This is a genomic window from Lentilactobacillus rapi DSM 19907 = JCM 15042 (assembly GCF_001436255.1).
Classification (GTDB): domain Bacteria; phylum Bacillota; class Bacilli; order Lactobacillales; family Lactobacillaceae; genus Lentilactobacillus; species Lentilactobacillus rapi.
On record NZ_AZEI01000016.1, the window covers coordinates 1 to 55,931 of the forward strand.

General features: G+C 43.7%; 32 protein-coding genes and 1 other annotated feature. Of the genes, 23 read left to right on the forward strand and 9 right to left on the reverse strand.

The genetic code is table 11. From position 1 onward, the window contains the following. Window positions 1-124 precede the first annotated feature (124 nt). The 7 genes from FD12_RS02395 to FD12_RS14135 all read left to right on the forward strand — a co-directional run bounded on the left by FD12_RS02395 (window position 125) and on the right by FD12_RS14135 (window position 16,613). Window positions 125-766 carry a helix-turn-helix domain-containing protein gene (locus FD12_RS02395; protein ID WP_056981483.1) on the forward strand — a complete coding sequence of 214 codons (642 nt, stop codon included), beginning with the start codon at window positions 125-127 and terminating at the stop codon, window positions 764-766. Between the two features lie 272 nt (window positions 767-1,038). Further along, window positions 1,039-2,805, forward strand: a complete 1,767-nt coding sequence (locus FD12_RS02400) for a phosphatase PAP2 family protein (protein WP_056981485.1) — start codon at window positions 1,039-1,041, stop codon at window positions 2,803-2,805. Window positions 2,806-2,899: 94 nt separating this feature from the next. Next, window positions 2,900-3,151, forward strand: a binding site (T-box leader). Between the two features lie 214 nt (window positions 3,152-3,365). Further along, the gene (brnQ, locus tag FD12_RS02405; RefSeq protein ID WP_056981487.1) at window positions 3,366-4,748 is read left to right on the forward strand and encodes a branched-chain amino acid transport system II carrier protein; all 1,383 of its coding nucleotides are present in this window, start codon (window positions 3,366-3,368) and stop codon (window positions 4,746-4,748) included. Window positions 4,749-4,817: 69 nt separating this feature from the next. Then, entirely contained in the window at window positions 4,818-6,038 is a 1,221-nt protein-coding gene (locus tag FD12_RS02410; RefSeq protein WP_054747651.1) for a cation:proton antiporter, read from the forward strand. Window positions 6,039-6,248: 210 nt separating this feature from the next. Beyond that, window positions 6,249-8,876: a DUF5776 domain-containing protein gene (locus tag FD12_RS14075; protein WP_186825953.1), complete on the forward strand. Its 2,628-nt coding sequence runs from the start codon at window positions 6,249-6,251 to the stop codon at window positions 8,874-8,876. Between the two features lie 221 nt (window positions 8,877-9,097). Beyond that, complete coding sequence (locus tag FD12_RS14335; protein WP_307725450.1) at window positions 9,098-13,231, forward strand: DUF5776 domain-containing protein; 4,134 nt, start codon at window positions 9,098-9,100, stop codon at window positions 13,229-13,231. A 364-nt stretch (window positions 13,232-13,595) separates the two neighbouring features. Then, window positions 13,596-16,613, forward strand: a complete 3,018-nt coding sequence (locus FD12_RS14135) for a DUF5776 domain-containing protein (protein ID WP_056981489.1) — start codon at window positions 13,596-13,598, stop codon at window positions 16,611-16,613. A 67-nt stretch (window positions 16,614-16,680) separates the two neighbouring features. Here FD12_RS14135 and FD12_RS02430 read toward each other — a convergent pair whose 3' ends face one another. Then, window positions 16,681-17,163 carry a nucleoside 2-deoxyribosyltransferase gene (locus FD12_RS02430; protein WP_056981491.1) on the reverse strand — a complete coding sequence of 161 codons (483 nt, stop codon included), beginning with the start codon at window positions 17,161-17,163 and terminating at the stop codon, window positions 16,681-16,683. Window positions 17,164-17,363: 200 nt separating this feature from the next. On the opposite strand from FD12_RS02430, the gene FD12_RS02435 reads away from it, so the two are divergent. The 3 genes from FD12_RS02435 to FD12_RS02445 are packed head-to-tail and all read left to right on the forward strand — an operon-like array spanning window position 17,364 to window position 20,107. Then, window positions 17,364-17,819 (forward strand): GNAT family N-acetyltransferase, encoded by a 456-nt coding sequence (locus FD12_RS02435; RefSeq protein ID WP_056981493.1) that lies wholly within the window; start codon window positions 17,364-17,366, stop codon window positions 17,817-17,819. Further along, window positions 17,820-19,022 (forward strand): multidrug effflux MFS transporter, encoded by a 1,203-nt coding sequence (locus tag FD12_RS02440; protein WP_056981495.1) that lies wholly within the window; start codon window positions 17,820-17,822, stop codon window positions 19,020-19,022. A 17-nt stretch (window positions 19,023-19,039) separates the two neighbouring features. Continuing rightward, window positions 19,040-20,107, forward strand: coding sequence for an endonuclease/exonuclease/phosphatase family protein (locus FD12_RS02445; RefSeq protein WP_056981497.1), 1,068 nt, complete (start codon window positions 19,040-19,042; stop codon window positions 20,105-20,107). 126 nt (window positions 20,108-20,233) lie between these two features. Here FD12_RS02445 and FD12_RS02450 read toward each other — a convergent pair whose 3' ends face one another. Next, window positions 20,234-21,688, reverse strand: a complete 1,455-nt coding sequence (locus FD12_RS02450) for an APC family permease (protein ID WP_056981499.1) — start codon at window positions 21,686-21,688, stop codon at window positions 20,234-20,236. Window positions 21,689-22,077: 389 nt separating this feature from the next. On the opposite strand from FD12_RS02450, the gene FD12_RS02455 reads away from it, so the two are divergent. Both FD12_RS02455 and FD12_RS02460 read left to right on the forward strand, forming a co-directional pair. Continuing rightward, window positions 22,078-22,620, forward strand: coding sequence for an HTH domain-containing protein (locus tag FD12_RS02455; protein WP_054747657.1), 543 nt, complete (start codon window positions 22,078-22,080; stop codon window positions 22,618-22,620). 286 nt (window positions 22,621-22,906) lie between these two features. Next, window positions 22,907-23,818: an NADP-dependent oxidoreductase gene (locus FD12_RS02460; RefSeq protein ID WP_054747635.1), complete on the forward strand. Its 912-nt coding sequence runs from the start codon at window positions 22,907-22,909 to the stop codon at window positions 23,816-23,818. 348 nt (window positions 23,819-24,166) lie between these two features. On the opposite strand, the gene FD12_RS02465 is transcribed toward FD12_RS02460, so the two are convergent. Next, entirely contained in the window at window positions 24,167-25,519 is a 1,353-nt protein-coding gene (locus FD12_RS02465; protein WP_056981501.1) for a threonine/serine exporter family protein, read from the reverse strand. Window positions 25,520-26,371: 852 nt separating this feature from the next. Between FD12_RS02465 and FD12_RS02475 the strand changes: the two genes are divergently transcribed. The 4 genes from FD12_RS02475 to FD12_RS02490 all read left to right on the forward strand — a co-directional run bounded on the left by FD12_RS02475 (window position 26,372) and on the right by FD12_RS02490 (window position 30,121). Continuing rightward, entirely contained in the window at window positions 26,372-27,517 is a 1,146-nt protein-coding gene (locus FD12_RS02475) for a CPBP family intramembrane glutamic endopeptidase (protein WP_162258718.1), read from the forward strand. Window positions 27,518-27,565: 48 nt separating this feature from the next. Further along, window positions 27,566-28,051: a hypothetical protein gene (locus tag FD12_RS02480; protein WP_056981502.1), complete on the forward strand. Its 486-nt coding sequence runs from the start codon at window positions 27,566-27,568 to the stop codon at window positions 28,049-28,051. 144 nt (window positions 28,052-28,195) lie between these two features. Then, entirely contained in the window at window positions 28,196-28,966 is a 771-nt protein-coding gene (locus FD12_RS02485; protein ID WP_056981504.1) for a CPBP family intramembrane glutamic endopeptidase, read from the forward strand. A 384-nt stretch (window positions 28,967-29,350) separates the two neighbouring features. Beyond that, window positions 29,351-30,121, forward strand: a complete 771-nt coding sequence (locus FD12_RS02490) for a CPBP family intramembrane glutamic endopeptidase (protein ID WP_054747623.1) — start codon at window positions 29,351-29,353, stop codon at window positions 30,119-30,121. 517 nt (window positions 30,122-30,638) lie between these two features. Here the strand turns inward: FD12_RS02490 and FD12_RS02495 are convergent. The 3 genes from FD12_RS02495 to thrC are packed head-to-tail and all read right to left on the reverse strand — an operon-like array spanning window position 30,639 to window position 33,433. Continuing rightward, window positions 30,639-31,073 (reverse strand): ACT domain-containing protein, encoded by a 435-nt coding sequence (locus FD12_RS02495; RefSeq protein WP_008856488.1) that lies wholly within the window; start codon window positions 31,071-31,073, stop codon window positions 30,639-30,641. Continuing rightward, window positions 31,051-31,956 (reverse strand): homoserine kinase, encoded by a 906-nt coding sequence (gene thrB, locus FD12_RS02500; RefSeq protein WP_054747621.1) that lies wholly within the window; start codon window positions 31,954-31,956, stop codon window positions 31,051-31,053. The genes FD12_RS02495 and thrB overlap by 23 nt, the downstream gene beginning before the upstream one ends. Continuing rightward, window positions 31,928-33,433 carry a threonine synthase gene (gene thrC, locus FD12_RS02505; protein ID WP_054747619.1) on the reverse strand — a complete coding sequence of 502 codons (1,506 nt, stop codon included), beginning with the start codon at window positions 33,431-33,433 and terminating at the stop codon, window positions 31,928-31,930. The genes thrB and thrC overlap by 29 nt, the downstream gene beginning before the upstream one ends. A gap of 107 nt (window positions 33,434-33,540) precedes the next feature. On the opposite strand from thrC, the gene FD12_RS02510 reads away from it, so the two are divergent. From FD12_RS02510 to FD12_RS13810, 3 genes are all read left to right on the forward strand, one after another. After that, complete coding sequence (locus tag FD12_RS02510) at window positions 33,541-34,722, forward strand: homoserine dehydrogenase (protein WP_056981506.1); 1,182 nt, start codon at window positions 33,541-33,543, stop codon at window positions 34,720-34,722. Then, entirely contained in the window at window positions 34,719-36,044 is a 1,326-nt protein-coding gene (locus FD12_RS02515) for an aspartate kinase (protein WP_056981508.1), read from the forward strand. The genes FD12_RS02510 and FD12_RS02515 overlap by 4 nt, the downstream gene beginning before the upstream one ends. A gap of 334 nt (window positions 36,045-36,378) precedes the next feature. Continuing rightward, window positions 36,379-49,149: a MucBP domain-containing protein gene (locus FD12_RS13810; protein ID WP_056981510.1), complete on the forward strand. Its 12,771-nt coding sequence runs from the start codon at window positions 36,379-36,381 to the stop codon at window positions 49,147-49,149. 111 nt (window positions 49,150-49,260) lie between these two features. Here the strand turns inward: FD12_RS13810 and FD12_RS02525 are convergent, their stop codons facing one another. Continuing rightward, window positions 49,261-50,082: a LysR family transcriptional regulator gene (locus tag FD12_RS02525; RefSeq protein ID WP_056981512.1), complete on the reverse strand. Its 822-nt coding sequence runs from the start codon at window positions 50,080-50,082 to the stop codon at window positions 49,261-49,263. 109 nt (window positions 50,083-50,191) lie between these two features. On the opposite strand from FD12_RS02525, the gene FD12_RS02530 reads away from it, so the two are divergent. Next, window positions 50,192-51,175, forward strand: a complete 984-nt coding sequence (locus tag FD12_RS02530; protein WP_056981513.1) for a TDT family transporter — start codon at window positions 50,192-50,194, stop codon at window positions 51,173-51,175. Window positions 51,176-51,221: 46 nt separating this feature from the next. Here FD12_RS02530 and FD12_RS02535 read toward each other — a convergent pair whose 3' ends face one another. After that, window positions 51,222-51,746, reverse strand: coding sequence for a GNAT family N-acetyltransferase (locus FD12_RS02535; RefSeq protein WP_054747655.1), 525 nt, complete (start codon window positions 51,744-51,746; stop codon window positions 51,222-51,224). 114 nt (window positions 51,747-51,860) lie between these two features. Then, a complete protein-coding gene (locus FD12_RS13815; RefSeq protein ID WP_146985992.1) occupies window positions 51,861-52,034 on the reverse strand; it encodes a DUF2207 domain-containing protein in 174 nt (57 codons plus the stop codon). Between the two features lie 643 nt (window positions 52,035-52,677). Between FD12_RS13815 and FD12_RS02540 the strand changes: the two genes are divergently transcribed. From FD12_RS02540 to FD12_RS02545, 3 genes are all read left to right on the forward strand, one after another. Next, entirely contained in the window at window positions 52,678-53,676 is a 999-nt protein-coding gene (locus FD12_RS02540) for a ketopantoate reductase family protein (RefSeq protein WP_054747598.1), read from the forward strand. Further along, entirely contained in the window at window positions 53,673-53,840 is a 168-nt protein-coding gene (locus FD12_RS13820; RefSeq protein ID WP_156404062.1) for a hypothetical protein, read from the forward strand. The genes FD12_RS02540 and FD12_RS13820 overlap by 4 nt, the downstream gene beginning before the upstream one ends. A gap of 364 nt (window positions 53,841-54,204) precedes the next feature. After that, window positions 54,205-55,524, forward strand: coding sequence for an MFS transporter (locus tag FD12_RS02545; RefSeq protein WP_082622146.1), 1,320 nt, complete (start codon window positions 54,205-54,207; stop codon window positions 55,522-55,524). Window positions 55,525-55,931 lie beyond the last annotated feature (407 nt).

The following is a 55,931-nucleotide window of genomic DNA, read 5'->3' on the forward strand; positions in this document are numbered from 1 at the left end:
GAAAACCTACATTTCTTTCTGCCGAAAACCTACATTTTTAAACTGCCCTTGACACCCAGCATAAGAAGTTGCCAACAACTGATACTTATAACAAGCCATTAATGAAAATAAAGGAGTGAAAGTCGTGGGTATTTCCACTAAATTAAAGCGACTACGAAAAAATAAGCAAATGACTCAGCAAGATGTGGCAGCATATCTCCACGTTTCTCGAAAAACTATCTCTGGTTGGGAGAATGAACGCAGTTATCCTGATGTTAGCATGCTCATCAAACTGAGCGATTTATTTGGAATATCAACAGATGATTTAATTCGGGATCCGAAAATGACTGTCGACGATCGAACCAAGAAACCAAGGTCTAGGAAAAGGCAAACGGTTTTCATCGCCACGTATCGTTTTAACATCGTTCTATTAATTATCAGTTACCTACATATGTATGATTTGCCGGGCTTTCATTCAGCGATCACCACTTTGATTTTATTGATCAATGAACTTGCAGTATTTCTTTCTTACGAGAGTTGGGTAAATCTGAAACGGCGATTAACGTTGCTTGAAATTTTTGGCAGTTTCTTTATGTTGTTGGCTGTCAATATTGTCATTAATTTTTTGAGTTCTTCATGGAATTCTTCTATTGTTCAGTCAGGCACTTATGAAGCGTTAGGCATGATGATTGGCCGAGTTATATTGGATATGCTGCTGTCGATCAGTCTGATCATGGTGATTTTCTTCAGGCCAGCGAAAAAAAAGAAGTGGTGGCCAAGCATCTAGCTGTTTGCAAACTAAAGTTTCCGGTTTCCGTTCCAAAAATTTACGCACTTTTTACAAATAATCTATCAGTTATTTACAACCAACCATTACTCTTAAGATGATTCATGAATGGTTATCAGGGACTATTTGAAAGATGGTGAAACTGATGTCAACGATGATTAACGAAATCAAGCATACCCCCAAGTTGGGTTGGGAAATTGCGTTCGCCGTATTGTTCATTATTGCCGTTCTGATAAGCATTTCTTAGTTATTATATTTTGGGAGGTTTAGTCATGATCACTAAACGGAAATCGGTTTTACAGACAGTCATTAAGAGTGCCTTTGTGTTCACTTTATCAGGGGCAGCGTTATTTGGTGCAGAAACTAATACGCAGGCCAGTAGTTCTAATGATGATTCAAGCCTTGCAAAAACGTTAGCACCACAGGCCGCATCATACGGGTACTTCGTTGATCAGTATCAGCAGAACATCAAAACGAACACGACACCGGAAACCAATCCGGCAATTGCGTTATTCAACAACACGTTCCTCAGTTATTGGGATCCGACAACCAAGACTGCAAAGAATGCAGATCTCTTAAAAGAGAATCTTGATAAATCAGTCCAGATATCAAATGGGGCATCCCAAGCAGAGATTGATCGTTCGTACCTCACGGATCGCCGCGATCTTCGCTATAATTTAATCAGTGGCTTTGGGCCATACGCCAACGCATTCATCAAGGATGCTGGTGCCCAAACTGATTTTAATTCCGTTCCCGACGCCCCGCTCCCCGCGGACTCACCTTATAGTTCGATGAAGTGGGCGGATGAGAATTCTAAATTGGGTTCGGTGGTTAAATTAGTTGATACTGCCGAAGATTCCGACTGGTCCGGAACCGGAACCCCCAAGGCCTACATTCAATTTACCCGGCCTTATCGGCAAAGCAGCCAGGTCAAAGTTAATCCATACCTCGCAAACGTCATGGCCGCTGCCAAACAAAATGATTACGATTTCCCAAGCGGGCATACCACTGCCGCCTTTGAAACTGGGGAAACATTGGCTTACACTTTCCCACAACGTTATCAGCAATTAATCACCCGTTCCTCAGAAGTCGGTTATGACCGAGTCCTCGCTGGCCGGCATTCACCATTGGCAGTTATGGGTGGTCGAGTTATCGGTACTGCAATGACCGCTGCAACCTTAAATGATCCAAACAATCAACAATTGGCTGACCAAGCTTACAAGGATGCACAGGCTGATTTGCCAAGTCAAAAAGATTCGAGTGCCGACGACACGTTTAGTGATTATCAAAAGAACCTTGAGGATTACACTTATCGGTTGACTTACGGCTTCTCTCCAATTGGCGACACCACTAAAGCAATGGTTGTGCCAAAGGGAGCTGAAGTTCTCCTCAAGACAAGATTGCCATACCTGTCAGACATCCAACGCCGGGAAGTTCTTTACACGACTGGCTTGCCATCCGGTTACCCTATGGGCGATGATACCGAAGGCTGGGGTCGTTTGAACCTCTTCAAGGCCGCTAATGGTTTTGGCGAATTGCTCACCAACACGACGGTTAACATGGACGCCGCTAAGGGTGGCTTTGATGCCAACGATACTTGGAAGAACAATATTTCCGGTAAAGGTGGCTTGACTAAAGAAGGTTCCGGTTCATTGGCATTACTTGGCAAGAACAGTTATCAGGGTGGCACCACTGTTAAAGGCGGTTCACTGGTTGCTCAAAACGAAGCTGCTTTTGGTAATGGTAGCTTGAACCTAACTGATGGAACTGTTAAGTTGGATTCACGGGCTGTCACGGTTAAGGGCAATTACACCCAAGCAAACAAGGGAACGTTGAACTTGGCAGCTAATGACAAGGTTGCGATTTCTGGTTCTGCTAAGCTGGGTGGTAAATTAGTGCTGAGTTCAGCCAAGAATCTTAAGTCTGGAACGAAGATCTTGTCATTTAAGAGTCACTCCGGCAAATTTGCCCACGTTCAAGGATTACCAAAGGGTTGGCACTTAGACTACACTAAGAAGTACGTGCAAGTGGTTAAATAAACAACCATTTGCCCACTTTTGCCAAATTATTTTCATAAATTGGTTGACATCTGGATGTAAAGGTAATAATATTAGTCTCAATCAAAGAACATTAGAGTTTGCTAAGACAAGGAGAGTAATTTCTTAGGACTTTTTTCAGGGAGAATCGGGTAAGTGAGAACGATTCAAAAGCCTAAGCAATGAAAGTAGCCTTCGAGCGACAAATGCGAACAGTATTGTGAGTATTTGTTGGGAGCGCCCATTACAGCGCCAGTGTATCGCTGAATTTGATTTGGCCGTACATGGTGAGGTAGCAGTCGTGAGGCTGTTGCGAATTTGGGTGGTAACACGTGCAAACGTCCCTTGAAGTCATATCGATTTCAAGGGACGTTTTTTTGTACAGAAAAGAGGGAATCTAAATGAGAAAATTATTATTTGAAGCAAAATCGGGTGGGATTATCCGAGTCACCGAATAACACAGGGGTTTCGATCATAAGGATCAGCCCTTTAGAACCCATTTCGACACGGTTACCGGAAATTTCAATTATTTATTTTAGATGTATTTATAAGGAGCGGTCATTATGGAAACAAAATCAAAGAAATTAACGTTTAAACATTATCTGATTATTGGCTCAATGCTTTTTGGCATGTTCTTCGGAGCTGGTAACTTGATCTTTCCCATTCATTTAGGTCAACTGGCTGGAGCCCACTGGTTTAGTGCCGGCATTGGCTTCTTACTTACCGGGACCCTGTTACCTTTGTTAGCAATTATTGCGATTGCCGTTACCCACAGCAATGGTATTTACGACTTAGCCAAACCAATTGGCACCAAGTATGCGACCTTCTTCATGGTACTGGTTTGTGCCACTTTAGGACCGTTGTTTGCCACTCCACGGACAGCGACGACACCCTTTCAAATTGCCTTTTCAACTCATTTAGCCCCATCTCAACAGCCAATGTGGTTATTCATTTATTCACTGATCTTCTTCGGAATTACCTTCTGGGCATCCAGAAAGCCCTCAGGCATTTTAAATTCGATTGGTAAATTATTGAACCCAGCCTTTCTCGCATTATTAGCCATTATCTTTATCTTTGCATTCACTAACCCAATCAGTAAAGCTTCCACAGCACCAATTACGAGCAGTGCTTATCAAAATGGTTCTGTTTTAAATGGGTTCCTTCAAGGCTATAACACTATGGATTGTATTGCCGGTTTGCTCTTTGGAATTGCCATCATCACAGCGATCCGCAGTTTAGGTCAAACCAATGCCAAAGATATTTCCATGACGACGATTAAGTCAGGGGCGTTGGGAATTGGCTTGGAAGCCATCATTTATATCGGCTTGGTATGGTTGGGCGCAACCAGCCTTGGGTCATTTAAGACTTCTATCGATGGTGGGATTGCGTTTAACCAGATCGCAAACCATTTCTTAGGAACCACTGGAGAAATCCTTTTGGCAATGATGGCAACCTTGACTTGTCTCACGACCGCTGTTGGGTTGTCGACATCATTTTCTGAAGCATTGCACCTCAAGTTCCCATCAATTTCATATCGAACTTGGTTAATGATTGCAACCGGCTTCTCATTTATCATTGCAAACTTTGGGCTGGATACCATCATTGCATGGTCAACCCCAATGCTGATGTTCCTTTACCCACTGGCCATCACCCTGATTATCCTTGCAATCAGTTCACCATTGTTCAAGCATGACCGTCGCGTATACATCTGGACAACCATTTTCACTATCATTCCATCAATTCTTGACGCCATTGCTTCGGCACCAGCCATTATCTCTAAGTCAGCACTTGCTCAATCAATTCTCAAGTTAGATAACTTTTTACCAGGGGCATCCCTTGGAATGGATTGGTTATTGCCAGCCGCAATTGGCTTGATCCTTGGCTTGGCCATTCACTTCATCAGTGAATTAATGGGCGAAAAAAGTACCCAACAAAGTTTAGATTAAAGCCGTCAACACATAGAAAACCAGTATAATAGAGAAAACACATAATCTTAGAAGAAAGGAAGTCATTGTATGGCCTTTATCGGTGCGCTCTGCTTACTGCTGGTGCTCACCACGTTGGCAGGACATTTATCAAATCGAATCGGGGTTCCATCGGTTATTGGCCAAATTGTCGTTGGAATCGTCGTCGGTCCAGCCATGTTGAACTGGATTCACTTGGATAGCATGTTGAACATGTTTTCTCAGATTGGCGTGATTATCCTCATGTTCATTGGCGGCTTGGAAAGTAACTTGAAGCTGCTGCGTAAATATTTGCGCCCAGCCGTGATCGTTGCCATCGTTGGGGTCATCTTCCCGGTTGTGATGATTGGCGGCGCCACGTTGGCGTTCTCGTTTTCACCACTAGAGGCAGCCTTTATTGGCGTTGTCTTCAGCGCCACATCAGTTTCGATTTCCGTTGAAGTATTGCGGGACTACAAAGCACTGGATACCAAAGAAGGTGCCACAATTTTGGGAGCGGCGGTCGCTGATGACATTATCGGGGTTATCCTGTTGTCGATCATGATCAGCATCATGGGAACTGAGGGTGTTAAAACCAGTGGTTCCTCAACCAACATTGCTTTGATCTTTCTTGAACAAGTTATCTTCTTTGGTGGGACTTATCTCATGGTTCGCTGGATTGTTCCCTATCTCATGCAAATTGGCGAGCGCCTGTTGATGACCAATAGTGTGACGATCACTTCGATGGTGATTTGTTTAGGGATGGCTTGGGCTGCGGATGCTGCTGGCTTGAGCGGTGCAGTTGGCGCGTTCTTTGCCGGCATTGCCGTGGCTCACACGCCATACCGGGATACGATTGAAGTTCATATGGAGCCGATCGGTTACGCCGTGTTTGTCCCACTGTTCTTTGTCAGCATCGGCCTGAACATGTCATTTGCCCACCTTGGCAATTCGATCTTCTTTGTCCTAATTTTGACCTTCCTGGCCTGCATCAGTAAGCTGTTTGGTTGTGGATTGGGTGCGTTAATGAACGGCTTCAATATCCATAGCAGCTACATGATTGGTTCGGGGATGATTTCCCGTGGTGAAATGGGTTTGATTACCGCCCAAATCGGGTTTTCATCAGGGCTGCTGTCGGGTTCATACTATTCTGATTTAATCCTAGTCATTATTTTGTCAACGATTATTGCCCCATTCCTATTGAAGCACGCAATTCATCATTTGCCAGCTGATGATAGAGCTGATCTTCCCGTGGACGTTGGTGAAGGGATTGCCGAGAATGGGCATTCTTAATTGAAGAATTTATCCGTAAATTAAACGATTATTCCAAAAAATAAGGAATGATCGTTTTTTCTTTATCAGAAGGGAATCTGACGGCCATTATTGATATCTTGAGAGTTATATTTATTGAAATACCCTCCCACAAATTAGCCAATTAGTGTCATAATGACCTCATAGGGGAATATCTATCATCCTTTGTTTATAGAATCAGGGGGAAAAACAATGAAAATATGTAATGATCAAAGCAAGAAATGGCGCAAGCTCTTTGTGACTGGTGTATTCAGTTTGATCGCCCTTGCAGCTGTTCTGCTTGGCTGCTTAAAGGTGGTTAATGCTGCGGATGAACCTACATATCCGCCAGTGTCCGCCTCTGAGCTGCAGTATAGCTCAAACTTTCAAAAGGGTGACGAGCTAACAACTGGTAACAGTGCGCAATTCAAGGTTAATTTCAATGCACCAGGCAGTTCTCAGGAAAGAGTTCATGAAGGCGATGTCTTCACGATTAACCTGGATCAGGATGTTTTGGAAAAAGTCACGATGGATTTATCAAGCACGACAAGTTCAGTCGATCCCAACAAAGATTTCAACTTGGTTGTGAATGGTGGAACGATCACTGTCACCGCTAAACGGGATTTGCCAGATGTGCAACAATTATCCATTGTGGTGTCAGGAACGATTAAGAGTGGGCTGGGAATGACTAAGCAGTTGGTTAATGTCAAAACTTCCTTTACGCCAGACGGTCAGGCTAAAATTGATTTTCCTGATTCATCGATCCTGGTTACGAGTGGGAAATCAGATGGCGGGGGCACTACCCCGTCTGACACACCAGATCAAATCTCTCACGCAGTTTTTGGCGGCTTTGGTGGCTTTCCAGATAACGCCGCTGATAAGGTCGAAAAAAACTATACTGATAACTATGTTGGGCGGACGGAAGCAACTGGTAGTGCGTTAGCTCAGCTGTATTATCAACATACCCAGGATGCCATGAGTGCTTTTGGAATGATTAAGCTGCCAGTGCAGGCAGCGATGCCAAAGAGCGTTACTTGGACACTTGAACCAACGGATGGTCATACGATTGATATGGATTCCGTTGTTCCATGGGTCGATTCTTATGGGACTGGCGGTCTGTACCACGGCGTGAATTATGATGTGATGACCCCCGGCACATATAGTTTAACGAGAACGCCGGATGGTAAGGGCGTTGTCTTCAAGTGTTCGACGGAAGCCATGCATCCTGGCTGGTCGATTGATTTGACATTTTACACGCCGACAACTCCTTGGCGGGCAAATGTAAAGGGAACTGGAGCGGCTGATTATGTCCAGATGCAAACGAGTTTGCAGTATGTTGATCAAAGCGGTGCCACTCAAAGTGCCGGTTCGCACTCGGTTCAAATGCGCTATGTGAATCCAGATCAGACCGGGTACACTCCGACATTGGATCTGCGGACAAAAACGGCAGATCTTAGTAAGGCACTTGATTCTGACTTTAACTTCGTGTTAGGAACCGTTACCTCGCCGGAATTTGTGAAACAATTCGTTGAAGATGCTCACGATCCAGCCAATCCATTAGTTGGTGACGAAACTATTGCCGCAGGGTACACGTTTACCGCAAAGTATGATGGAAATGTGTTTGATCCCGCCCATCCGGTTGATGGTACGTATACACTGGAGATCACGGCCAAAAACGCCCAGGGTAATGAAACAACTAAGAAAACAACTTTTGTAGTCAAGAACTCTCAGGTTGTCCCACTGCCTGACAGTGCGGCCAACATTGTGATTCACTATGTCGATGTAGCAGATCCGACCCATACGATGAGAACAATTGAAGTTCCTGGTTACAATCATAAAGTTGGCGATCCGATTACAACGGTGACCCCTTCTCAAGGTGGGTTGAATCTGCAACTTTGGATTAATGAAAACATGCCGAATAGTTATCATACTGCAACTGCCAGTGAACTTAAGAGTGGGCAAGTGCAAACCCCATTGCCAACGACTTGGCCGGCTAAACAAGCCTCAATCATTTATTACATTGCTAAGGACGGGACGGTTCCAAATGGTGGCGGTGGCACAACCCCAACGCAGCCGGTTACACCAGCAACTCCAAGTACGCCAACAACGCCAACGGTTACGACCCCGACGACTGCAGCAGAACCAAGTGTGGTTGCCAAGAAAGGTGAAGCTGTCTATGCTTTGAAGAAGGTTTATCTCTACAAGAATAATACCTTTGTCAAGAAAGATCGCCAGGCTGGCTATGTAAGTAAGCCGCGGGTTTACCGACCGATGTTTGTGGTAATAGGTTACAGTCATTCCAAGAATGGTTATCTGCGATATAAGGTTCGCGATGTCAACCACTTAACCAAGAATAAGGGTAAAACCGGGTACCTCACTGCAAATTGGAACTATGTTCGCCCAGTATACTATCAGAGCAAACACAAAACATTGACGGTGATTAATCCACGTGGTGTGAATGCATACAAGAAAGCAAACCTGACTAGCAAAGTTCGCAATTACAAACAAGGGGCAGTACTTCATGTCACCAAGTTTGTTCACCATAATTTAACGACTCGTTATGTTTTGAGTAACGGAAACTACATTACTGGAAACCGCAAACTTGTTAAGATGGGCAAACAAAAGATGCCCCGTTATGTCAAAGTGAAGCAGAATATCAACCGTTACAAGACGGTGAACTTAACTAAGCGTAATAAGCACATCAAGAAGGGTACCAAGATTCGAATTAAGAATTACGATTATTCTCAAGCTAATAGTGTTACCAAACACGGTGCATTACGGTATCGAATTGCCGGGGGTTATATTACTGGGAATTCGAAGTATGTGAAAGTTTATGATTAATATTGACAAAAGCTCTGGCAAAAACTTGCTGGGGCTTCTGTTTTTGTAGAAGTAATTCCATTTACTTATATATAGTTAGCAGGGTTGACTATATTTAATAACAGTTATATTATGCGGGTGTACGTTAGAATCATGTCGATCGACTATAGCGGGGACCATAGTTGATGGCTTTTACAGTAATTGTTAGGGAAGAATATGGATACAAATAGGGGGAATTAAATATGAATAGTTATCTGCACAATGTTAAACACAACGTTCAGGCCCTGTTGCTTGTCGTGTTTGCTTTTGTGCTTTTTTTAATACCATTTGGTTTGAAGGTGAGTGCTGATTCTGGTGTGCAGTTGACGCCGATATCTCAGTTGAGTAACTCGGCAGCAACCAGCAATGACGGATCTGGAGATTCTGGGGTTATTAATGGTCAGCAGTTACCTGTAAGCAGGCCACAAGCTGCTGTAACTGGTAGTTCGGATTTAACAGATAGCGGTTTGATCTATGATGATTTGGGAACTGAAGGACCATTTTACCCTGGTGATTTGATTAAGTTACAAGTTTACTCAAATGTTCAAGGAAGCAGTCCAGACTACGTTGATGGTCACGCTAAAGTATATCTGAATAAGGATGACTTCGAATCTGTTGATCCTAATGATGTATCACAGAGTGGATTCTTAAAAACTCCAGCAACCGTGACTACGGATGGAAATTATTATGTTATTAATTTAGATTACAATACGATCCAAAGTGGGGCCCATGTTGGAATTCCATTTTTTGCAACCTTAAAGCCTGGTAAAGTATCAACCAATGGGGACAACAAGGGACCATATAAAGTTCCAGTAAAGTTCTATGACAGTAAGAACAATCTGTTATTAGATAATGAGAATTTTAAAATAACTCCAATAACGGATAATCCAAGCGGTGTTGAAGCCCCCACTACTAATAATGAATTAGGTAGCAGTGCTTGGAAGGATAACAAGTTAATTGATAATAGCGATCAGAACATTAGTAGTGCAAGTTATTACTTTAGCCAACGAACGGAACCAGGACAGTATACATTTACATTAACCGTTCCGAAAGGCTACAAGGTTTCTAATCTGGGTTCGTGGAAACTGGATTCAACTAATAATACGTTGACGCAAACGGTTAATATTGACACAACCAACGCTTCTGCATCTAATCAGTATGTGTCATTGGGTGGCTTTACCGCTACTTTTCCCAAGGGTTATGAAGCTGGTACATCTGTTCCGCTGAAGCTAAATGTTACTGGTCCGAAGGGTGCCGTTGATTCTAGTGATGGTTCAATGTCGTTAAGCGTTTATAATCCACCTCACTATGACTACTATTTTAAAGCCTACCCGGATAAATCTATGCAATTTGGTGGAAGTATTAATAGTCGATATGCCGATGCCGGGAAAGTCACAAAGGATACACCAATCATTTCAACCTTGTGGCCTATCGACTCTCAATACTGGTCAGATGGGATTAATAATACCGGTGGTACAGGAAATAACTCAGTTACATTAAGCAGTTTTACCGACAAGCCTGAATTTGATTATCCGACCAATAAGTTAGCGTTTATCAATGATGATTCATTTGATGACTCAATGAAGGCTAAATTGGATAATAATGAAGTCTATGGGACATATAAAGATGGGAACACAGATAAAACGGTAAAATTGGGTACCGTGAAATTTGGGACACCCCTGACGTTTACTGAACGAAATTACACCAGTATCAAGGTCGACTATTCTAAAACTGCACCGGTGAAGTTTACTGATGGCTCTCTGGCGGGCAAGTTTGAGGCTCAACTAACTGGACATATGACCGAAGATGCTATTAATGATTTTAAGAGTAGCGGCGATTCAGAACAAGACTATAGCAATGATTTGGATGCTTCTTATAGTCAATCAACTTCAGATTACGATAGTAACTCAAATAGCGATTATGTTGGGTTAACCAAAGATGTCCCAGAAATTAATATGGATTATAGTGATGGTTTGACTCTAATTGGTCAAGCTGGTAACCAAATGCTTGGTGGTCACCCGCTTAAGGCCAACTTCAGGTTCATTGTTAATAATAATGAAAATTTAAAGCTTCAACCAAAGAATGGCCGGATGGTTTATATCGTTCCCGATGGCGTTAGTTATGATACTAAGGATCCAGGAGATGTTCAGAATCTCAAAAACATTCAGGTTGAACCGAATTATAATGGGTCTTCGTACACAGCCATTACCGCGGATATTACCAATCCAAGTGATTTTAATGATAGTGGATCAACTGTGTCTTATCAATTGCCGTTAGCTGCTGATGATTCAGTTATTTCAGGTCAATACAATGTTTCGGCATTCTTTGTCCTTGATAATAATAATGGTAAGGCTGGATCAAAAACCGATTTTGGAGTTAATTCTAACGCCAATAAAACACCTGATGTTTATGGCCTTTACCAAAACACAGCCAATAGTAATGCGATTATTTCTGACAAGCAAGGATACACGTATTTACCAGATCGAAAGTTGGTTAATTCTACTCTAGTAAGTATATTTAACCCAGAAACTGGGCAGTATGGCACGCCTGTTCAAGATACTGGTAATAGTGCTTATGTTGGTGATAAGTTAATGTTCCATTCATCACTAATTAATGATGGGTTCCGAGATTATTCATATCTGGATACGATCAGTGTCTTGCCTTATGCAGGTGATAAAACTGAAAAGGGAGATTCCAGAGGTTCTAACACCCAATTACCTCTAACAGGGCCAGTTCAGGTTCCGGCCGGCTATACGGTCTCATACTCAACTGATAAAGTCCTCTATCCGATTTTGAATAATTACACGTCAAGTAAAGTGAAGTTTTCTGATTCAGTTCCTAACAATAATTATGAGAAAGTAACGATGATTAGGCTGAAGGCAAAGAGCGGGACAGTATTGAAGATGGGACAGAAAATTGAGTTCACCTATCCTTCAAAAGTTCCAGATATTTCAAAGACTGATCCATTAGCCGACAAGGCAAAGGCCGTTAATTCGTTCTTCGTAAGAACTAGTGGTAATAATGATGATATTACTGAGTCTCATCCAGCAAAAGTCTTTGCCAAACAACCATATGTTGATGTTACAATTCAGTACTATGACCAAGCGACTAATGAGCCAATCGTAGGTAAGCAGCCGACTGTTGTTGCTGATCAAAAGATTGGTGACTCATTTAGTGCAAACGCAGCCGATTATCCAATTGAGGGTTATCAGCCCGTAGACAGCCAAGATCATAAAATCACCGTTAGTCGTGATTTAACTAAAAATGTCATTAAACTTTATTACAAGAAGACCGATAATACATCCAAGGTATCTGGTGTGGCACAGTTCCAAGATCAATCAGGCCAGTCGATTGCTTCAGATATTGATTTTAGTGGAATTAGCGGTTACCGCTATAACTTGACTAAAAATGCTGATGTGATAAAGACTCAAAAGAAATTAGCCAATGAACAATATCGCTTAGTTAAAACAATTGGTCAGCCAATTGGCATATTTACAAAGGATAAGCTGGTTAACGTGGTTTATCAATATGAGAAATCCGTCAACCCAACGCCACCAGAACCAAATCCTAAACCGACGCCGACACCTTCACCAACACCAACTCCAGCCCCAACGCCGCAACCAACGACGACAACTGAACCAAGTGTGGTTGCCAAGAAAGGTGAAGCCGTTTATGCCTTGAAGAAGATTTATCTGTACAAGAATAATACCTTCGTCAAGAAAGATCGCCAGGCTGGCTATGTAAGTAAGCCGCGGGTTTACCGACCGATGTTTGTGGTAACAGGTTACAGTCATTCTAAGAATGGCCATCTGCGATATAAGGTTCGCGATGTCAATCACTTGACCAAGAACCGTCACAAGAAGGGTTATATCACTGCTAATTGGAGTTACGTTCGTCCTGTTTATTATCAAAGTAAACACAAGACGTTGACGGTGATTAATCCACGAGGGGTTAATGCTTATAAGAAGACGAACCTGACGAATAAAGTTCGCAATTACAAGCAAGGTACAATACTTCACGTTACCAAGTTTGTTCACCATAATTTAACGACTCGTTACGTTTTGAGTAACGGAAACTACATTACTGGAAACCGCAAACTTGTTAAGATGGGCAAACAAAAGATGCCTCGTTACGTCAAAGTGAAGAAGAATATCAACCGTTACAAGACGGTCAACTTAACCAAGCGCAATAAGCACATTAAGAAGGGCACCAAGATTCGGATTAAGAATTACGATTATTCTCAAGCTAATAGTGTTACCAAGCACGGTGCATTGCGGTATCGAATTGCCGGGGGTTATATTACTGGAAATTCTAAATATGTGAAGATTTATTATTAGTTTGGAAAATATTGGTTAGATCAAAAGGGATTCAGCAGTTCAAAAATTGCTGAATCCTTTTTGATTTGTTTTGATTTTTTTAATAGTAAAGGGAGATCAACAATTAACCCATTAAAGTAGGCCTGTTCACGGATACAGATCGAACGATGATATCTTTTTAGACATGGTGATTGGTTGCCATAATGCTTTCCGAGTTATATTATAAATGTATGGGTAAACAACATGCCACTTATTAATGTATAGTATCCTACTTGGTTTGGGGGAATGAACAACGGGGAATTTGGTTCATTACAAGTAGAGCGGATTGCTGAGGGAACATGTTTACCTACATAAATTAATAAATGTCATTAGGAGGGCATTATTTATGATTAGAAAATATTGCAGCCCAACCCCAATTGGGAGGCTAATTAAGTATGTGTTGATTACATTATCAGTCATACTATTTACTGGAATGTTTGTGGCTGGTTCAGTTAGTGCTGATGACAATACGCCAACTAAAAACACCACATTAAATCAGGATACGGTATATAATAATGATCTTTCGTTTCAGTATACTTTTAAATTTGCAAAGAATCAGAAATTGAATTACGGGGATCAATTTATTTTTAAAGTTTCTAACACAGGTGGCAAGCCTGGCATCGACACCGATACTAATTCGGTCGATTCAAGTATCCAACCACTCAATGTATCTAGTTCTGGTAACGTTTTTTCTGTGGCTACTAAACAGAGCTCCGATGGCAAATATACTTATGTTATTTTGACCGCAAATAGAAATGCTCCTACAGATTACTACAGTAGTATGGTAGAGCCCACTGTCACCATCAACATGAAACCGTCAAAAAATTCTGTAAATACATCAAAAGCTAGCGAAAATAAAGATCCTATTAATTATACGATTCAATCGGCTTTCAAACCTGCAAATGGTGAGGAGCATGATTATGATACTCAAACCTTTAAAGTAAACAACGTGATTGATGATAGCCATGGGGATTATAAACAATTTACCCAAATGATCTTTAAGAATAAAGCTGGATTACCCTTCCCTGACCTTTTTAAAGATGGTACGCCATATGCAGATAATGGGTATTCTGATGTAACCAGAATCAATGAAGATTGTTTAGATCCTGGTACAAACAGTAAAAATATTATGTATTTATACAGTCAGAACGCGTTTATAGGATATTCCGAAATTGCTTTACCGAAATCATATGTAACCGGAACTAATGCGATTAAACAAATGCAAGATCGAACCAATGGCTATAAAGATTTGACTTGGACGGTTCAAATTGTAGGTTCTAAATCTGGTCAGGCAAAATTCGATATTCAGGATTCTTCGCCATTAGGCGTCTATCGATCGGGTTCAACCACACCAGATAGCAATTGGCAATTAGATAAAACCAAGTCAACAGATACAAAGTTAGTTTATACTCTTAATCAAGCCGGGATAGACAGCTTAGACCCCGAAAAGGATCAAGGAATTGCTTTGAACGTTGCAATGCCAATTCTTACAAAGGATGCTAGTGATTGGGCAAATGTAACAACTTCTCTTACCGGAGATCCTGCTAGTGACAAAGCCAAGATCCCTGATTCAATTGCATTACCTGATAAACCGTATGAGGCACACATGTTCTTTAGTGATCCAAATGCGGCAGCCTTTCAACCGGTTTTGTATGAAAATGAAAATGCAATCGGTAGAACTGCAGAACAGTTGATTCAGATGAGCAACCAAAAGGACGGAAAGAATTATTTCAAAGATTCCGTTGCAAATGGTGATAACCCATATCCATATGATGCGACTACTGAACCAGGCCTTACGGGTGATGGAACGGGTTTAATCAGATTTGGATACTGGAAAGATGATAGTGGTCAATCAATTTCCAATAATGATACTTTTGTTCGGGATTGTTACGATTTCAACAATAATGCCAACCCAGGTAATGTAAATAGAAAAAATATTACATTACATTATGATTTTGATGGTTTATTCCAAAAAGTTGTTTCTTCATCATCTTCGACTGATGCTAATGGAAATCCTGAGCCAGAATTAGATGACGATGGACAAATTCAGATTGCCACTGGTTCTGATGCCGCATCATTTAACATTACCAAGGATCTTGCAGCTGACAATCTGACAAAAGGCTTATATGTGGGTTATATCTATGCAACAAATGATGTGACTGTTGGCGGAAAAGAGTATCAATATCGAAGCCCTAATAAGATGGTGAAATTATACATTTCAACTGACAAAGATGCTACAGATACTTTGCTCAATTTTGAGTTTGTAGATGTTGAAAATGGTCAGGTAGTTGGAACAGTTGGAAAATCATATTCAGATACTGGCACGCCAGGAAATTCAGCTACTTGGACAGCCTCTGATGGCACTAAGTATGAACTTAATCAAGATTTACCAAAGGGAACAAGTAGTGCTTTTGTAAAACAGAATATGCCAGATGGCTACGAGTACTTGACATCAGGGCTTCCAAACGGAATGAAGCAGCCGATTGGTAACGATTGTCTTTTCCCTGATACGAAAGACTCACCGAAAACAGTTAAGATTTATGTACACAAGAAAGGGGTAACTCCAACTCCAGTAACCCCAGTCAATCCAACGCCTGTAACGCCGACTCCTACACCAAACCCAACTCCTGTTACCCCAACCCCTGAAGAACCATCAACGCCTTCTGAGCCAATTGCCAAGAAAGGTGAAGCCGTTTACTCATTGAAGAAGATTTACCTGTACAAGAACAATACCTTCTCTAAGAATGAACGCCGGGCTGGCTATTCACGGAAGCCGCGGGTATATCGACCAATGTTTGTGGTAACGGGTTACAGTCATTCTAAGAATGGTCGCCTACGTTACCAGGTTCGCGATGTTAACCACTTAACCAAGAACAAGGGTAAGAAGGGTTACATCACCGCTCAATGGGCTTACGTTCGTCCGGTTTACTACCAGAGCAGTCACAAGACATTGACCGTCATTAATCCGCGTGGGGTTAATGCTTATACCAATGTCAACCTGACTGGCAAAGTCCGCAACTACAAGCAAGGCACGGTCCTTCATGTGACCAAGTTCGTTAAGCACAACTTAACCACCCGTTACGTTCTCAGCAATGGCCAATACGTCACTGGGAACCGCAAACTCGTCGAGATGGGCAAGCACAAGCAAGTTCGTTACGTCAAAGTTAAGAAGACGATCAATCGTTATAAGACCGTCAACTTGACCCAACGCAACAAGCGCCACATCAAGAAGGGGATGAAGATTAAGGTACAGCGCTATGACTTCTCACACGCTAACAGTGTCAACAACGTGGGTGCCTTGAGATACAAGGTTGCCGGTGGTTATATCACTGGTAATTCTAAATTTGTTAAAGCTTATTACTAATAACAAATCGCAAACTAAAAACGTCTACCGAAAATGGTAGGCGTTTTTAGTTTGCGGTTGTGATTGATTAGAGTACTTTCTTCTCTGTATACTTCTGTTCAAGGTTATTGAAATCGTAATCCTTCAATCCCTGAATATCATCTTTGCCATTGAAGAAGGCTGTATAACTTCTCGCCAGCATTAAGTTGAGCTGACTGTTTTCGCCAAATTGAACCATAATGACGGGGATGTTGGCTTCATGGGCTGAGCCAATTTCAAAAATGGTTCCAGAATCCGGTTCGGTTAAGCCGTCCTCGAGTTGATAATCCAGAATGGCAACAACGACGTCTGCTTTGTGAACCTGGCGCATATCCGAAGCAAAGACGGCGTCCTGCCACTTAAAGCTGCCAAATGGTTCTTGTTCAAATTGATGTTCCTGCGGATTGAAGATTGCGTCATTATCAATCGTAGGGTTTTGCTTCAATAGCGTAATCACCTGATCGATCCGATCTTTTTGACCATCGCTAAAAAACGGTGAAGCGAGATATACTTTGTTTTTATAGGCTGCCATGAGTAAATCCTCCTTATGTTTACCATTATTGTACACGAAATCCGAACAAAATTGTCATTAATCTCGATATTTTTCTGGTTTTGTGGGAAACTGACATCCCAAGTTAATCAATTTGCGGTATCATCAAAGCGATGTAGATGTGCTTCAATTCGATTTAGTTTACAATACTGATAGAATACTATTTTGGAGAGGACCTTGTCATGATTATTCATACCCACGGGCTTTCCGGCCCCCAATTAGATGAAGTCACCAACATCTGGCTAACGGCTAACTTGGAAGCCCACTGGTTTATTGACGGCAATTATTGGCGTAATTACTATGCGGAAGTTAAACCACAAATCGGTGATTCGGAGCTCTTTTTGTATGAGGAAGCGAAAGCCATTCAAGGCTTCCTGGGTATTGAGGACAATTATATCGCCGGCCTATTTGTTGATAAACGGTACCGCGGGCAGGGAATCGGTCAAAAGCTCATGGCGGCGGCCAAGCGCACGCGTAATGAGCTGACCTTATCCGTTTATGAGAAGAACCAGCCAGCATATCAATTTTATCTCAAGCAGGGGTTTATTGAGATATCACGGGAAATCGACCCAGTTACGAATGAAATGGCGATCAATATGGCGTGGCGGGATGCAGCTTCAAAGAGGAGGGGATCGTAAATGAGTTCCAGCAAAGTTCAACCCCGGTTAGGGAATACTGGTTTTATTATTTTTTTAGCCTTGTTAAGTGCTTTTGTGCCATTATCTACGGATCTTTATTTACCAGCCCTTCCTGAAATGACCCACTTCTTCAATGTTCCAGAAATCACGATGAACCTGACCCTCATTCTGTTCTTTATTTTTTACAGTATCGCAACTTTATTCTGGGGACCACTGAGCGATCGGTATGGCCGCCGACCAATTTTATTAATCGGCTTGGTTGGCTACCTGATCGCCAGCATTTTGTGTGGGATTGCCACCAGTGCTACTCAAATCATTCTGTTTCGAATTCTCCAAGCCTGTGGTGGTGGCGTGGCAACCACGGTGGCGACTGCTGTGATCAAAGATGTCTATGTGGGTAGAAAACAAGAAACAACGTTGGCAATTGTTCAGTCAATGGTGGTGATTTCACCTGCGATCGCCCCAGTTATTGGGTCACTGTTATTAACGTTTATTTCCTGGCGCGGGATTTTCTTTGCCCAAGCGTTGTTAGGGCTCACCGTTGTCCTTGGGGCGCTTATATTCAAAGAAACCCATCACCCGGAACATGAAACCATCAGCGTGATGCGTTCATTTGGCCGTTTGGGGGTTCTGTTGAAGGATCCGGGATTTACCGCGCTATTGTTAGTATTTTCGACTATGTCGATCATTTCGCTGGGATTTATTTCCTCATCGTCGTACATCTATCAAAATACTTTCCATCTCAGCAGTCAGATGTTCAGCTTCTTCTTTGCTTTTAACGCAATTGGCATGCTGTTGGGGCCGCTGGTTTATATTCCATTATCGAAATTCATTGATCGGTTCGTGATCATTTACAGCTGTTTCTTCCTCAGCATCGTGAGTGGTGGCTTGATCCTCATGTTTGGCCTGGGCAGCCCGATTATGTTTGCCCTCACCCAATTTCCAGCCACTCTGGCTAGTAGTGTAATTCGGCCACCTGGCACCTACCTGGTTTTGAAGCAGCAGGAAAACGATAATGGGTCCGCGTCGTCACTGTATAGCGCTGGCGGGACCATTATGGGCAGTGTGGGGATGGTTTTCGTTTCGGTTGCCGAAGCCTTTCCAGTCCAGGCAATCGCATTTATCAATATTGTGATCGGGGCAATTTGCTGGTTGGCACTGTGGCTGTCCATGAAGGGATTCAAAAATCAGATTAAGATTTAAATAGATGAGAGGTTGCTATGAAAAAGTTTTTCAAAGTTTGCTTAATGTTCGTGTTTGGATTTGCCATCATTATCGGCGGTTACGTTGCTTACTTGTATTTGAGCTATCATCGATTAGCGGACAACATTAAGTTGCGTCCCCAGAATCATCAGGAAACGGCCCTGAAAACTGGCACGACTTATAAAGCGATGACGTTTAATATTGGTTATGCCGCGTACCCAGCCAGCTATTCGTTCTTCATGGACGGCGGCAAGTATTCTCGGGCTTATAGTCGACAATCGGTTGAACAGGATATGGCCGGGATCACGAAGGCTGTGAAGGAAGAAAATCCCACGCTGGCTTTTTTCCAAGAAGTTGATACGAATGCCGATCGTTCATTTCATGTCAACGAAGTTAATTGGCTGCAGCGGCAATTCATTGACTATTCCAATGTTTATGCGCAGAACTATGATTCAGCTTACTTGTTTTATCCATTCACCCGACCAATCGGAAAAGCTAAATCTGGGTTGGTGACCTTAGCCAAAGCGAAGATGACTGATAGTACGCGTTATTCGTTGCCAATCGACACGGATTTCAATAAGTTCATGGATTTAGACCGAGCATTTTCGGTCACTCATATTCCGGTTGAGAATGGGAAAAAATTATCGGTATTCAATTTGCATTTATCTGCGTTCACTCAGAATGCCAAAGTGAGAAGGGCACAGCTAAATAAGCTGTTTACCAAAATGAAATCGGAATCCGCAAACGGAAACTACGTACTAGTTGCCGGTGACTATAATCATGACATGCTGGGCGACAGTCCAAAAGTGTTCGGCACGACTGAAAAGCGGGAAAATTGGACCCATCCGTTCCCCGTGGATCAATTACCCAAAGGCTTTCGAGTGGCGAATGATGGTCTGGCTGCCGCAAAGGTGCCGTCTGTGCGGGCAAACGGCACCCCATTTCATCCAGGGAAGACTTACGTATCACTAATTGACGGGTTCCTGGTTTCCGATAACATTCAAGTGAAGAGCGTTCACGTGAAATATCTGGGCTTTGCGAACTCGGACCACAATCCTGAGATCCTTCAGTTTGAATTGAAATAGATTGGAACGAAATGCGTTTTGATTTCAAAATAAAAAATAACCAATTATTCCTGGTTGTTGGAATAGTTGGTTATTTTAATATGGCCAGAATCAGCCGTTTGTCATAGGCTTCAAATTTAATTGATATTATTCATCTTTATGTTCAGCAATTTTATCAGCAGTCGATGTGGAATGTCTAATCCCGTAAGCAAAGTAGATTAACATGCCAAAGATGAACCAGCCAAGCGCATAAGTTTTCGCTTGAATATCCAAGCCCATGAAGATGGCCAGGGCACCAAGGAAGCCGAGCCCAGGTAAAACTGGATACAAGGGCATTCGGAAACTCGGTGTCGGAATATCTTTACCTTCACGAGGACGCAAAGCATAAATTCCGATTGAAACGAACATAAACGCGATTAGGGTTCCAGCAGAGATCAGTTGTGCCAGGAACGTGAATGGGAAGAATGCCCCCAGCAAGATGCCAATCACCGTTAAGACGAGTAATGCCCGGTTAGGCAGGTTATGTTCAAGCTTTCCAAGCCACTTTGGCAATAGGCCATCTCGCCCGAATGAATAAACAAGTCTTGAACCCGCCAGCATCATGCCAATTAAAGCGGTGAACATTCCAACAACCGCGATTGATTGAACGACTGTCGCAACAATTGCGTGACCACTTCTTCTTAATGCGTAGCCAACTGGTTCAGCGTTGTTGGCATAGTCTGAGTAGTGGAACATTCCGACTAATACCAAGGCAACGGAAACAAACAGGATGACGGCAATCACTAATGACCCTAAAATTCCACGGGGCATGGTTTTTTGCGGATTTTTCGCTTCAGCTGAGTTAGCGGCAATTGAATCAAAGCCAATATAGGCCAAGAAGATTTCCGAAACCCCGGCGTAGATACCTTGCCACCCACCGAATGCCGAACCATCAGCGTTTGGATGATACTTAGGGATAAATGGGCTGTAGTTGGACATCTTAATTGCAGTGACCCCAACAAAGATGAAAATCAGGATGGCGATCACTTTTAAGACAACCAAGGTATTTTCAACTCGGGTAGTTTGGGAAGCCCCTCGGGAAAGCAATAGGGTTACCAAGATAATGGCAACAATGGCTACCAGGTCCATGAGGCCACCATTATTTCCTGTGGAGGCCGCCGCTAAACTCTTCGGAAGTTTCCAGCCAATCGTTGAAATCAATCCTTGGAAATTGGCAGAAAGCCCGGATGCCACGAACGCAACCGCAATAAAGTATTCAGCAAGCAGTGCCCAGCCGGCAATCCAACCCCAGAATTCGCCGAAGACAACGTTAATCCAAGAATATGCGGATCCGGCGAATGGCATTGCGGCTGCCATTTCTGCGTAGGCAAATGCAACTAAGCCGGCAACGATTGCGGCCGTTAAACATGATAATGCAACAGCAGGACCGGCATGCTGTGCAGCGACGACTCCCGGCAAGGTAAAGATTGAAGCTGAAACAATTGTCCCAACCCCCAGTGCGAGGAAGTCTTTGGTGGTCATGCTGCGGATCAGGTGTGAATCCTTGTCTTGATAGACTAACGGATCCTCTTTACGGAACATTTTTTCAGTTAAACGACTCATCAAGTACCACTCCAATTATTATAGATAAGAATCTAACGAAAGTTCTAACAGTAACCTCACAATAAACAGTTGATTAACTGCAAACCTTCTATAAACTAAATACGAAAACGATCGCGGTTTTCTCCTCGATCAAAGCAATTAAATCGTGTTAATCCTGACTAAATCCATTTTATTATCGTTAGACGTTGCGAGTAGTTTACCGCAATTTTCATGAGATTGTCAATAAGAAACTTTAATCTCATTTTAATGTTGAGGATTTTACCTTCAAAATAATTTTATGAATGGAAACAGAAATTGAGTTGCCGAATGCCAGTTTAATCATTATAATGAATGTTGTGTATCTGCGAACTGGACTGTTCGCGAATCAAATCCTATTTGGGGGCGACATTATGGAACTAACGATTAAAGAGTTAGCGGACGAATTAGCAGTTTCCAAAACTGCAATCAGGAAACATATGGACGACAAGTTCCGATCTACATATACGATCAAAAAAGGTAACAAGATCTTAATTAAGGATGAGGGTATCGAGTTACTTAAAGGTCAATTCAAGAACCAGTCGGCATCGGCAACCCGGAAGTCTGAAAAGGAAACCGGAAATAAGGTTTCTGTGAAGGGTAACCAGGACCAAAGCGCACTATTGGCGGAACAATTGGATGACCAGCGTAAGCAGATCGAAGAAAAGGACAAGCAAATCGCTGAACTCCATCAATTACTGGATCAATCGCAACGTTTGCAGTTAGATGTTCAAAACAAGCTCAAACAACTTGAGAACAAGAGTGCAAACCCAGTGCAAACTAAGACAATTGAGGCCAAAACGGCTGAGGAACAAACTGACGACCACATTCCAGATAACTATCAACCAACCTCAGCAAACGGGACTCATTATGAATCGACGGGTCATAAAAAACACTGGTGGCAGTTTGGCAGATAATCATTTATTTTAAATTCATCCTTTGCAATTTTTTGAAGCTAACATCAGTTGGTATTTCGATCATGTAACGAAAGAAGTCTAACGATTCCAATCTAAGGAGTCATTGGGCTTCTTTTGTGCCGTTCTGAGATCAAAAACGCCGATTGTGCCCTGTTCCTTTTGCATCTTAAATGCGATCTGGGCCACGTTCCTGCTTATTTTCTCCATAAGCGAACGACAACTTCCTTGCTACTCGTCCTGTTTGCGCTTACAATTGCGCTAGTACAACGATTAAGGAGGCAGCACAATGAAAGCATATGGATATGTCAAACATGGGAGCCCAGACGTTTTTCAAGAATATGAAATTGACAAACCGACTCCTGCACCAGATCAAGTATTAGTGCAAACGATTGCGGTTGGTCTCAATAATCGTGAGCGTTCCGAACGGGCAACTGGTGGTAGCTTGGGATCACCATTAATTCCCGGTCGAGATGTTGTTGGTGAAGTGACAGAAATTGGCAGCCGGGTTTCTGATTTCGGTGTTGGCGAATTAGTGATGACTCACACGGAACGGGGATACGCGGAATATGTATTGGCAGATGTTGACGCGACGGTTCACGTTCCTGGCGGAATTACCCCAACCCGAGCAGCCGGGATCATTACGCCTGGATTAACTGCCTACAAAGCTGTGAAGTATTTTGCCAATGTCCAACCTGACCAGACGGTTATCGTGAAGGGCGCTTCTGGTGGGGTTGGCTCGCTGTCTGTCCAGATTGCGACGGATTTGGGTGCCAACGTCATCGGGATTGCGTCAAGCCACAATGAAGATTTTGTTAAATCGATTGGGGCAACCCAGTTTGTCGCCTACGATCAAAGTGATCCAGCCACTGTACTGGCTGACCAAGGAGATGTCGTGATTAACAGCGCGATGAATGGTGCCGGCACTGATGACGATGTCAAAATGGTGAAACCCAACGGTACGATTGCCAGCGTGGCCCACAATTCACCAATGACCGACAAACCGATCAAATTTGTGCACATTCATCCAACAAATGCCATGACTGATCGAGAAGCGTTGAAAGCAGTTGTGGATTTGATGCGGGATGGAAAATTAACCGTGAATATCGGCTATACTTTGCCATTTAATCGAGATGGCTTTGTAAAAGGTCACCAGTTGCTTGAGGAGAAGCACGATGGCCGGGTGATTATTGTTAAATGATGCTTAAACTGGGACAAGAGGCGTTTTGATCCCAGAACTTAAAAAAGGACCAATTATTCCTGGCGTTGGAATAATTGGTCCTTTCCGTTAAGTGATCGGGATCAGCCGGTTGGTGCAACTTTAATCAATATAAGAGTGGCAATCACAGTCGCCATTACAAATGAAAGAAATGACTAAGGTCTCAGCTGCTTTTGGGTTTCGCGGTTGGTCTAGTTTATATAGAGCAGGACAGCTCCTCCAAGCAGGAATCGGAACCTAAGCACCTGAATCATAAATCCCACAAACCGGGATTTATGATTCAGGACACTTAGGTTCCGATTCCTAACCGCTTGGATCCGCTCACTTACGCTAATCAAAATGTCGCCACTCTCTATCCAGCAATGCTCTCGCCACAAACAGCCCGAGTGGTAGGAACATAATAATCAAGGCAGCCTTTGTGAGCCACAATGCGCCCACGCTGATCTGGTTGATGCCGATGCTGTAAACGGCCCTGTAAATGTACAGTCCTGGCACCATGATAACGATTGACGGGACAGTGAGTGAAATCCTTGGGTAACCGTTGAATCGGTTGACGACCGATGCGATCAAGCCCGCTAACAAGGCGGCCAGGAATGCGGCGGCAGCTGGTGGTAACGTTGTTAAATCCACCAGTTCAAGCCTTAACGTATTCGCAACGGCACCAATACAGCCAGCAACGGTTGCCATTCTGACGGTACTATTGAACATAATTGAGAAACCGAAAACCCCACAGAAACTTGCGGGCAATCTCAGTAACATTAAAACAATTGGCGAGAGGCCGAGGGGCAAAAAGTTCTCTGGCTGAAAATGAAAAAGTAGGGCGACCAGCCAACCAACTAATGAGGCGATTAACGTGATCATAATCGCGTATGCCAGCCTTTCCAGACCTGATCGCATATCTAACTTCGAAAGGTCTAAAATGCTTGTAATGAACGGGAAACCGGGAATAACGAATAGCATTGCGCCAATGTAGCCTGCCTCATGTTGAGCCAGAACTTGGAAATTTGCCTCAAAAAGCTTGAATGAAATCATGTACGCAATTCCAGCAATCGCCACGGCAATCGCAATGCTGGCAAAGGTTGTCATGCGATGCTTCCCCATCAGACTTTTGGTAAAGTTACCGATCCCAGCCCCGATGAACGAACAAATCATTTCGGGGATGCCACCGCCGAGCAGAAAAATAAAGCCACTGCAGGCTAGAGCGGCTGCCAATCCGGAAATAACGGACGTATACTGAGCTGGTTTTTGCTGAATCTTATCAATTTGGTTGTGAATGGTCCGAATGGTTGTCGTTGAAAAGTCGTTGGCAAAATTGGCGACAAAGCCTTCCATGATGTTTAGTTTATCCGTATTCACGCCGGTGTTGGGGAGTGACAGAATTTGTGAGTAGCTGTCATCGTCGGCGAAACAGGTAAACTGAATTGAAGTCAGGCCGATGTCAGCTGAACAAGTTACACCCAAGACCCGGGCAATGGTGTTCATTGCGTCACGAACACGCCACGCCCCAGTTCCACAGGACAACATGATAATGCCAACTCGGCCAACAACCGATGCCCGTTCGCGCAAAGGCGCGTTTTTGGCGGGTATTTTCTTTTGACTGATGAAAGCATTCCATGGAATGGTCATATGATGATTTTGGGATAATCGAAATTTTTTAGGTTCGTCGGGTTGGCTGTTTACCATGAGATCCTCCAAGATGAGTCGAATTGTATTATTAGCAATATTTGCATTATATCCATGACATGGGGTTGGGTTCAAGTTGGAAAAGGCTTACAGGAGAAAATAGTACGAATCATTTTATAATGTTAGGACGTTATAGCATAATAACAGGCAAGGCTCTTCGTGGAACCGTCAAAAATATAAAAGTTGGTAATTCGAGTGCAGTCATTATTCCTGCACATCTATTTAATAAACCTCGTCCTTCTACTGGAGATGATATCGTGACTAATGAACAACAGGACTCAAGCAAAATGACAAAATCCAAGCTCTCGGACTCGTTCCAGGAAGTATTAGCTGAGGCACTTGACAAATATCGCGGTGCTTTGGAAGACCTCCGCAGGGGCGATGAATAAGCGAAATTATTAAGTATTGGAGGAAATCATTGCGAATAGCGAAAGCTGATGATTCCAATTTAAACTACCACGATGTGTGTTTACAGTTTGAAAAACATTTGAAATAGTTCAAGTTATGAGATTGGGACGCCAGGCGATTTGATCCCAGAACTTAAGTGAAAAAAGGAATGCATTCTGATTTTGGAATGCATTATTTTTTGGCTTAAACGGTGGGGATCAGCCGTTTGTCGCAAGTTTTGTCAATATCAGAATGGAAAGCCAAGTTACATTTATGAACACTTTGCCGACTAATGTCTCAGCCTATTTTTTAGTGGTTGGGGAGTTCAGAGATTCTAAATCGGTGGGTGCTTTGAAAAAGTTCATAAAAAATTCATTGGATTAATGATATGTATGTAGTAGCATTCAATTATGAAAGGGCGTGTTGAATATTAGGAAGACGATGAAGTTATCAGCATCTTTAGTTATGAAGATAGAATGTGCTGGGGTTGTGATCTTGCCATTACTGGCTTTACTATTTCGGAATAGCAGGATCGTACCTATTGATCAAACTGATATTATTATGGCAGTGGTTGCCGGTTTGCTTGGCTTTTTATTAGTCCTCTGGCAGCCAAGATCCAAAGTGAATCATTTCATACAACAATTTGTTCGACTGGTTGAATTATTTATATTCCCTGCGTCATTGACGACCGGGTTGTGTGCATTAACCAGACTATTAGTTGGGGAATTGATTCCGGCTAATATTTTGGCATACATCATAATATTGATTTTATTAATTTGTTTGTTTCCACTTATCCAGCTCGTTATAGTACCTGAATCAAACACCCTGTTTAGGATGCTCTTTATTTTTGTTTTCTTTGCTTCACGGGTGCCACTTTCAATGCGACTTTATATTATCAATTATTCATCCTCCAGTAATTCGGTGGCCACTTGGATGTTGTTAATTGGTTTTTCGATGCTATGCATATACGTCATGCGTGAATGGGGTTATCCCTTGCCGAAATTTAGGATTAATACCACAGTTAATTATGGCTGGTTGCTTCTATTAGTAGTTGTGGCGTTGCTGGAATTAGGACTCAGTGCTGGTAGCTGGCACGTGATCTTTACCAAGTTTGAACTTCAAGTTGCGAGTGGGTCGATTGGGTATATTTTGGCAACAGTGATTGGAATTTGTTTAAAAGAGGAATTTATCTTCCGTTACCTGATGTTATTTCCACTGTTTGATAGGAGAAAGGCTTTTAATCATTCGCAGATTATATTGGGTGTATTAGTGAGTTCGCTTCTGTTTGGATTATGGCACGTTCAAAACATCCCCTATCAAGGATTGGCAGCAACTTCTTTACAAGTTGTGAGTGGTTTCACCGCTGGCGTCATTTGGAGTACGATTTGTCTTTATACCGGGACTATTTGGATTGCGGTTATCTTGCACTGCTTGCTTGACCTGGTTGGGTTTCCCGAGGTTAGCAGTGTTTATGCTCAAGGTGTGAGTCCATTTTTAATCCAATTTACGGTCGTTGTTGGAATACTTGAAATAATGGTTTCGACATTTTTATTAGTAAATCGCAACCAGTTGGGCGCTTTTGAAGAAACTGTAAAATATTTGGATAGTTAAGTGGCTGATAACGAAATGGTCACTAAAAGATTAGGAGGCAAGAATCGCATGTATAACAGCGGGTTGAAAATTAAGAGCTTGATACTAGTATTTTTATTGATGTTGGTCCTTGGTGGTTGTTCGAGTACGAAAACAGGAAAGGCAGTTTCACAAAAGACCAATCATACCGTCTCTGCTAATAAGAAAAGTCATTTTCGTAAGTATGATTGGGTAAAAGTTACGAGCCCGAATAGTGATCAGACAATTCAAATTACAAATCGGAAATCTATTGATTATATCGCAAATACCTTCGGTGATATTGGTAATATCAGTCATTTTAGGGTAGGTAATTTCAAAAAACATCCTCGAACTGCTTATCATTACACGCTTTATGAAGCTAAAGCAAAGCATACCATCAATATGTACGTATTCCGAAATTCAAAAGATGTAGAGATTAATCGGGTTCCTGAATTTAAAAAGATTCGCTATAGACTGTCGGAAAAGCAGCACACAGTGTTGATGTCCCCTCGTAAACTCGCAAATGGGAATTTTTAATGTAAGATGTAGAAGAATTCTACAGGGGATTAGACGTTGGACTTGTCTGGAATGTTTCCCAGCCCATATTATTTTGCTAGTAGCACTAAAATGACAAATAGATTATAATCAGCTTAATTAAATCCACAGAAAGTGGTGGTTCCAATGATGATTGAGAGTCGGCGGTCTTGGGTTGAGCAACTGTTTGTCGCGATTATTATCCTGATTGTCTTTATTTTTATGGCTTTTGCCCTGTTTGATAGCGGTGAAGCGACCTATGCGAAAGCGCAGTTACTGTTCGCACTGATTGTTTTATTGATTACATACAGAGAGATTGGCACCTTTAAAGTCACCAAGCCCAGGGTAAAGCTTTCTGCAAACTTAAAAATATGGTTGGGGCTCATTGGAATCAGCCTGATTGTGATGGCATTGCTAGAACAAGTGCCTTCGCAGATATTGCTGAACTGGAATTCAGCAAATCTTGCCGAAAATACCATGTTTGCTTTAGCCGCGGGGATCTTTGAAGAAAGTCTGACTCGCGGGTTGTTCTTTTCAATCTTTCTGCAAAACATGCAATATCGCAGCCGGTCCTTGAAGTTTACCAGATCCACGATCTATTCGGCACTGATATTTGGCAGCCTCCATCTCATGAATTTAAGAAGTGGCAACTCAGCAGCGATCATTCAGCAAATTTTTTACGCATTTGCATTGGGAATTGTGTTGGCCGCAATTCGGGTGACCACAAATACCTTGTTTTGGGGAATTGGCGTTCATTTCCTGATAGACTGGCAACCAGGAATCGCCAACCCTTTAAGCACTGCAACAAGTTGGCTCCCCGTTTTGTTAATCTTTGGCAGTATGCTGGTTGTTGGAATTGTTTATTTGGTTAAATTTGATCGTGAGTATGAAAAACAAAGCCACTTAGCGAAAAGTTGAATGGGAATTTATGTAGGCGAGATTGGGACGAAAGGTGTTCTAATCCCAGAATTTAACGAAAATGACCAATTATTCCTGATTTTGGAATAGTTGGTCATTTTTGTTAAATGGCCGGGATCAGCCGTTTGTTGCAAATTTTGCCAATGTAAGAATGGATAGCCGAGTGGCATTTATAAACACTTGGCCGACTAATTTTCAAAAACTGCAAATTTTTTCAAATTTCGGAAAAATATTGGGATATAAAAACGTAATTAATATATATAGGGCAAAAGAAGTGAGGTGAACTCAACTGTCCTTACTGACGATCAGCCGAGAATAGCGGGGGAAAATCCCAGCTAACTCATTGTCAGAAACACATTATTCTTTCAGAAAGTAGTGATTCTAATGATTATTAAAAGTCGGCGCTCATGGGTCGAACAAATTCTGGTAGCAATTGTTTTCCTGATTGCCTACCTTGGTCAAATGTTTCTGCTTCAAGGGGTTAACAGTCTGGTCTTTGCGGCCATCCAACTAGTTTTTGGCGGCATCATCCTATTGTTCGTGTATATTGAAGTTGGGACGTTCAAAGTAACGGTGCAGCGGCCTAAATTTACGCTCAGTTTAAAAATATGGTTGGTGATATTTGGTATGACCGTCACGGCGATGTTATTACTGGTGAGTGTGCCTTCAAATGTGATGACAATTTTAACCACTGGCCATTTAGCCCAAAACACTTTGGTTGCGCTGGCAACGGGGATTGTTGAAGAGAGCCTTACCCGCGGGCTGCTTTTATCAGCCTTCCTACAAAACCTGCGACGCCGTGACCGATCGTTGAAAATGACGAAAGCGGGAATTTATTCATCATTAGTATTTGGTTCCCTTCACATGGTGAATCTGACTTCCAGCGGTTTCGAAGGAGTTGCTCAGCAGGTTCTGTACACCTTTGTATTGGGGATGCTATTCATGGTCATTCGGGTGACCACGAATACACTCATTTGGAATATCGGGCTCCATTTTTTGATCGATTGGCAGCCGGATATTGTTAATGCAACCTCGGAACCAACAAACTGGTTCGTGATTATTGGTGTGTTTGGGATTATCTTGGCCGCCAGTCTGATTTGCTTGATTAAGTTTGATCAAGATCTTGAACGGCAACCAGTTTTGAATTCTAACTAAAAATATAGAGAGTGGGACGAGAGGCGTTTGGATCCCAGAATTTAAGTGACAAAAGTAATGCATTCTGGTTTTGAATGCATTACTTTTTTGCTTAAATGGCAGAGATCAGCCGTTTGTCGTAAGTTTTATCAATATAAGAATGGAAAAACCAAGCTGCATTTATAAACACTCTGCCGAGTAATCTTAGATTGTTTAGCGATTTTGCTTGATTGTGAGGAACTACTGGATCCAATGATTGTGCGAAATGGTGGTTACAAGGCAGGGGTCTGCCCGTAAGTATCCCAGGATTCCGCCGTTATATAGCCTAATAGTGCTCCGCAAAGCAGCAATCTGCCCATAAGCACCTTCATCAAAAATCCCCAAACCCAGGATTTAGCTTCGCCGATACATAGATTAGGACTGCTGCACCAGGCAGAAACTGGACCATAAGCACCTCAAACAAAAATCCCCAAGCCCAGGATTTTTGCTTGAGGAGACTTATGGTCCAGTTTCTAAGCGCCTGGCTCCGCACACTGGTCTACTCAATCGAAACCAACTGCACATTACTAGCGCCATCAACTTTTTTGATGCCATTAAGCAAATTATCGACAGTGCCGCTAAAATGGCTTAGATCCAGCGAGATGACGATACTGGCAATATTATGGATTGGGATGTTTTGGTTAATCGTTAAGACGCTGGCGCTGGAATCTGAGATGGTTCTTAGGACCTCCGACAGAATTCCTCGCTTATTTTCCAGCATGAGCGAGATCACTGCTTTTCGGTCCATCATGTTTTCTTCCGGCAGAAACACCAGGTCTTTATATTTATAATAAGTTCCGCGACTAATGCCAACGATCTTAACCGCCTCGCTAACTTGGCGAACCTTACCGCTTTCTAGCAATTGTCTGGCTTGAATGACCTTATCAAAGGATTCAGGGAGAATCGAACTATCAACGATGTAGTACTTTTCCACGTTCACTTACCTCACTTGTTACGCCGGTTGAATCGACTGTTAGTTTGCGAATTTGCCAAGCTGGAAATGCAGCTTTGGCGTTCGCAACAATCTCATCGGCGGCTTGTTGGCTGGCAGTAATGGCCATCATGGTTGAACCGCTGCCGCTGATATACATTGTACCGCCAGCTTGCTCACAAATGGCCTTGACGTCGCCATAATCTGGAATCAATTTGGCCCGGTACGGCTCGTGCATTCGATCATCGCAAGCTTCGTGGATCATGTGCATGTCACCGAGTTCCAAGGTCTTAGTCATCGCAGCACAATGGCTGACTTGGTGAATCGCATCCGCGTAACTCATGGTCGTTGGCAACACCTTGCGGGCTTCATGGGTGCTCACCTCATAATCCGGAATCAGCGCGACAAAATGCAGCCGTTGATTGACCTGATACTTAACGATCTGGGGCTCATCGTGCTCATCCATAAAGGAAACGCACAAGCCACCGAGAATGGCCGGGGTCACGTTGTCTGGATGGCCTTCCATCTGGGTTGCCAAGATTAACAATTGTTCCTCTGAAATGCCCCCACCATACCAGTCACTGGCTGCTTTTAGGCCGGCAACCACGCAAACGGATGAGCTGCCAAGCCCTCGAGCAACCGGAATGTCACTCTCAACGGTAATCTTAACGTTGGGGACGGTCTGATTGAGAAAAGTACAGCCCTTAACAAATGCCTGGTAAACCAGATTATGCTCGTTTTGAAATTCTTTTGGCGAACCGCTAATTTCCAGATGCTGAGAACTCGGCTCAAAAGTAATGGTTGAGTAGTATGAAACGGCCAGGCCAAGACAGTCGAAGCCAACGCCAACATTGGCGCTAGTTGCGGGAACTTTGATCTTGATCATAGAATACCTCCTCAACCTTTGCCTTAACGTAATCACTCATTTGATCCTTTTCAATCACACTTTGATGCCGAATTGGCAAGTCCCAAACCTGACGCAAATTAGCGGGAATTGGAACCTGGGTTGCTGCTGAAAGGTCCTTCATGACTTGGAGAACATCGTCAGCAGTCTTTGGCAAGACCGCGTCAGCCACTGCGTTAACAAACTTATATGGGCTGGCAGTGCTCAATAGGACCATCGGTGTTTCACTATCAAGCTTTTGGTAGTCGCGCATTACCTTGTAGCCAGCGGCCGTATGGGGATCCATCAGATAGCCATCGTGGTTGTAAACATCTGAAATGGATTTTTCGATTTCTTCGTCGGTACTGTAACCGCAATAAAAGTCTTCTTGAATCCGCGCCAATACATCCTTAGAAACCTCGTATTTGCCGCTATCTTCCAAGTCATCCATCAATTGTTTAACGTATTCCGCATCTTCGCCACTCTTGTAGTACAGAAGCCGTTCAAAGTTACTTGAAATTTGAATATCCATACTTGGCGCAACGGTCTGGAAGAATGGCCGGTTGCGGTCATAGACACCGTGTTCAAAGAAGTTGGCTAACACATTGTTTTCGTTGCAGGCAACCACAAATTTGTTCACAGGTAAGCCGAGTAATTTAGCATAGTAACCGGCTAGGACATCGCCAAAGTTTCCGGTTGGGACGGTGAAGTTCACCTTGTCGCCGGCCTTGATTGAGCCATTATTAACCAGTTGTTTGTATGAATCAAAGTAGTAAACGACTTGGGGGATCAGCCGACCAATATTGATCGAGTTGGCACTGGAGAGGCTGACTTCCTCTCCAAGTGCGCTTTTCAACTCATCATCATTGAAAATCCGCTTGACGTTGGTTTGGGCATCGTCAAAGTTCCCCTTGATGGCAGCAACTTTGGTGTTGTTCCCGCCGGTGGTGACCATCTGCAATTTTTGAACCTTGCTGACACCGCCGTCTGGGTAAAAGACAATAATGCCCATATTGTGTAGGTCCTTAAAGCCTTCCAGAGCGGCCTTACCGGTATCACCACTGGTGGCTGTGAGGATCATTACCTTATTATTATTGGTTAAAACGTGTTTCATTAATTGAGGCAGCAGTTGCAAGCCAACGTCCTTGAATGCACTGGTTGGGCCATGGAAGAGTTCGAGCACATGGAAGTTGTCAACGTCGACAACTGGGGTAATCTTATCGGAATCAAAAGAATCACGATAGGCGTTGTCGACACTTTCACTAATTTCTTGGGCGGAAAAGTCGGGCAATAATCTGGTTAGGACGGCCCGAGCAATATCTTGATAGTTTAATTTAATGAGTTTATTCAAATTAACTTGGGTATCGCCAAGGTGAGGGTAAACGAACAGGCCTTTGTCGTCAGAAAAGCCTTTTTTAATTGCTTCCTTAGCTGATAGTTGGACGGAATTATCTCTGGTACTCGTATAATTTTTCATCATTTGCTTTTAACTCCTTGCATTTCTGTGATTACTATGATAATCTGTTTTCATTGGAAAAACAAGTGTTTATTATTCGTGAACACAAACTAAAAAAGGAGGTTATTACTGTGAACATCGCAATACTAGGGTTTGGAACAGTTGGTTCAGGCGTTTATAAAATTATCAAGAAGGCCAACCGCCAGACCCAAAACCTCCATGTGAAGCATATTTTAATCAGAAAAAATAAAAAACCGGATTTCCCGGAAATGACCGATAGTATTGATGAAATTTTAAATGATGACGATGTTGACGTTGTGGTTGAGGTGCTTGGCGGCATCGAACCAGCCCATCAATACATAGTAGAAGCTCTCAAGCACAAGAAACACGTGATTACCGCCAACAAGGCTGTTATTGCTCAGTATATGGATGAATTCACCAAGGTTTCCCGCGAAAATGGGGTTAAGTTCTACTTCGAATCAAGCGTTGGCGGTGGGATCCCTTGGATTCAAGGATTGGAACGGGCATTGCGGATCGATGACGTGAATAAGATTAAGGGAATTTTCAATGGAACTTCTAATTTTATTCTTGATCAGATGCATCGCACCGGCGAACCATTCAATGACGTGTTGATGCAGGCGCAACAGTTAGGTTACGCAGAAGCTGATCCCAGCGCCGACATTGATGGCTTGGATGTTGCCAACAAGTTATGCATCAGCGTTGACATCGCTTATGACTTGTTCATCAAGCCAACCGCTGATTTGCCGATCTTCGGGATTCGTAACATTACCGAAGATGACATGGCCCACTTTGATCAGTTGGGGATGACTATCAAGTTGATGGGAGTCAGCCACCAGGTTGGCAATGAATTTGATTATATGGTTGAGCCGACGTTGTATTACGGTGACACCTTAGAGGCCCACACCACCGACAATTACAATTTGATTTCGCTTCACGGTGAAACAATTGGTGTCTTGAAGTTTATGGGCCAAGGAGCTGGTCAATTACCAACTGCCAATGCCGTTATCCAAGATATCCTGGATATTTTCCAGAATAAGGAACATCTCAAGCGCGAATTCAAGAGCACATTTAAGTACAGTGCTAATTTAACCAAACATAGTTACATTGTTCGTTCAGAAATTGATTGTTCAACATTATTTAAGAAATTTAACCCATCGGTTCGGGGCGACTACCTGGTTGTAACCGACATTCCGGTTGGGGAAATGCACAGGTTGATGAAGCAGGTGCTCCAAAAAGACGAAACAGCCTTTATGGCAAGCTTACCAATGAAAAAGGGAGGTGCAGCAAAATGAAAGTAGCAAAATTTGGTGGTAGTTCAGTTGCTGACGCGGGTCAGTTCAAAAAAGTGAAAGAAATCGTTCAAGCAAATGCCGATAGACGAGTGGTTGTTGTCAGTGCTGCAGGTAAGAGTGATGACGAACCAATTAAGGTAACGGATTTGCTGATTGAAGTTGAAAAATTAAGGGATGCCGGTGAGAATTATCAGCCAATTTTTAACCATATCGAACAGCGGTTTATTGGTATTCGCGATGCATTGGGCTTAAACGTGGCCATTGAAAATGATTTACAAAAAATTGAACGCCACATTGAAGACGGCAGCCACGATTATTTGGTATCAAGAGGCGAATACTTGACCGCCAAGCTGATGGCTGATTTCTTAGGATTTCAATTCATTGATGCTGCTCGTTTCCTGGTATTCGACGGCAAAGAGGTCAATTACGGCGAATCCATCAATCGGCTGCGTGACTTTTTGACTGAAGACTCCCAAATTGTTGTTCCGGGCTTTTATGGAGTTGACGAAGCAGGAGCAATCCACATCATGGCTCGCGGTGGCGGCGACGTTTCCGGCGCAATCATGGCTAACTTGGTGGATGCAGACCTATATGAAAATTGGACGGATGTTTCCGGAATCAAGATGGCCGATCCCCGGATCATTGACCATTCCAGACGGATTAGTGAATTAACGTATGATGAATTACAAGAACTCTCATACATGGGCGTGAGCGTTTTCCAAGAAGAGGCGATTAAACCGGTTGCTCAACGCCAGATTCCGATTGCAATTTTAAATACAAATCATCCAGAAGAAGACGGTACTTTGGTTCATGACCGGGTTCACCGTGATCGTGATCAGCTGGTAACTGGTGTCGCTGGGAAGAAAGATTATGTGATTATTTCGATTAAAAAATATCAATTAAATAAACGATTTGATATTATGGCGACGGTCTTCTCCAAAATTCAAAAGTTTAACGTGCCATTTGAATATGTATCGTCAGGAACGGACTCATTCAGTTTTCTCGCGAAAAAGGACCAGCTCGATGGCAAGCTGGATGCTATTTTGGCAGCACTGAAGAAATGCGACCTGGACAGAGTTGACTTGGACCAAAATATTGCATTAGTTGCTGCGGTTTCTCACGAATTAAGTGAACGGCCAGCAAATGCCGGCAGAATTTTGGACCTATTAGACGATAGTCAGATTAAGGTTCACCTCGTGATCCAAGAAGGTAGTGACATCAAAGTTGTGTTTGGTGTTGCCAATGAAGACTACGAGAAGACCATCAAAAAGATCTATCGGGATGTCAACTTGCCAGCAAAAAAGTTGCGAATGGTTATCTAAACGGATAGCCTTTCATTTGGAAGCAGCACTGGCTGGGGTGGCTGAGATATTAGCCCCGATCGCGCCATATTTTATAACAATAAAGTTAATAATGTCTGTAAAGTAGTTTCGAGTTGAACCTTAACTTGAAACTATTTTTTTGTCTAAGTGTTTAGATTCAATGGTTTGAAGCTCCTCTCCAACTTGATCATGACCGATACGAAATTTGCGTGCAAAATTTCCCATAACTTTTTTGGAACATGATATTATATTTATGGTAAATGACCAATGAGTTATGAGGGATATAACAAGTAAGGCATTAAAACGTCTGATCAAGGGGAGGAGTTTGTTAACAATGAATAAATTTTCAAAAATACGCGAGGAAAAAGTACATTACAAAATGTACAAAGCTGGTAAGCAATGGCTGTTCGCGGGACTGGCAACAATTAGTTTGGGGCTTGGTTTAGGCTTGTCACAGGGGAATGTCAAAGCCGATACGAGTGCCGAGGTCTCAGCAACAGAAAGGACTACAGCAAGTAGCGCGGTCGGTACGTCCGACGCTGCGAAAACGCCAAGTCAGGGCGCTACTAGTCAAAGTACTGAGGGGGCTAGCACTGCGGCTGAATCTGAAGCCGTGAAGGTGGCTGAACAGAAAACTGAAACGGCCCAGGCTGATCAGGTTGATACTGCGACGCCAGAGTCGACAGCACCTGCAAACGACCAGCAATCACAAGCAAGTGCCAGCCAGTCAGTGGCCGCAAAGCCCGCAAGTGCGGCTTCTTCAGTGACGCCGCAAACAAGTAACAGCACCGCTGCCAAACCAGCTGCTGAGCAAGGGCAACCAACAGCTAGTGCAGCGCCGGTACAACCCAAAGCCGCCACAAATGAGGCTGTAGAAGAAACTCCAGAAGTTCATACGAAAGACACGGCGGCCAACGTTGCGACCGACAAAGCAGAATCAATTGCTCATGCTGATAAAAAAGTGACTGAGCAACCAGAAGCTGATTTGGATCAGACGCCAAAATCAACCAAAGATTCCGGGGTCGCAAGTCAAACCGATCAGCTTTCTGATAAGAAAGCAGCCATTAAAGATGCTGAAACACAAGCTGACCAGGATATGAACCAACTTGTGATGAAAGGGACCAGTGCCAAGCTTTCGATGAAGCTCCAATCAAAGTTGATGCCCAAAGGTGTCAGCCTCATGATGGCTAACGATGAGCCGGCAACTGTTATCAAGACTGGTTACTGGGGTTCAAGTGAGTGGAAATTCATGTCGGATGGCACTTTGAGCATCGGTGAAGGGACCCTGTCAACAGTGAATAAGACGAACAATCCACTGAAGGATTTTGCTAAGGACATCAAGAAGATTATGATTGCCCCGAATACGAAGGCCCCAGTAGATTCTTCCTACCTATTTTCACAGCCTGACGGCAGTGGGTTACCTAACGTGACCTATATTCAAGGTGAGAACTTGAATGTAAAAAATACCCAAAACTTTGCTCGAATGTTCCAAAATGATAAGAGTCTTAAAAGCGTTGATGTTGGCAAGTGGAATGTTAAAAATGCAGTAATGGTAGTGCATTTTCCAGATGATAACCATTTGGGAGCAATGTATCAAATGTTTGACGGTGCCAGCAGCCTACAAACACTCGACCTTAGTAGTTGGGATACTTTTGCATTTCAGACAGCTGGCGGATTTGGCTGGCTCGCAATGCAGGATATGTTGAGAGGGACGTCAAGTCTCTGGAAAATTACCCTCGGTCCCAACACTTTTCTTGCGGCACTCAGTGATTTTGGGGGAACCGTGGTCATTCAAAATGCTCCTGGTAACAACCAAAAGATAGGCGATTCAGATGAGCCGCCATTCTATGCAAGTATTGATCAAACGTGGCAAATGGTCGGGAACGGAACCGATCACAGTCCTGCGGGACGAAAAATAACCCCAGAAGAGATTCAAAAACAGGTGAATGACGGTCAGTTTAATCAGCCAGTTACCTTCGTTTGGAGCCAAGTTCAGCTGGAAGTTGCTAAAGTTCATTTTATCCGCTCAATAGACGGCCAAGAACTGGGGACAACGGACACAGAGCCTACCGCTAAAGGAGAGCAGTTATCCTTAGTAGCTGGTAGTAAGTTTCTTACAAAGAATATGCCTGCTGGGTATCATCTAAGCTCAAAGGATCAGCTGCCAGCCAACGCCAAGCAGCCAACTTCATTAACGTTTGGGACAGATAAGAATGTCAATATTTATGTTACGTCTGACAAGCCGTATTTCAAGGCAGTCACCATTCGCCAAGTTGAAGTTGATCAGGATGGAAACGTAGGCAAAACGTTATCATCAAAGGATATCTTTGCCTTTGCGGGCGATACGATTACAACCAATACCAACGACCCAGAGTGGAAGGCGCCATGGGGATACGAAGTCGTTCCTCAAGACACAGCTTATACGGTGCCTAATGATGCCAGCGCTGGTACTCACACGATTGATATTCAGTATAAGAAGCTTCAAGTGGCAACCATTACTGTCAACTATGTTAATACCAAGACGGGTAAAACCATTGGGCAAAGTAATCCAGTCGGGGACGCTTATGGGATTATTGATTTAGGCGCCAACAGCACCCATTTGGACATTCCAGCTGGGTACCACTATGCGACAACTCCAACGGAACTTGGCAGTAACACCCAGCCAACTACCTTGGAATTTAAGCAGGATTTGCAAACGACAAACGTATACGTTGCTCCTGATGAAATCAAGGCAGAAGACGTTGGCGCTATTACGGTTCATTATTACTTGGATAAGTCAACGACCAAGATTCAAGAAGACCGGAAAGTTGGCGGCTTCGTTGGTGATACCATTACGATTAACGCCCAAGACGCTGAACAAACAATTGCCGGCTACACGCTTGTTCCAGGACAGGCAGCTCAGAGCTTGACATTGGATGGCAAAGCTAAAGAAGCAGTCTTTTACTATACGGCTAACGATACCAATAACATTACAGTGAAGTATATTGATACAACGACTGGTAATGAAATTAGTTCTAATACGCCGGCTGGCCATACGGGTGAGGATCTGAATCTAGGTTCCGACAGCAAGCAGATCACAATTCCAGAAGGGTATCACTATGCAACTCAGGAAGAATTAAAAGATGATCAACAGCAGCCATCGACCTTAACCTGGAAAACGACCGATCAAGAAGCGAAGGTCTATGTCACCGGTAATGAAGTTAAAATGGGCGATGTTAATGCAATTACGGTTCATTACTATGTTGAAGCCACAACTGACAAGGTAAAAGAGGATGCATCAGTCGGCGGCAAGGTCGGTGATCAAGTGACAATCGATCCGGCGGCCGTGAACGGGTATCGCTTAGTTGACGGTCAGGCTGCCAAAAAGTTGACCCTGGATGCCAAAAATGGCCAAACAGTTATTTTCTACTACAAGGCCAATGAGCAAAAGAATATCACCATTGCGTATGTCGACACCAATACCGGAAAAGAAGTTGGCACTAGCACGCCTGATGGGCATACAAATGAAAAGCTCAATTTAGGATCAGATAGTCCTCAGATCAGTGTTCCTGAAGGGTATCATTATGCCACTCCGGAAGAATTGCAAGGCAAACACGAACAACCAACTGATTTAACTTGGACGACCGATGAGCAGAAGACAACTGTTTACGTTGTTGGCAATGACGTGAAGGACACCGACGCTAACGCAGTTAAGGTTCACTACTATTTGAATCATACTGAACAATCATTGAAGCCAGATGACTCATTTGGTGGCAAGGTCGGCAGTCCAGTAACGATCACACCAGTTGATATTAAGGGATATACCGGCATTGACGGTCAGTCAGCTCAGGTTATCACCCTCGATGCCAAAAATGGGCAAACAGTTACCTTCTATTACGAGGCTAATCCGCAAAACAATATTACGGTTACCTATATTAACCAAAAGACCGGTGATAAGATTGGCGAAAGCGAGAATCCGAGCGGTCATACCGGTGAAAAGCTTGACCTTGGTGAAAAGAGTCCCCAAATCAGTGTACCGGAAGGCTACCATTATGCCACTCCAGAGGAACTGGACGGGACCCAAAAACAACCAACCGAGATGACTTGGACGACCGACGACCAGGACGCGAAAATTTTTGTGGTTGGTAATCAGGTTAATCCTGGTGACACGAATGCGATTACTGTTCATTATTATTTGGATAAGACCACCACATCACTTCAGACAGACGGGTCAATTGGTGGCAAAGTTGGTGACTCAGTAACGGTTAATCCCGCCACTATTGATGGTTATTCCTTGGCTGCTGGTCAGAATCCGCAGACGTTGAAGTTGGATGCGAAGAAAGGCCAAACGGTTACCTTCTATTACCAAGCTGACGATCAAAACAACATTACGGTCAACTTAGTAGATCTAAATACTGGCAAACAGGTTGGCGATCCTCAAGTTCCAGCTGGTCATACCGGCGAAGAACTTAATTTAGGCAAAGATAGTGACAAGATCACGATTCCAGACGGCTACCATTACGCAACGCCTGATGAATTACCAGTTGGAACGACTCAGCCAGGTAACTTAACTTGGACCACCGACAAACAGGACACTAAGGTTTATGTTATCGGGAATGAAGTTGAGAAGACAGACGCAAATGCCGTTATGGTTCATCACTACCTCGAAAGTACCACGACAGCACTGAAAGTCGACGACCAACTTGGCGGTCGAGTTGGCGGTCAAGTAACCGCTAAGCCTGCTGAAATTGCGGGTTATACGTTAGTTGATGGTCAGACCGAGCAAGTATTGACGTTAGATGCAAAGCAGGGTCAAACGGTTACCTTCTATTACAAAGCCGATGATCAAAACAATATTACGATCACCTATGTTGATACCAACACCGGCAAAGAGGTTGGCACGCCACAACAACCCACTGGGCACACTGGCGAAGAGCTCAATTTAGGCAAAGACAGTGACAAGATCACGATTCCAGACGGTTATCACTACGCAACGCCTGAAGAATTGCCAGCTGGAACCACTCAGCCGGGGAACTTAACTTGGACGCCAGATAAACAAGCCACCAAAGTGTATGTGACCGGGAATAAAGTTGGAGAAGGCGATACCAATGCCATCACCGTTCACTATTTTGTTGAAAACACGACAAAATCACTGAAGGCTGACGACTCAATTGGTGGTACAATCGGTGTTCCTGTAACGGTTAATCCAGCTGAAATTAAGGGCTATACGCTCGTTGACGGCCAAACAGCCCAAACGATCATGCTAGATGCTAAGAAAGGCCAAACGGTTACTTTCTATTACCAAGCGGATGATCAAAACAACATCACCGTTACCCTGGTGGATCCAAAAACTGGCACCCAAGTTGGGACGCCGCAACAGCCAGCCGGCCATACTGGCGAAGAACTCAATTTGGGCAAGGATAGCGACAAGGTCACGATTCCAGACGGTTATCACTACGCAACCCCTGAGGAATTGCCTGCCGGAACCACCCAACCAGGTAACTTGACTTGGACGACAGACGAACAAGCCACTAAGGTTTATGTCATCGGCAATGAAGTTAAAGAAACCGATGAAAATGCGGTTACAGTTCATCACTACCTTGAAAATACAACAACATCGTTGAAGACCGATGATAAAATTGGTGGTCGGGTTGGCGTTGAAGTAACGGCTTCACCAGCACAAATCAATGGTTACACCTTGGTTGATGGCCAGACGGCACAAACATTGACATTAGATGCCAAGAAGGGTCAAACAGTTACCTTCTATTACAAGGCTGATCCTCAAAACAACATCACCGTTACCCTGGTAGATCCAAATACTGGTAAACCGGTTGGTGATCCGCAACAACCAGCTGGCCATACTGGTGAAGAACTTGACTTGGGTCAGGACAGTGACAAGATCACCATCCCGGATGGCTACCATTACGCCACTCCTGACGAGTTGCCGACAGGGACGACGCAACCAGGCAACTTAACTTGGACGCCAGATAAACAAGATACCAAGGTTTACGTTGTTGGCAATGAAGTGAAGGAGACCGATGAAAATGCGGTTACCGTTCATCACTACCTTGAAAGTACCACGACATCATTGAAAGCCGATGACAAGCTCGGTGGCCGCGTTGGCGGTGAAGTTACTGCCAAACCTGCCGAAATCGCTGGTTACACTTTGGTTGATGGTCAAACGGCCCAGGTATTGACATTAGATGCCAAGAAAGGTCAAACGGTTACCTTCTACTACAAAGCGGATGGTCAGAACAACATCACGATCACCTATGTTGATACCAACTCCAACAAAGAAGTTGGAACTAGCACACCAGCTGGTCATACTGGCGAAGAACTCAATTTAGGCAAAGATAGCGACAAGATTACAATTCCTGAAGGTTATCACTACGCAACGCCGGAAGAGTTGCCTGCAGGGATGGAACAACCCAAAAATACAACGTGGACGACCACGGAACAGGCAACGAAAGTATACGTTACGGGAAATAAAGTTCAAGATAAAGACGCCAACGCCATTACGGTTCACTATTTTGTTGAAAACACGACAACATCATTGAAGGCTGACGATTCAATTGGTGGGACTATTGGGGTTCCTGTAACCGTCACCCCAGTTGAAATCAAGGGCTATACACTGGCTGATGGCCAAGCAGCTCAAACAATCATGCTAGACGTGAAGAAGGGCCAAACGGTTACTTTCTACTATCAAGCTGATGATCAAAAGAATATCACCATCACTTACGTTGACACGGATACTGGTAACCCAATTGGTACCAGCGTTCCAACTGGTCATACCGATGAAAAGCTTGATCTTGGTTCAGACAGTCCGCAAATCAGTGTGCCGGAAGGTTATCACTATGCTACTCCGGAAGAACTAATAGAGACACAAAAGCAACCAACTGAAATGACTTGGACGACCGACAATCAAACTGCCAAAATTTATGTTGTGGGTAATACGATTGATAAGAGTGATAAAAACGCGGTTACGGTTCATCATTATTTGACAAATACGACAACCCAGTTGAAGGCTGATGAAGCGTTTGGCGGCAAAGTTGGCGGTCAAATTACGGTTAATCCGGCAGAAATTAACGGCTACACATTAGTTGACGGCCAAGCTGCCAAGACCTTAACGTTTGACGTCAAAGAGGGCCAAACGGTCACGTTCTATTATCAAGCCGACGATCAAAACAACATTACGGTTAGCTTGATAGATCCAAATACTAACAAACCGGTTGGTGAACCACAACAACCAGCTGGGCACACTGGTGAAGAACTCAATTTGGGCAAGGATAGTGACAAGATCACCATTCCAGAAGGCTATCACTACGCAACTCCTGATGAATTGCCAGCTGGAACGACCCAACCAGGCAACTTGACATGGACGACCGACAAGCAAGATACCAAGGTTTACGTTGTCGGTAATGAAGTGGGGAAGACGGATGCAAATGCCGTTACAGTTCATCACTATCTTGAAAATACGACGACGTCATTGAAAGTTGATGACCAGCTTGGTGGTCGAGTTGGCGGTGAAGTAACTGCCTCACCCGCTCAAATCAGCGGCTACACCTTGGTTGATGGCCAAACGGCACAGACATTGACATTGGATGCCAAGAAGGGTCAGACGGTTATCTTCTATTACCAAGCGGATGATCAAAACAACATCACCGTTACCCTGGTTGATTCAAATACTGGTGATCAGGTTGGTAACCCGCAACAACCAGCCGGCCATACGGGTGAAGAGCTTAACTTGGGTAAGGATAGTGATCAGATCACGATTCCGGAAGGCTACCATTACGCTACCCCTGATGAATTACCAATCGGAACGACGCAACCCGGTAACTTAACTTGGACTACGAATAAACAAGATACGAAAGTTTATGTTGTTGGTAACGAAGTGAAGGAGACGGACGAAAATGCCGTTAAGGTTCATCACTACCTCGAAGGGACAACAACATCATTGAAAGCTGATGATGCACTTGGTGGCCGAGTTGGCGGTAAAGTAACGGCTTCACCAGCCCAAATCGACGGGTACACCTTAGTTGATGGTCAAGTAGCTCAGGAATTAACGTTGGACGCGAAGAAGGGCCAAACGGTTACCTTCTATTACCAAGCAGATGATCAAAATAACATCACTGTTAACCTCGTTGATCCAAATACGAACAAACCGGTTGGCGAGCCGCAACAACCGGCTGGTCACACTGGCGAAGAGCTTAATTTAGGCAAGGATAGCGATCAGATCATGATTCCAGAAGGCTACCATTACGCAACGCCTGAGGAATTGCCAACAGGAACGACCCAACCAGGTAACTTGACTTGGACCACAGATAAACAAGATACGAAAGTTTATGTTGTTGGCAATGAAGTGAAGGAAACCGATGCAAATGCCGTCACAGTTCATCACTACCTGGAAAATACGACAACATCATTGAAATCAGATGACAAACTTGGCGGCCGAGTTGGCGGTGAAGTAACTGCCAAGCCTGCCGAAATTGCTGGTTACCGATTAGTTGATGGTCAGACGGATCAAGTGCTGACATTAGACGCTAAGAAAGGCCAAACAGTTACTTTCTATTACAAGGCTGATGGTCAAAGTAACATTACGATCACTTACGTTGACACCAACACTAACAAGGAAGTTGGTACCAGCACACCAGCTGGTCATACTGGCGAAGAACTCAATTTGGGCAAAGATAGTGACAAGATCACGATCCCAGAGGGCTACCATTATGCAACGCCTAATGAGTTACCAGCTGGAACGACCCAACCAGGCAACTTGACTTGGACGACTGACAAACAAGATACGAAAGTTTATGTTGTTGGAAATGAAGTGAAGGAAACCGATGCAAATGCGGTCACCGTTCACCACTACCTTGAAAATACAACAACCTCATTGAAAGTTGACGATGCACTTGGCGGTCGAGTTGGCGGTGAAGTAACCGCTAAGCCTGCCGAAATTGCTGGTTATACGCTACTTGATGGCCAAACCGCCCAAGTATTGACATTAGATGCCAAGAAGGGTCAAACAGTTACCTTCTACTACAAAGCCGATAATCAAAATAACATCACGGTTAGTCTGGTGGATCTAAACACGGGCAAGCAAGTTGGTGAGCCACAACAACCAGCAGGCCATACCGGCGAAGAACTCAACTTAGGTAAGGATAGTGACAAGATCACCATTCCGGAAGGGTATCATTACGCCACCCCTGATGAGTTACCAACTGGTACGACACAACCAGGTAACTTAACTTGGACTACTGACAAACAGGACACTAAAGTTTATGTTGTTGGGAATGAAGTCAAAGAAACCGATGCAAATGCCGTGACGGTTCATCACTACCTTGAAAGTACCACGACATCATTGAAGTCAGATGATAAGATCGGTGGCCGCGTTGGTGGTGTAGTCACCGCTAAGCCCGCTGAAATCGCTGGTTACACGTTGGTTGATGGTCAAACGGCTCAGGTATTGACATTAGATGCCAAACAGGGCCAAACGGTTACCTTCTATTACAAAGCGGATGGTCAAAACAATATCACGATCACTTACGTTGACACTCATACCAACAAGGAAGTTGGTACCAGCACACCAGCTGGCCACACTGGTGAAGAGCTTGATTTAGGTTCTAACAGCCAGCAAACCAACATTCCAGAAGGTTACCATTACGCAACCCCTGATGAATTACCAGCTGGAACCAAGCAGCCAGGAAACTTGACTTGGACCACGGATAAGCAGGACACTAAAGTTTATGTTGTTGGAAATGAAGTTAAGGGAACCGATGCAAATGCGGTCACAGTTCATCATTACCTTGAAGGCACAACGACATCGTTGAAAGCTGATGAAGGAATTGGTGGTCGAGTTGGTGGTGAAGTCACCGCCAAACCCGCTGAAATTGCTGGTTACACGTTAGTCGATGGTCAAACTGCCCAAGTATTAACATTGGATGCGAAGAAGGGCCAAACAGTTACCTTCTACTACAAGGCCGATGGTCAAAATAACATTACCGTGACCTTCGTAGATCCAAAGACTGGCAAGCAGATTGGTGATCCGCAGCAACCAGCTGGTCACACCGGCGAAGAGCTTAATTTAGGTAAGGATAGTGACAAGATCACCATTCCTGAAGGTTATCATTACGCAACGCCAGCAGAATTGCCTGCAGGAACCACCCAACCAGGTAATCTCACTTGGACAACCGAGGGTCAGGACACCAAAGTTTACGTTATTGGTAATGAAGTTAAAGAAACGGATGAAAATGCGGTAACGGTTCATTATTACTTGGTAAATACCACTCAATCACTTAAAGACGATGGCTTGATTGGTGGGATAGTTGGCAACTCAGTGACAGCTGCGCCAGTAGATATCAATGGTTACACCTTGGTACCTGGTCAAAAAGCCCAAACTTTAACGCTGAAAGCAAAGGGCGGTCAGACCGTTACCTTCTACTATCAAGCTGATGGCCAAAACAACATCACGGTAACCTATACAGATGCAAACACGGGTAATGTGGTGGGCACAAGTACCCCGGCCGGCCACACTGATGAAAAGCTTAATCTAGGTTCTGATAGTAAGCAGATTGATGTTCCAGCAGGTTACCACTATGCAACCCCAGAAGAGTTAAAAGATGGTCAGAAGCAACCAGGTGATTTAACTTGGACAACCACTGATCAGCAAACTCAAGTCTACGTGGTTGGTAATGATGTGAATGCTGGTGACAAGAACGCAGTGACAGTTCACTACTATTTAGAACACACAACGAAGGCTCTCAAAGACGACGATTCCCTTGGTGGCAAAGTCGGCAGCCCGGTTGTTGCTAACCCAGCTCAAATTGATGGGTATACGTTAGTTGATGGCCAACCTGCCCAAACCCTGACATTGAAAGTTGATGAAGGCCAGACGGTCACCTTCTACTACAAAGCTGATGAACAGAAGAACATTACGATTACCTACAAGGATCCGACAACCGGAAATCCAATTGGCGATAAGCAAAATCCAACTGGTCACACTGGAGAAGAACTTGATTTAGGTAGGGATAATGACCAACTCGATATCCCCGAAGGTTATCACTATGCAACACCGGAAGAATTACCTAAAGGCGTTAAACAACCAGGGAACTTGACTTGGACCACTAAAGATCAAGATACTGAAGTCTATGTGATTGGTAATCCGGTCCAACCGGGTGATCCAAACGCAGTGACGGTTCATTACTACGCTGAAGATACAACCAAATCTCTGAAGGACGATGCGTCAGTTGGCGTTGTGGTTGGCAGTCCAGTGACAATTGCCCCAGCAGAGATCAAGGGCTATACGCTGGTAGGTGACCAAACTGCCAAGACATTGATTCTTGATGCCAAGGACGGGCACACGGTTACCTTCTACTACAAAGCCGATGCTCAAGATAACATTACGGTTACCTATGTGGATATCAACACCGATAAAGAAGTTGGTAAAGATACTCCAAGTGGCCATACTGACGAGCAGCTTGATTTAGGCTCCGACAGTAAGCAAGTTGTTATCCCAGCGGGTTATCATTATGCAACTCCGGATGAATTGAAGGACGGTCAACAGCAGCCTAAGGATTTAACTTGGACGACTGATGATCAGAGTGCCAAGATCTACGTTGTTGGTAATACTGTTGGAGAGACGGACGAGAATGCCGTTACGGTTCACCATTATTTGGAAGGAACCACCCAAGTGCTTAAAGAGGATGATTTCTATGGCGGTAAGGTTGGTGATTCAATAACAGCCGGTCCAGCTGAAATTGAAGGTTATACACCAGTTGACGGCCAGCAGGCTCGGACAGTGACACTGCGGGCAAAAGATGGTCATGAGTTAACCTTCTACTATCAAGCAGACGAGCAAAAGAATATTACGATCACGTATATTGATCCAAATACTGATGAGGTGATTGGCAGCCCTGATACGCCAACTGGGCACACTGGCGAGGAACTGAACCTCGGTCCTGATAGTCACCAAATCGATGTTCCTGATGGTTATCACGTTGCAACACCTGAAGAATTGAAAGATGGTCAAAAACAACCTGACAATTTGACTTGGACAACCGAAGATCAGGATACTCACGTGTACGTTGTTGGAGACAAGGTTAATCCAGGGGATGCCAATGCCATAACGGTTCATTACTATGAAAAAGGCACAACTAATCCTGTGAAGCCAGACAGCCAAATTGGTGGCGTTGTCGGTCAAACAATCACTGTTGACCCAGCTAAGGAAACAGTTCCTGGTTACACATTGGTACCTGGTCAAGAAGCCCAAGACTGGCAATTGGTTGCTCATACTGGTCACGATATCATCTTCTATTACACGAAGAATGCTGTTGCGACTGGGACGACCACTGATTCATACCGACCGGTGGCCGATGTCCAAGTGACGACGACAACCAATCGGGATCAGGATACGCAAGCACCTCAATCAGTCACAACCGATAAGCTGTTACCAAAGGGCGAAGCGGTCTATTCATTGAAGAAAATCTATCTCTATAAAGATAAGAACTTCTCCAAGAAGGGTAGAATTGCTGTCTATGCTGGTAAGAATCGGGCATATCGACCAATGTTTGTTGTGATTGGTTACGCCTACTCGAAGAACGGACACTTACGTTATAAGGTTCGCGATGTGAACCACCTAAGCAAGACCAATAACATGGTCGGTTACATCACGGCACAATGGGCTTATGTTCGTCCGGTTTATTACCAAGGTAAGCATAAAGTTTTAACGGTCATTAACCCACGCGGTATTAATGGCTACAAGAAGAAAGACTTGACTGGCAAGGCAATTCACTACAAGCAAGGCACAGTGCTTCACGTTAAGAAAATTGTTCACCATAATTTGACGACCCGGTATGTATTGGATAATGGGCAATACATTACTGGAAACCGAAAACTGGTGATGATGGGTAAACACAAACTACCACGTTTCGCAACGGCTAAGCATGCAATTAATCGTTATCAAAACGCAAACTTAACCAAACGGAATCGACACCTCAACAAAGGAACCAAAGTGAAGATTAAAGGCTACGATTATTCACACGCAAATGATGTTACCAAGACCGGCGCATTAAGATATCAAATCGCTGGTGGTTACATTACTGGTAATGCCAAGTTTGTGAAAGTAACTTATTAATTCTCATGGACTGTGATTGACTAAGTTAGGTGAAAGAAAACAAAAGGGAGGGCCCGTTGAATTCGAAACTCGAATTCAACGGGCCCTCCCTTTTTATTATGTTCATTAAAGTTAAAGTTGATTAACTAGTTTGATAATCTCCGCAACCGTTTTAAGGAGCGGATCATCTAAGTCATCGTCACGAATCAATAAATAGAAGTCGCGAATGAATGCGGTCCCCAAGGTTTGCACTTCAACGCCGGTCGGGACATCTTTTGAAGAGAGGAGTGCCTGACCCACGCCGGTTGAAACAATTCGGCGGATCAGCCCACTGTTGTTAACATGAATGAGCCGGTCAGGGTGGATATCAGCTTCACGAAAATATTGCTCGGTATAGTATCCAATTCCAGAACCAGGTTCACGGGTTATCCAAGTGCCTGTTGGGGCCCCAGCCTTGACCAGCTGGTCTTTGCCAATTGACGTTCGACGGACATTTTGGGTAACCAGTGGTTTTTCAATGATTCCCAGATCAATTTTGTATTCTTCAAGTTGGCTTAGAACCCCCTCGGAATTAGAAACCATCACATCGTAATGAATGGTTGGGTCGCTGACACTGATCTGATTAGCGATTTTCGCAAACATAATTCGTGAGACGGTTTGCGAAATCCCGAAACGGACGTGGGATTGTTCGTTAGTTTGCAGGTCCTTGATTTCAGTATTGATATCGTGCCAATCGTCCAATATCTTGGCGCTACGCTTGTAAAGAATGTCGGCGGCTTCGGTCGGGATGCTTTCCCGCCGGCTTTTACGCTCAAATAATTCAGTGTGCAGTTGGGATTCTAACTGTTTGATCTGATTGGAAACAGTTGGCTGCGTAATAAACAGCTGTTGAGCTGCCAATGAAAAGCTGTGGGTCCGGTAGACGACCATGAAGGTTTCTAAGAATTTAAACATTTAATCACCACTTATAAAGTTTGCCTATAATAAATATTAATATTATCAATTTTATTTATTGTAGCATAATCGTTATAATTAATCTCATCGAAAGACAGGAGGAGAATATATGAAGGTATTTTTAGAGAAATTGCCCTTACCAATTTGCGGATTGATTTTAGGTATTGCATCATTAGGAAACTTATTCAAAGCAATCGGCTTTACGGCTGCTGGGAATGGTTGGGGAATTTTATCCTTAATCTTGATCCTACTTGTCATTGCCAAAATTGCGGTTCATTTTAAAAACAGCATGATGGATTTAAACGATCCAGTGATTGCATCAGTTGCCCCAACTTTCACGATGTCACTGATGATTATCAGCACGTTCTTGAAGGCTTGGGGGTTACCAGTTGTGGCCATCACTCTTTGGACGGCAGCGGTTATTTTACAATTTGTTATTATGGGTTACTTCGTTTACCGCCATTTATTACGCCCCGTTGTTCAGTTAGACCACGTCTATCCAAGCTGGTTCGTGACCTTTGTTGGTATCGGCGTCATTCCGGTTACCGCCAATAACTTTATTCCAGCAATCGGAACCCCAATCTTGTGGTTATCCCTTGGACTATACGCAATCCTCTTGCCAATTGTCTGCATTCGGTTGCTTAGACGCGAATTTATGTTTGAAGCAACCTTGCCATTATTGACGATCATGGCTGCGCCGGCATCACTTTGTTTGACTGGTTACCTCTCAATGAATTCGGCTCCTGCTTGGACGTTCTCACTGATTATGGTCTTGCTTGCCCAGGGACTCTACTGGGGAACGTTGTTGAAGATCGTGAAATACGTTAGATTGTCATTTTACCCAAGCTTCGGTGCCTTCACATTCCCACTGGTTATTTCCGCTACGGCGCTGAATCTGTGGAATCACAGTTTTAATTTGGCCAACGGGCTTAACGCTGTGATCGGCATTGTTGCAGACGTCGAGATTACCTTGGCAACTTTGATGGTTGCGTTTGTGGTGGTTCGCTATGGTAAGTTCCTGGTTAAACTTGCCGTGGACGCGTTGCAAAGCAAAAAAGTCATCGCTTCAGAAGATGAAACAGTTAGTAAATAAGTTAGAATAAGAAAAACCGGCGCCGCTCATTGGCTGCCGGTTTTTCTTATAGATTAAATGCGTTCAGATACTTCACCGTCCCACTAACGCCCCGTAAACCGCCAGGGACCAGCTCCTTAATCATATACGTTTCATCAGGAACTGGGAATGGGGACTTAATCCCGTAATTGCTGGCTTTATGATAGCCGAATCTTGGATAATACTCAGGCCAACCAAGCACGCTAATAAATTTGTAGCCTTGATTAATGGCCCGGGTTTCCAGCTCGTTGATGATGGCCGTCCCAATCCCAGATTTTTGAAAATCGGGATGAACATCGAGGGGCGCTAAACAAAGGCCGGGAAATGACTGATGACTATTGACAATGGAGATTTTGCTTAACAGCCCGTGGCCAACAATTTGATTGTTATCATCAGCGACGACCTCTAACTTTTTATGATACGAGGGATCTAACCGAATCTTACTAACCAATTCTGCCTCGTTGCGGTAACCGTTGGCCGTTTTGGAAAATGTCGTCCGAATCAGATCATCCACTGCTGAATAATCTTCTTGGCGAATCGTTCTAATTAACATCATGATTGTCCCACCTTTCTGGAAAAATTAGATTGGTGATGCTTTGCTGGTTTGGTGATGGATGGCCCTGGGTAATTGTTAACGCAAACCACTATTCGAAAACCACAAACCATGTCACCGCTTTGGCTTGTTCACGCTTCTTGAAAAGAATATGTTAACAATCATCATAACTAAGCCGATCATTAGGAGAATGAAAGCAACTGAGTTATTTCCAGTTGCTAAAAATGCCATCGCGCCCAAACAAAAAATTAGGGAAATGATACTTGCCGCGGTTACTAAGATTCGCATTTGACTCACCTCAATGTCTTGTTTCGTAAATGGACCTTGGTTAAAGTATAACGAAAATGATGAATATTGCCAAAAATGATCAGACAATCCGGAATAAAAAATAGATTAATGCTGAAAGCCTGATAAAATGGCATTTTGATGAGATTATCCTCACAAAATTTTAAAAAAGAGGTTGACATTGGGTCGGCTCATGGCTTAAACTTCATTCAACATTCAAATACGACTAAATGAGTTGTTTCGATGGAGTCACCCCACAGTCTTACAAAGAGAGTACCGATTAGGTGTGAAGGTATTAAAACTGTGAAGGCAAAAGATCGTTACAAGCAAGTTCACTTTTCGAGGTGAAATGGTGGCACCCATTAACATGCGGCCCCTAAGAGGATTTCTCTTGTGGGTTTGAAGGAATTGCTTGAAAGAGTCATTCAAAATAAGGTGGTACCACGTTATCTTAACGTCCTTTGGTTTTATAACCAGAGGGCGTTTTTTAGTCGGATTTGAAAGTGAGCGTATCAAAGCGGTTAGAAACTGTCGTATAAGTCTCCTTGGTCAGAAATTCCCAGGTTTGGAATTTTTGACCGAGGTGCTTATGTGGAAGTTTCTGCTTTGTATAGCTGTCCTAATCAAAATAAAAGGAGTGGTCATTATGAAGTACGGCATTATTGGTGCAGGCGCAATGGGAGTAAGGTATGGTGTCATGTTACAGGAAAACGCCAATGTTGACGTTGACTTCATCGAGACCTGGGAACCAAACATCAACCAGATTCGTGAACAAGGCGGCGTTTCAGTTGCTCGTGATCACCAAAACCGGCGAATCGTTCCCATCAACATTTATCGACCAGAAGAATATCAGGGTCATCCAGATGTCTGGATTGTCTTTAAGAAGCAAATGCAGTTAGCTGATGAACTAGATCGTGATCGTGCTGCTGGGATCTTCCATGATGATCAATATGTCTTTTCTGCAATGAACGGCATGGGCCACTTTGAAAAGATTGCGAACTACTTCCCGAAGGATCATATTATTTGCGGCACAGCGATGATTGCAACCCGAATGGATGGACCCGCAGACATTGATTTCATGGGAGCTGAAGGTGACGAGGTCATGCACATGGCCCGCTACACCAACGAAAAGCCGGATCAGACGACCCAAGCGGTCTTCGATGATTTTACCAAGGCCAAGTTAGGACCAGTGTTCGCGGATGAATGGAAAGGTATGTGCATGTCCAAGGTCGTCTTCAACGCCGTTACCAACACATTATGTACGATGTTTGAAATGCAGATGGGTCAATTCATTGAGTACCCTGGCGTGCGGGAAATGTCGCGGCAATTATTTGATGAAGCTTATGATGCGTGTGAGCGGGCCGGCATTTATCTAATCCCCACCCGCCAAGAGCAGGTCGATTCCGTGATTACCGTCAGCAAAGAATACAAGTACCACTATCCATCAATGTACCAAGACTTTTCCAAGGGGCGGCCAACGGAAGTTGATTATATCAACGGTTATATTGCCAAAATCGGCCGGGAGCATAACTATGTGTGCCGCACCCACGAGTTTGTGGTTCACGAAGTTCACATGGCGGAAATGATGAGAAAGTATCATCAACCGCAAACCAACGATACTGATAAGGAGCGTGTCCACGCATGACAATTCAATTTTCTGACCAAGTTCCCAAAAGTGATCGTGATCCAGTCGGTGACATTCTCAAAGTCGCTGAAGAGCGGATCAAGATTGGCATCGAACGATTAGGCAGTGCAATTAAAGAAACTATTGAAGCTAATCAAAACTCACGGGTCATTGAGCAGGTCTAATTGAAATAATAACGAGCATATAAGGGGATGGTACCAGCATTTTAGATATCAATTGCCTGTATGACCCACTTTCACATAGCACCATCATCCGGGAGTTAACTCCCGACACATATATAGAAGTAACGTGAGCGCTGGCGGTGGCTGGCGTTTTTTGCATAGAAGTGATCTTATTCATAGTAACGATTTACTATTCGTATTTTACTAAAATTCCCATTTCTTTACCCCCGGGGTTCAGTGGTACTATGGTTAAGTATCGATTTATCCGAAATTAGGGGGCAGTTCATTGGATTCAACCGCAAACTTAAACGCAAACCAGAATAACACCAAGCAACATCCGTTCCTAGCGATCACAATTGTCGCCTTGATGACCTTCATGGGAGTTCTAACGGAAACGTCAATGAACGTGACCTTTCCAACGTTGATGAAGCAATTCAACATTTCCCTGGCAACTGTCCAGTGGGTAACTACCGGCTATCTCTTGACGGTGGCCTTACTCACCATTACGTCCGCATTTTTGAAACGGCGCTTTACCAACAAGCAATTATTTATTTCCGCCGCGCTGCTATTTATTGCCGGCGACATCATGTGTGGCTTAGCGACCTCCTACTGGCTATTACTAATTGGCCGCATCATTCAGGCAGGCTGTGTGGGCCTTTCCGGACCGTTGATGAATAATATCATTTTAGATATTGTGCCCCCACGGAAATTAGGAACTTATATGGGGATGGCGAACCTGATTGTGCTGGTCGCGCCAGCGCTTGGACCAACGTTTGGTGGTTCAGTGGTTGCCTTTGCCAGTTGGCGGATGATTTTTTGGCTGACGGTGCCATTCACATTAATCCTGCTGGCTTTGGGTGTGTTTATCATCAAGCAGTATTCACCAACCCAGCACTACGAGTTCGATTGGCTGCGGTTTGCGTTGTTAGCAGTCGGGTTAGTCAGTCTATTAATGGGCTTCAATATTTTGGGTCAACCGCATGTGCTGGTTAAATTTTTATTGTACATCGGATTAAGTGTTTTGATGTTTAGTTTATTCGGCTGGCGGTCAAAATACAGTCATAAAGCCCTATTTAAGCTCGCCGTTTTTAAACAACCAGTCTTCTTGTTCAGTTTCTTACCATATGTCCTCCTGCAATATTCTAACATTGGGATTAACTTCATGCTGCCAAGTTACGTTCAAATGGTCAACGACGCCAGTTCGTTCATTGGTGGCCTGATTCTCTTGCCAGGGAGTGTGCTAAACGGGTTGGGTCAGCCTTTGTATGGTTGGATGCTCGATCACCTGGGTGGCAAAGTGCCATTGTACCTGGGTAACACGCTGTTCTTCATTCCGTTAATTTTATTCACGATTTTTGGTCAGCACATTAGTATCATCAACATCATCATCTTGTACACCGTCTTTGCGGCTGGTCGTTCGATGGCATTTGGCAATAGCATGGCCTATGGGTTGAAGAAATTAGCTCGAAATGAGCGCAACGATGCCAACGCCATTTACGGAACGGGCAATATGGTTGCCGGTTCATTGGGCACAACGATCATTGCGACGTTGATGACTTCGGTAACCTTACCCAACTTTTCAAACGCGCAAAACATTGCTGCTGGTAGTCAACTGGCGTTTGGGATGTTGGCCGTAATCGGGGTGGTCAACTTCTGGTTGTTTAGGCGGTTATTTAGAAGTAACTAGTTTAGCTGGAGGATTCATTTGGTTGGATCCTTTTTATGTGTGCTAAAGTTTGCATAAATGCATCTTGAGTATGTTTGTTTTTGAGAATCAAGAAAATAACGATGAGTTCAGTAACAGTGTTGATTGTGGGCGAAGCAGTTTTAAATGGTATCTGGTTAAAGACACTAGAAATCGGAAGAAGAAAGCCCGTAAAGAAATTGAAGAAATGAAAGCCAAAGATTTGTCGGGGTGGTCTAGGCACGGGTTATGGCTATTGGTTGAAGCACTGTGGTTTGGATGGTATACTGTAACCGAATGAAATGCAAATATTCACTTAACTGCTTATCACCGCTAGGGTAGGCAGTTTTTTTGTGGCTTGAATTTACACTTTAAGTGCAACACTAATTAAATAAAGAATGGCCCATGGC

Coding starts and splice junctions, on each gene's coding strand:
- FD12_RS02525 (WP_056981512.1), bottom strand. CDS start 50,082: ATGTTTAAATTCTTAGAAACCTTCATGGTCGTCTACCGGACCCACAGC.
- FD12_RS02540 (WP_054747598.1), top strand. CDS start 52,678: ATGAAGTACGGCATTATTGGTGCAGGCGCAATGGGAGTAAGGTATGGT.
- thrC (WP_054747619.1), bottom strand. CDS start 33,433: ATGATGAAAAATTATACGAGTACCAGAGATAATTCCGTCCAACTATCA.
- FD12_RS02490 (WP_054747623.1), top strand. CDS start 29,351: ATGATTATTAAAAGTCGGCGCTCATGGGTCGAACAAATTCTGGTAGCA.
- FD12_RS14135 (WP_056981489.1), top strand. CDS start 13,596: ATGATTAGAAAATATTGCAGCCCAACCCCAATTGGGAGGCTAATTAAG.
- thrB (WP_054747621.1), bottom strand. CDS start 31,956: ATGATCAAGATCAAAGTTCCCGCAACTAGCGCCAATGTTGGCGTTGGC.
- FD12_RS13815 (WP_146985992.1), bottom strand. CDS start 52,034: ATGCGAATCTTAGTAACCGCGGCAAGTATCATTTCCCTAATTTTTTGT.
- FD12_RS02445 (WP_056981497.1), top strand. CDS start 19,040: ATGAAAAAGTTTTTCAAAGTTTGCTTAATGTTCGTGTTTGGATTTGCC.
- FD12_RS13810 (WP_056981510.1), top strand. CDS start 36,379: ATGAATAAATTTTCAAAAATACGCGAGGAAAAAGTACATTACAAAATG.
- FD12_RS02465 (WP_056981501.1), bottom strand. CDS start 25,519: ATGGTAAACAGCCAACCCGACGAACCTAAAAAATTTCGATTATCCCAA.
- FD12_RS02430 (WP_056981491.1), bottom strand. CDS start 17,163: ATGGCAGCCTATAAAAACAAAGTATATCTCGCTTCACCGTTTTTTAGC.
- FD12_RS02450 (WP_056981499.1), bottom strand. CDS start 21,688: ATGAGTCGTTTAACTGAAAAAATGTTCCGTAAAGAGGATCCGTTAGTC.
- FD12_RS02435 (WP_056981493.1), top strand. CDS start 17,364: ATGATTATTCATACCCACGGGCTTTCCGGCCCCCAATTAGATGAAGTC.
- FD12_RS02460 (WP_054747635.1), top strand. CDS start 22,907: ATGAAAGCATATGGATATGTCAAACATGGGAGCCCAGACGTTTTTCAA.
- FD12_RS02545 (WP_082622146.1), top strand. CDS start 54,205: ATGACCTTCATGGGAGTTCTAACGGAAACGTCAATGAACGTGACCTTT.
- FD12_RS02535 (WP_054747655.1), bottom strand. CDS start 51,746: ATGTTAATTAGAACGATTCGCCAAGAAGATTATTCAGCAGTGGATGAT.
- FD12_RS13820 (WP_156404062.1), top strand. CDS start 53,673: ATGACAATTCAATTTTCTGACCAAGTTCCCAAAAGTGATCGTGATCCA.
- FD12_RS02475 (WP_162258718.1), top strand. CDS start 26,372: ATGAAGATAGAATGTGCTGGGGTTGTGATCTTGCCATTACTGGCTTTA.
- FD12_RS14335 (WP_307725450.1), top strand. CDS start 9,098: ATGAATAGTTATCTGCACAATGTTAAACACAACGTTCAGGCCCTGTTG.
- brnQ (WP_056981487.1), top strand. CDS start 3,366: ATGGAAACAAAATCAAAGAAATTAACGTTTAAACATTATCTGATTATT.
- FD12_RS02480 (WP_056981502.1), top strand. CDS start 27,566: ATGTATAACAGCGGGTTGAAAATTAAGAGCTTGATACTAGTATTTTTA.
- FD12_RS02410 (WP_054747651.1), top strand. CDS start 4,818: ATGGCCTTTATCGGTGCGCTCTGCTTACTGCTGGTGCTCACCACGTTG.
- FD12_RS02455 (WP_054747657.1), top strand. CDS start 22,078: ATGGAACTAACGATTAAAGAGTTAGCGGACGAATTAGCAGTTTCCAAA.
- FD12_RS14075 (WP_186825953.1), top strand. CDS start 6,249: ATGAAAATATGTAATGATCAAAGCAAGAAATGGCGCAAGCTCTTTGTG.
- FD12_RS02485 (WP_056981504.1), top strand. CDS start 28,196: ATGATGATTGAGAGTCGGCGGTCTTGGGTTGAGCAACTGTTTGTCGCG.
- FD12_RS02400 (WP_056981485.1), top strand. CDS start 1,039: ATGATCACTAAACGGAAATCGGTTTTACAGACAGTCATTAAGAGTGCC.
- FD12_RS02530 (WP_056981513.1), top strand. CDS start 50,192: ATGAAGGTATTTTTAGAGAAATTGCCCTTACCAATTTGCGGATTGATT.
- FD12_RS02440 (WP_056981495.1), top strand. CDS start 17,820: ATGAGTTCCAGCAAAGTTCAACCCCGGTTAGGGAATACTGGTTTTATT.
- FD12_RS02515 (WP_056981508.1), top strand. CDS start 34,719: ATGAAAGTAGCAAAATTTGGTGGTAGTTCAGTTGCTGACGCGGGTCAG.